The organism is Flavobacterium luteum, from assembly GCF_008806775.1.
Classification (GTDB): domain Bacteria; phylum Bacteroidota; class Bacteroidia; order Flavobacteriales; family Flavobacteriaceae; genus Flavobacterium; species Flavobacterium luteum.
Genome location: NZ_WAEM01000010.1, coordinates 1 through 57,671, shown reverse-complemented (window position 1 = coordinate 57,671; position 57,671 = coordinate 1). Strand labels below are relative to the sequence as shown.

Below are 57,671 nucleotides of genomic sequence, written 5' to 3'. Positions count from 1 at the left end.
TTGTCCTTTTTTAATATATAAATTTCAAAATAAAAAAGCACTTTGGATTCTTTATGTAATGATGATAATTCAACTTTGTATACTTTTCTCAACATCACCACAGTATCGCTTTTTCATGAATTTTGTACTTTTTTTCTCGCTGTTTTGTGTTGCCTGTTTTATTAATCGTAGAAAATTTATTACCCTAATGTTATTGATTTCATTAATTCCGATGATAATAATTGTATTTATTCCAATAAATTTAAATCGTTTTTCCAATCACAAGTTTATGTTAGAAATGAGTACTTTTTCTTTTAAGAATGCTATCTATCCATATAAAAACACAAAATACAACACGCAATATGAAAAAATAAAAACAGGTAACTTAAACTTTAATTCTCCCATAGAGAATGATTTTTTTTGGGGATGCGGAGATGGTGATTTACCTTGCGTTAACAAAGAACAAATTAGCTTTTACGAGAAATATTATAATATAAAGCCTCAAATGCGTACTTCGAATTTGAAAGATGGATTTTATACTAAAAAAGTAAATCCAAATGAATTGTAAAGAGTTAAAATCATTCTTAGACGAAAAAGTAATTTTATACAACAACCCTTATTTTATTGAGAGTGATCCTGTGCAAATTCCACATCTATTTACTCAAAAAGAAGATATTGAGATTGCAGGCTTTTTGAGCGCAACCATTGCTTGGGGCAATCGTAAAATGATTATAAAAAATGCACATAAAATGATCAATCTAATGGGGAATGCACCCTATGATTTTGTGATGTCACACAGCGAAAATGATTTAGAACGTCTGGAACAATTTGTGCATCGAACTTTTAATGGTGGTGATTTTTTTACTTTCACAAAAGGATTACAAAACATTTATAAAAATCATAATGGCCTTGAGAAGGTTTTTGCTCTAAATCAGGGAACTGACAATTTACAGAAAAGTATACACGAATTTAAAAAACTATTTTTTGAAATTCCGCATCAAAACCGTACCCAAAAACACATTTCCGACCCTCTAAACAATTCAGCAGCAAAACGTATCAACATGTTTTTGCGCTGGATGGTTCGACAAGACAATAAAGGAGTCGACTTAGGCATTTGGAAATCTATTTCGCCATCTCTACTCTCCTGCCCTTTGGATGTCCACTCTGGTAATGTTGCCCGAAAATTAGGATTGCTAAACCGAAAACAAAACGACGGAAAGGCACTTGCCGAATTAGATAAAAATCTTAGACATCTTGACCCAATAGACCCTGTAAAATATGATTTTGCCTTATTTGGATTAGGTGTTTTCGAAGGCTTTTAAAAACAGTTTTTCATTTTAGAATTGTAATTTGGCTAATTCTCGAGTATAGATTAGAAAAGTTATTATTTTAAATATTATGCTATAATTTTCAATTACAAATTCAGCTAAAAACTTTGATATTTCTTAAATTCAAACTAAATTGCATGTCATTAAATTGTTATTTATATGAATAATAACTCTTATTGTACATAATTCATAAAACTGAATTTTAAAATACCACAAAAATCAATAAAATGAAATTAAAACCAATGGAACCCATTAGAGTCTTCCCTAATGAAGAATTTAAGGAGATTGTTTTTGAAGATAAACTAAAACTTCGCTATGCCATTTCCAACAAAGGAAGAATGATAAGCTTTAAGAAAGATATGAAATTTGCTCGTTTGCTAAAAGGAAGTAGTGTTGATGGTTATAAAGTATTTAAATACAAAAAATTCAACAACGGAAAAATAACCAACAAACATTACTTTTATTGCAAACTTATTGCAGAATATTTTATTCCTAAAACGGCAGAAGACCAAACTTATGTTTTGCATTTAGATCGAAAACGCGATAATGACGACTACAGAAACCTAAAATGGGCTACACGAGAGGAAATGATTGAACACAGTAATCGAAGTCCTCATGTTCTTCAAGCCAGAAAAAATTTATTAGAACATAATTTAAAGTCTAACGGAGCAAAATTGACTGTAACAAAAGTAATGCTAATAAAAAAATTACTTTCAAAACCAGAACAAAAAACAAGACTTAAAATGATTGCAAAGCAATTTGGAGTGAGTGAAATGCAAATTCGACGCATAAAAAGCGGGGAGAATTGGGGGCATATAAATGTATGAATTTTTAGTTCTTTGATTAAACCATACTGGTAATTAGATTTACTTTAAATTTTAAAAACTAGCCGATTTTATCATCTCAGTAAAATTAAATTTCTTAGATTTATACTTTACAAAAAATAATTAACACTACTAAACTTAAAATACATGAAAATAGCACTTTTTACCAATGAATTTCCACCTAATATTTACGGCGGAGCTGGTGTTCACATTGATTTTCTTAGCCAGGAATTAGCAAAATTGGGTCAAATAGAAGTGCGCTGTTTTGGAGACCAAATGGTTACATCCCAAAACATGAATGTGATAGGAATTACTTCTTCTCTTACTAAAATGGAAGATCCTAATAATGCTCACATTAAAATGTTTCATAATTTAAGTAAAAATGTAGAAATGGCTCAAGCCACTCCTGACACCGATATAATTCATTGCCATACTTGGTACAGCCATCTAGCTGGAATTTTTACTAGAGAACTTTTACAAGTGCCTTTAATATTAACCACTCATAGCTTAGAAACGCATCGCCCTTGGAAAGTTGAACAATTAGGTAACGGCTATTTTTTGTCCAGATGGATAGAGCAAAGCGCCTACAAGTTAGCCGATGGAATTATCGCCGTGAGCGAACAAATGAAAGAGGATGTTATAGAAGCTTATGGCGTTGCTAAAGAAAAAGTAACCGTAATTCATAACGGAATTGATCCAGAATTCTACAAACCAACCTTTGACAATTCTTTACTAGAAGAGTACGGAATTAATACAAATATTCCATTTGTACTATTTGTAGGTCGAATTACACGTCAAAAAGGAATTTCACAACTTATTGCTGCTGCAAAACACTTCAATAAAAATTCGCAAATAGTATTGTGTGCAGGAGCTCCTGATACTAAAGAAATTGAGCTCGAAACCGAAGCTTTGATTGCCGATTTGCGCAAAGAAAGAGACGGAGTCATATTAATTTCTGAAATGCTTCCTCGAGAGAAAATAAAAGTATTATACAGCCATGCAAGAGTATTTGCTTGCCCATCTTTATACGAGCCATTTGGCATCATTAATTTAGAAGCTATGGCATGCGAAACCCCAGTTGTAGGAAGCCATGTAGGAGGAATTCCAGAAATAATTGTTGAGGGAAGTACAGGATATTTAGTTCCTTTACAAAGCGTTTCTAGAACTGACTTTAATCCTTTGCATCCTGAGGCCTTCCAAAAAGATTTTGCTTCAAAAATTAATTTGCTTTTAGATGACGAGGCCTTGGCCACTGCAATGGGAAAAGCAGGTCGCATTCGGGTTTTACAACTATTCAGTTGGGAATCTATAGCAAAAACTACTTTCAATTATTATAAGGAAGTAATTTCAAAATTTAAAAAGGAACATGCTTAAAAATAAAATAAGAAGAAAATCTTATTATGGTACAATGGAATAATGAAAAACTAAAGTCATCGTTAATTATTTTTAATTATTATTCGTAACTTTATGTAGCAATTCATATTAGATTTTTTTAATTATTTATAGAATAATTTTTTATTTATAAATCAGATGAAGACTAATATCAAAATTATTCATTGGGTACCTAGAGTCATTTGTATCCTAGCAATCCTTTTCATTAGCGTGTTTGCATTTGACGCTTTTGAGGAAAGGCTTCCTTTTCGGCAACAACTTGCCAACTTTTTTATGCATCTAATTCCCACTTATTTTTTAATTGTATTACTAATTATTGCATGGAAAAGAGAATTTATTGGTGGAATTATTTATTTACTAATAGGTATTGTATCCAGTCCATTTATATTTTTGATTAATCATAATAGGAACCATTTTTCTATTGGCTCTTCACTAGGTATAGTTGCAATGACTACTTTTCCTTTTATTATTGCGGGAATATTATTTGTAATAAGTCATTATATGAAGAAAAAGAGACAACTATAAATCTAAACCAACTAAAATTGTCAATTGTATTGACTAACATTCATTAATTTGAAATAGCGTACCTTTGCCTAAAATAGAAATAAATGAGCACTTTCGAGCAATTCAACCTTCCAAAATCAGTACAAAAAGCAATCGATGATTTAGGGTTTACCACTCCTACTCCTATTCAGGAGAAATCATTTGCGGTGATTATGTCAGGTCGCGATATGATGGGCATTGCTCAAACGGGTACTGGTAAAACTTTTGCCTATTTGTTGCCTTTGTTGAAATTGTATAAATTTGTTCCAACCCATACTCCTAAAATTGTCATTCTAGTGCCTACACGAGAATTAGTTGTACAGGTTGTTGAAGAAGTGGAGAAACTAACCAAATACATGTCGGTTAGGACCTTAGGTATTTATGGTGGTGTAAATATCAATACCCAAAAAACAGCAGTGTATCAAGGAATCGATATTTTAGTGGGTACTCCAGGAAGAACCATGGATTTGGCTTTAGATAACGTTATTCGATTTGACGAAACCACAAAATTAGTCATTGACGAATTTGACGAGATGTTAAACTTAGGCTTCAGAGTGCAACTCACAGCTATATTAGCCATGATGCGACCAAAACGTCAAAACATATTATTTTCGGCAACGATGACAGATGAAGTTGATGCCGTTTTGAATGACTTTTTCGATTTTCCTGAAGAAGTGAGTTTAGCAGCATCGGGAACACCATTAGAAAACATCAAACAAATCACTTACGAAGTTCCTAATTTTAATACCAAAATAAATCTGCTCAAACATTTATTGTCTACTAATGAAGACATGAGTAGAGTACTTATTTTTGTTAATAACAAAAAAATATCGGACATGCTTCATGAAAGTATTGATGAAGATTTTGAAGGGCAATTTGGCGTTATCCATTCTAATAAATCTCAAAATTATCGTTTGAGTACGATGGCCTCCTTTCAAGAAGGAAATTTGCGAGGTATTATCACGACAGATATTATGGCAAGAGGTTTGGATATTTCAGATATTACTCATGTTATTAATTTTGAAATCCCTGAATATCCTGAATTGTATATGCATCGAATAGGTAGAACAGGTCGTGCCGATGCTACAGGAACAGCAATAAGCTTCTTTACTCCAAGAGAAGAAGAGTTTAAAATGGAAGCGGAAGTCTTAATGAATAAAGAATTAGTGATTGAACCATTTCCTGAAGAAGTTCCAATTTCTCTAAAACTTATTGGCCCCGAAAAAGAGAAACAGCCCATTAAATTTCTAATGAAAAAACCAAAATTAGATGGTGATGGTGCTTTTCATGATAAAGCTAAAAAGAACAAAAAAGTGAATCTGGGCGGACCCTCAAAAACCAAAAAGAAAACGCATGGCTCAGTTAATAGAAATATGTTAAAAACTAGAGACAAAAAGAGAAAGGATAAAAAATAGATTTAAAAAAAATACTACTTAAATCATAATTTTAAGATAATTTTCTATAAATTTAACATATCTAAATTTAGAACTAATTCTTGACTCACTTTTGAATATGAAAGAAACAAACTTGACATATGAAGAATTACTCGAAAAAAATAAAAAACAAGAAATTGAGATTTTTCAATTAAAAGAAATTGACAAGTCCATTACCAACTTTGAATTCTTTATTAATGAATCTCTCGATTTAATTTGTGTTGCTAGTAAAGAGGGGGTTTTTAAAGAAATTAACTCCTCCTTTCAAAACGTTTTAGGCTATTCAAAAAGAGAAATCAATTCAAAAAATCCTTTTACTGATTTTATCCATCCAGAAGATAAAGCAAAAACATTTTTAGAAATAAGCAAAATTACTACTAGGAATCCATCTGTAGATTTTGAAAACAGATACCTAAAAAAAAATGGAGATGTCGTTTTTTTTCAATGGAGAGCGAGTTTAAACTCTGTAAATAATTTAATCTATGCAATTGCAAGAGATATAACTGAAATTAGAAATTCTGAAAGCAAACTAATAGCCAGTGAAAAATTATTAAATGAGGCTCAAAAAATTGCAAAAACTGGAAGTTGGGAATTCAATCTAATTACAAATGAATTGCATTGGACTAACGAGTTGTATGAAATATATAAGTTAAAAAACGAACCAAATACAAAATTATATTTAGACTATTTATCAAGACTGTCTAATGAAGATATAACAGTACTACAAGAAAAAATACATCAAACAGTTCTTGATAAAAAGCCTTATGAAATTGAACATCGGGTGTTACTTCCAAACAATAAGGTAAAATGGGTTTATGGAACTGGAATTCCTATTCAAGATATAAAAGGAACTGTTTATGGATTGAGAGGAATTTGTCAAGATATAACTGAAAAAAAGCAAATTTCCGAAGCCCTCAAAGAAAAAGAAAACAAAAATTATGAAGCACTTATCAATAGTAATAACGATTTGATATGGAGTGTTGATTACGATTTTAAACTTATTGTAGGCAATCAAGCTTTTTTAAACCATATGCTGGAAAAATATGGAATAGCTTTAGAAAGAGGACGTAATTTATTAAGTCTTGATTATTTCTCAGATGATTTTTTAGAATTTTGGAAAACACTTTATGCAAAAGGATTAAAAGGAGAGTCAACAAAAATGGAAATTTTAGACCAACAAACAGAACAATCAGAAGATAAATGGTATGAGACAAATACAAATCCTATTTATAATGGTAATGAAATTATAGGAACTGCCTGTTTTGCAAGAGATATTACGGAGAGAAAAAAAACCGAAAACAATTTGTTGGAAAGTGAAGAAAAATACAGAATATTAGTAGAACAAGCATCTGATGGAATATTGATAGCCGATCAAACAGGTAAATTAATTAATGTAAATAAAAGTGTAAGTAAGTTAACCAATTATTCAGAAAAAGAACTGTTACAAATGTCGATTTACGATTTTACGGTGCCGGAAGATATTGAAAAGAATCCTTTTCACTTTAATGATTTAAAAACAGGAAAAGCAGTAATTAATGAAAGGATAATGAAGGGAAAAAATAATACCCTATTTAATGTAGAACTCACTTCAAAACTATTACATGATGGTAGACTTCTTGTTTTTGCTAGAGATATATCGAAAAGAAAAAGAATTGAAAATAAATTAAAAGAAAGTGAACAATTTTTAAAGAAAACCCAAATAATTGCCAATATTGGGACATTTAGTATAGATGATATTTCAGGAAAATGGACAAGTTCAGAGGTTTTAAATGCCGTTTTTGGTATTGATTCTAACTTTGAGTTAAACACAGAAAACTGGATGAATACCATCATTCATCCCGATTGGCAAAAACCTATGAATGACTATATAACAAATGAAGTTATTGCCAAAAGATTGCCATTTAATAAAGAATATAAAATTATTCGAGTAAATGACCAAACTGAACGTTGGGTTCATGGTAAAGGAAATACGAAGTGGAGTGATAACGACCAACTTATTTCTGCTGTTGGAACAATTCAAGATATTACTACTAGAAAACTAATGGAAATTGAATTAATCAAATCAAAAGAATCAGCAGAATCGGCTAACAAATCAAAATCGGATTTTCTTGCTAATATGAGTCATGAAATTCGAACTCCATTAAACGGAATTATAGGTTTTAGCGATTTGTTATTAAAAACAAATCTCGAAAAAAATCAATCGGAATATATGGATACCGTTAAAGAATCTGCCAATACTTTAATGGAAATTATCAATGATATTTTAGATTTTTCAAAAATTGAATCTGGAAAACTAGAACTCAATATCGAAGAAATTAATCTTTTAGACTTATTAAATCAAGTGGTCGATTTATTTAAACATCAAGCCATTCTAAAAAATATTGATTTGATTTTAACTATTGAAAATGAAGTTCCAGAGTTTATTTTTATTGATGCTTTGCGTTTGAAACAAATTTTAGTGAATTTAATTAGCAACGCTTTAAAATTCACTCCGTCAGGTTCTATTACATTAACTATTAAACAATTACAATTATCAAAGGAAAAGTCATCTACGCTTTATTTTTCAGTTAAGGATACTGGTATTGGTATAAAACAGCAAAATCAAGAAAAAATATTCTTCTCTTTTGTTCAAGAAGACACAACAACAACTAGAAAATTTGGTGGCACCGGACTTGGTTTAGCTATTTCGAATCAGTTATTAGGTTTAATGAATAGCAAACTTCAACTCATTAGCAAATATGGAGAAGGAAGTGATTTTAATTTTACACTTGAAGTTAAAAAATCCGAAGGGAATTCAGTTCCGAAAATTGTATTAAGCACAAAAAAACATACTATTGTAAATCAAGATACCCTAAAAATTTTAGTAGTAGAAGACAATAAAATAAATATGCTTTTATCCAAAACACTGCTAAAAAGAATACTCCCAAATTGTATCCTTTTTGAAGCTTACACTGGAAATGCTGCAATAAATATCTCTAAAAATGAAGTTTTTGATTTAATTTTAATGGACATTCAAATGCCTGAAAAAAATGGCTATGAAACAACATCTGAAATTAGAGCATCAAAAAAATCTCAACACATACCAATCATAGCATTAACTGCTGGAATCATGCTTGATGAAAAAGAAAAATGCATTAAAGCGGGTATGAATGATTACATCTCTAAACCCATTATTGAGTCTGAGTTAGAAGAGAAAATATTGCAGTGGATAAATAAAAAAAAACAATTCAAATAAATCTTACAACTTACTGATGTAACTACCGTACATATCTTTAAACTGATACCCGTCAGAAAGTCTGTCTTTGCTCAGTTTATTATATTCTACTAACCCCCAAAGAATAAATTCTTTCATAAAATGTTTTTCATGGGCATCAACATTGGGCTGGTATTTTTTAATTAAAATTTCTAAAGGAACTATAGCATCTAAAATTTTCTTGTACTCTTCATCAGAACTATCGTCCAACAATTCAAAACCACTTTCAGTAAAAAACCATTCTATAATATCAGAATAGGCATTTCTCTCGTCTTGTTTTTCTAGCTTTTCAATTTTAGGAAAATAAGCCGGGAAAAAAGTATGTATGGCATCACCAATTAAATGTTGTGCCACTTCGGCTGCTCCTTCTTGTTCGCCTTCATAAACCAATTCTACTTTTCCGGTAATAGACGGTATGATTCCCATAAAATCAGATAATCGCACGGTGGTTTTATCAGCTCCAGATTTTAGTGCTCGTCGCTCGGCAGTACTCACTAAATTTTCTAAAGCAGTTATACTCATTCTAGCACTAACACCACTTTTATGGTCAATATATTCGCTTTCACGCGCTTCAAAACTAATTTGTTCCAATAAATCTCTAGCAAGTGAAGGAACAAAAACCAAATCACTTTGTGTAATATCCAATTTGGCTTCTTGCTCGGTTATTGTTCTGGCAATTTTAATAGTATCTGGATAATGGGTGAGTATTTGCGAACCTATTCTGTCTTTTAACGGAGTTACGATACTTCCTCTGTTGGTATAATCCTCGGGATTGGCAGTAAAAACGAATTGCATATCAAGAGGCATTCTTAATTTAAAACCGCGAATTTGTATGTCGCCTTCTTGTAAAATATTGAACAATGCCACCTGAATTCTAGCTTGCAAATCGGGCAATTCATTAATGACAAAAATACAACGATTGGCTCTAGGAATCATTCCAAAATGAATCACCCGATCATCTGCATAGGATAATTTCAAATTGGCCGCTTTTATAGGATCTACATCGCCTATTAAATCAGCAACGGTAACATCTGGTGTGGCTAGTTTTTCAAAAAAACGTTCGCTTCTATGAATCCACTTTATGGGAGTCGCATCACCTTTTTCAGCAATTAAATCTTTAGCAAATCTTGAAATGGGTTGTAAAGGATCATCATTTATTTCAGACCCATCAACAATTGGCATATATTCATCCAATAACTCGATCATTTTACGTGCCAATCTTGTTTTTGCCTGACCACGAAGTCCTAATAAATTAATATTATGTCGTGATAAAATAGCACGCTCTAATTCTGGAATAACAGTATTTTCAAATCCATGAACACCTTCAAAAACTGGTTTTCCTGACTTGATTTTTTCACGCAAATTATGACGCAATTCATCCTTTATACTTTTGCTTTGATATCCAGATTGAATTAATGCCCCTAAAGTGTTTATATTGTTCATTATTTTTTTAAATTGTAATTGATTATTGCTATTGTAATTGAAATCGATTCTATTTTACTCTTTTTTTCCTATTGGCTTCATAATCTTCAAAAATCATTTCGCCCAAACCTTTTAACCCTGTATAGAAAGCTTTCCCTTGATTGGCTTCTGTAAAACGATTGACGAATTTTTGTAAATACGGATCGTTAGCAATCATAAAAGTGGTAATAGGTATATGTAATTTACGAGCCTGTTGCGCCTGATTGTAACATTTATCTACAATATATTGATCTAAACCATTGCTGTTCATGTAATAGGAGCCATCACGCTCACGAACACAACTTGGTTTTCCGTCGGTAATCATAAAAATTTGTTTATTGGTATTCCTTTTTCTTCGCAATAAATCCATGGCCAATTGCAAACCCGCAACAGTATTGGTATGATAAGGACCAACTTTTAAATAAGGTAAATCCCGAATAGCTATTGTCCAGGCATCATTACCAAAAACAAGAATATCTAAAGTGTCTTTCGGATAACGTGTCGTGATTAATTCGGCTAAAGCCATTGCTACTTTCTTAGCCGGCGTAATGCGATCTTCACCATATAATATCATGCTATGACTAATATCAATCATCAAAACAGTACTCATTTGTGACTTGAATTGGGTTTCTTCAACTATCAAATCATTTTCGGTAAGTTGAAAACTTTCAACACCATTATTAATTTGGGCATTTTTTAAACTTTCAGTTAAAGAAATTCGTTCTAAACCATCTCCAAAATGAAATTCTCTATATTCACCAATGTGCTCGTCACCATTTCCAGAATGCTTTGTTTTATGATTACCACTGCCGCTGCGTTTCAAATTTCCAAAAATTTGATCTAAAGCTTGTTGGCGAATGGCCCGTTCTGTTTTAGCAGTAATGCCAGTTCCGGTGGTGCCGTCATCTTTCAATTCATCACGTATGTAGCCTTTTTTCTTTAAATCTTCAATAAAATCATCAATGGTATAGGCTGAATCGGTAAGTTTGTATTCCTTATCTAATGCACGCAACCAATCTATAGCTTCATCAAAATCGCCAGAAGTATGAGTAATTAATTCTTTGAAAATTTCAAAAAGTTTATCAAAAGGAGATAAAAATGGTGCTTCGTATTGCTTAAAGTAGAAACCTTTTTTAGTACTATTTTTCATAGACTATAAAATTAATTTTTTTTAAGAGGCATTTGAACAAACACTTATTAATTTTTAGTTAAAGTATTAAAACCAAATAACATTAAGCTAGTAATTAACAAAACTAGACTTAATATTTTGTCTTTATCAATATAAAAATTGAGTATTAAAACTATAACATAAAATTAAGTCATAAAATTATAAATAACTTATAAATTTAAATACTTTTGCAAACTTAAATTCAAATTCTAAATTTAAAATGAAACCGATGATTCACGACTACCAAAAAAATGTTTTTACCATGAATAAAAAAATTGTATTACTACTTTCTCTAGTAGTTGTTTTACTATCTTGTAACAAAGCTGGAGACAACGAATATATTATTACGGGGACTATTAAAGGTATTGATAATGGTAAAACTGTTACTCTTGAAGTTCAAGATCAAGTAACCGGACAACTAAAGCCAATTGATACTGTAAAGATTGAAAATGGCAAATTTACTTTTAAAGGATCGGCAAAAGAGCCTGAAATGCATTTGGTTCAAGTTGAAACTGTAGAAGGAAAAGTTCCTTTTATATTAGAAAATGGAGATATTGAAATGGTTATTAACAAGGATAGCGTTTCTATTACAAAAGTTTCTGGTACTTACAACAATGAAGAATTGACTAGCTACAAGGAAAATGGCATGAAAATTCAGAAGAAAATGATGAAATTTCAGAAAGATAATATGGCTAAAATGACCCAAGCGCAACAAAAAAACGATACTGTGGTAATGAATGGTCTTAGAAAAGAATACAGTAAATTTCAAGAGGAATTTGCAACTCAATCTGAAGAATATTTAAACACACATCCTAAAGCATTTATAGCGGCATTAATCATTGAAGGTATGTTTAACCAAATGGTTCCTGATGTTTCAAAAATTAAAAAATACTACACTGCCTTAGACAAATCTATTAAAGATACTAAACACGGTAAAAACATAAAAACCAAATTAGATCAACTTACCAAACCTGTTGCCGCAGTTGGCGCAACTGAAGTTGGTAGCATTGCTCCTGACTTTATAGCTCCAAGTCCTACCGGAAAATCTATTTCTTTAAAAGAAAGTTTAGGAAAAGTAACAATAATCGATTTTTGGGCTTCATGGTGTGCTCCTTGTAGAGCAGAAAACCCTGCTAATGTTGCAATGTATAATGAATTACACGCAAAAGGATTAAACATTATTGGAGTTTCTCTTGATAAAGATGCTGCAAAATGGAAAGAAGCTATTGCAAAAGATAAATTAACTTGGAATCAAATTTCAAACCTAAAAGAATTTGATGATCCAATAGCATCAACATACAACATCAAACAAATTCCTTCAACATTAGTATTAGACGCATCAGGAAAAATCGTTGCAAAAGATTTAAGAGGTGCTGAATTAAAAGCTAAAGTTGTAGAACTTTTAGGAAAATAATCCTTTTTTTTACAGATATAAAAAAATCTCCTTAATGGAGATTTTTTTATTTAATTCAATACCAAATGATTAAAAAGAGTATTGCAATTTAGTTCCGTTTTAGTTTGTAAACATCAAAACAGTTTTTATATTTGCAACCGCTAAGAGGAAATAATTTTGTTTCTTTTATTGGGGAGATACTCAAGCGGCCAACGAGGGCAGACTGTAAATCTGCTGTGTGAACTTCGCAGGTTCGAATCCTGCTCTCCCCACAATGTTTTAAAGAAGAAAAAACCACAAGCGCGCTTGATGGTTTTTTTGTTTTAAAATATTGAGCAAGGACACCTTGCTAAGGATGGCGAAGCAATCCTGCTCTCCCCAAAAAAATAATAAGACACATTTTATGAAGCTCGCTTCGATAAAATGTGTCTTTGTTTTTTGTGCAAAGAGCTCCCTTTTAGTATCATTTATAATAATCCTGCTCTCCTCACAAAAAAAGTCCCATTTGGGACTTTTTTTATTGGGGTAGTCTAATGTTTCTATTCTAAAATAAAACTTACGCTTACATTCACAACAATTTCAAGTTCTCCGGTTGCTAATGTTTCTCTTGATTCTGAAACATCACCAGCCATTGCCATAGTTTTCATAGCGTAACGAATAGGCTGAGGATTGTAGTTTTGAGAATTATCAGAAATGGTTATTGCTTTTCCAACTTTTTGACCCAAAACCGAAACAAAATCTTCAGCTTTTGCTTTAGCATCTTTAATGGCTAACTTTCTGGCATCCGATTGTAATACAGTAAATTTTGAAGATTTAAATTCTACATTATCAATTCTGTTAATTCCTATTTCTACTAAACCATCAACTAAAGCATCATATTTAGACAAATCTTTTAATAAAATTTGAACCGTTTGTGTAGCTAAATAATTGTGTTTCTTTTTTTCGTAATCATAATTCGGATTCAAACTAACCCGTTGCGTTTGAAAATCTTCTTTAGCAATATTCGCTTTTTTAATGTATTTCAGAACCGCATCCATTTTGATGTCGTTTTCTTTTTTTACATCTGCCGCATTGGTCCCTTTTGTTTCTAACGAAATTGAAACTAAGGCTTGATCTGGAACCACTTTTATTTTTCCTTCCCCCGATACGGTAATCATCGGTACTTGCTTCAACTCTTGCGCTTCTAAAAGTGTTGTAAATGCCAAAATAAAAATTAGTGCAGTTTTTCTCATTTTTTTTATAATTTAATTAGTTTCAAAATTCATATTCAAAGGGCGTGCCAATTATAACTTTCCAGTTTTTGCCATAACAAAAAGAATTACAATTGGAATAGCCAATAGAACAACCATAAAAGTATTTTCAGTGAGCATTTGTGGTTCTTTTAGAATGGTTATTAGAAAACCTCCTATAGCACCTCCAAAATGAGCCGTATGTCCTATAGTATCATTCTTAGCTTTCATTCCGTAAATGGAATACAACAAATATCCAATTCCGAATATGTAAGCCGGTATCGGAATCGGTATAAAAAACAAATACAAACTCATGTCAGGCTGTAATAATATTGCTGCATATAAAACTCCTGTAACAGCTCCAGATGCTCCTATGGCCCTATAACTGTAATCGTTTTTATGAAAATATAGTGTGAGCAGGCTTCCAAAAATTAAACTTACTAAGTAAACCGTTAGGAACGAAAAACTTTCTAAATGATTAATAACTACTGGAGCAAACATGTATAAAGTGAACATATTAAAAAACAAATGCCCAAGGTCTGCATGCAAAAATGCTGAGGAAAACATTCTAATTTGTTCACCAGCACGGATGCTTCCGATGTGGAATTCGTATTTTCTAAAAAAAGATAAATCTCCAAAGCCTTTAAAACTAACGATTAGATTTAATGCTATAATTGTTATTAATATCGTATTCATATGTAGTTGCTATTTGTTGTAAAAATAGGCAATGTTTGTTTAGCTTTTGTTAAACTAAAGCATATAAATAGGGTTTTAAATGTATATTTGTAAAAAAATTAACTTAATGCAATTTTTACTTTATCTTATATTATATCCATTACTTTGGATGATATCTATGCTTCCTTTTCGAATATTATATCTATTTTCTGATTTTGTTTTTGTTTTAGTCTATAACATTATAGGGTACCGAAAAAAAACAGTTCGAGAAAATTTAGCATTAACCCTACCCCATTTATCAGATAAAGAACGGTTGTTAATTGAAAAAAAATTCTTTCATCACATGTGCGATATGTTTCTTGAAATGATAAAAACCATGACCATATCTGAAAAAGAAATTGACAAACGGTATGTTTTTAACAATCTAGAAGTTTATAAAGAATTAGAAAAAAAACAAAAAAGTATTGCCGTCATGTGTGCACATTATGCCAGCTACGAATGGGCAATTACAATGAATAGACATATCGATTTTAAAGGATACGGAATTTATAAAAAAATAAACAATCCCTATTTTGATAAATTAGTTCAAGACATTCGATCACGATTTAAAGCGTATCTTATTAGTACCAAGGAAACTATTCCTGTTATTGCAAATAATTACAGAAATAAAGTATTGAGCATATATGGGTTTGCAAGTGATCAATCCCCTAAAATTTATTCCGTTTTTCATTGGAATAGTTTTATGGGAATAGAAGTTCCAGTGCATACAGGTGCTGAAATGCTATCCAAAAAATACGATATGAACGTGATTTTCTTACGAACAAAAAAAGTAAAAAGAGGGTATTATGAAGCCAGTTTTGAAATTCTTACTGAAGATGTAAAAAATGTTCCTAATTATGAAATCACCAATCGGTTTCTTAAATTAGTAGAGCAACAAATTTATGAAGCCCCTGAATATTATTTGTGGACTCATAAACGTTGGAAACACAGAAGATAGGTTTTAGAATAAAGTTTTATCTTCTATAATTTATTCATATTCTCTGCTAGAGTTTCTATAAATTTACTAATAGGCCCTTTTATCATCATGGCCATCATGGCATTAAATTCTCCTTCAAAAAACAATTGCACTTCTGATGCATGTTCTGAAATACTATCAATATTGGCTTTCAGTGTAAAAGGCAATTTATCGCTTGCTGCTCCCAGGATAATCGTGTTTGGAGCAATTTTTTCTTTCATTTTCAATTTTATTTCTGGCATACCTTTTAAACCAAAAATAAATGCATCATCACCTATTACTTCAAACTTAGCAATAGATTCAGGCATTAATTTTTCAAAATTTCTAACATCCGATAAAGAATCAAATAGATATTGTGCTGATTTTTCTAGGCTAACTTTTGGGCTTTCTAAATTCATGTTCTAGTGTTTTTTTAATAGTCAACATTCATGGTTGACTGTTAAATCTAATTTTAAATGATTATTTGATTGTCGCTATACTTCAACACCCCACGAGGCAGGGTCTGCATTCCATTCTTTTAAGATAGCTTGTTCATTTTCGGTAATGTATTTTTTATTTACTGCTAAGTTTAGTAAATTTTGATAACTACTTAAGGTATATAGGTCTAAATTTGATTTTTTGAAATTTTCTTCGGCAATAGCAAAGCCATAAGTAAAAATAGCGACCATTCCTTTCACGTTTGCACCAGCTTCTCTCAAGGCATCAACTGCAAGCAGACTGCTGTTTCCGGTACTGATTAAATCTTCGACTACAACTACATTTTGACCTTTATGCAAAAATCCTTCCACTTGATTTTTTCTGCCATGCTTTTTTGGCTCAGGACGTACATAGACAAAAGGAAGCCCCATATACTCTGCTACTAGCATACCAATTCCTATTGCTCCAGTGGCAACACCCGCAATAACATCAGGCTTTCCGAATTGTTTCTCAATATTCTTCGAAAACTCTTCTCGAATATAATTTCTTATAGCTGGAAATGAGAGTGTTAGCCTGTTGTCACAATAAATAGGTGCCTTCCAACCCGAAGCCCATGAAAAAGGATTTTTCGAATTCAATTTAATTGCATTTATTTGCAAAAGCAACTCGGCTGTTTTTTCGGCTGTATCTTTATTAAAAATCATATTACAAATGTATAAAGTTTTTGTCAACGATAAACCTTTTTTCTTAACGAATCAAATTGTTAGAGAGACCGACTTTCAATTATTTTTACTTGAAAGCACTGATATAGAACAACTTGTTATTAAAATGTTTAACAACAAAATTAAAAAATGTTATTTATATTATCCTGACGAAAAAGTAATTTTCAAGAAATTGAAAGAAAAAATCCCTGTTCAGCGAGCAGGAGGTGGTTTTGTTTACAATAAAAAAGGAGAAGTTTTATTTATTTTCAGAAACGGAAAATGGGATTTGCCTAAAGGTGGTAAAGAAAAAGGAGAGAAAATGTCTCATACTGCTCTACGTGAAGTAGAGGAAGAGACTGGAGTAAACAAATTGTTAATTACTAAAAAATTACAAAAAACCTATCATATTTTTAAACGCAACGGCAGGTATAAACTCAAAATTACCCAATGGTTCGAGATGACTTCTGATTTCGACGGCATTCCTTTAGGGCAAGCCGAAGAAGGAATTGAAAAAGTCGCCTGGCTAAACCCTGAACAAGTCAAGGAAGCGTTGAATAATTCCTATGAAAATATAAAGTTATTGTTTGAAGAGGAAAAGTTTATATAGCGCCACCCAACTATTGGACTGAACCTTCTGGTCAAATTCTTTTAAAAGAAAAAGTACGTTATGCTTATATTCCTTTCAGCTATTTTGTCATTTCGACAAAGGAGAAATCACATAAAAATTAATGACACCCAATGAGTCAATGCCAAATTGAAGTATCTCTTTTTAAACTGTGACATTTTTTTCAAAACGAAAAAGGATTGCAATAGTTGTGTCAAAATTTTCATTTTAAATAATTGAACACAACAATAAAACGTAATAAGTCATCAGTGCATACAATTCGTTTTATAAATACAAAACAATAAGAATTGTTAAACAAACGGTATTCCTTTTTATAGAAATAATAAAAAAAACAACTTATTGAATATCATTAATTTTAGTGACATAAGTTAATGTTTTTTAACATTATATTTGCAAATTATTGTAAAAACAGTTCAAGACTATTTAGCAGATTGATTTATAATTTAAACTGGTTTTATCTAACATTACGTAGCTGTTAAATCCCATTATGAAGAAATTTTACAAAATTATAATTCTTTTTATAGTACTCCTATTAAATACGGTCGCAATTGCAAAAAGCACTTTTGATTCTAAATATGGGTGCAAAAAGGAACAAAAAAGTGTTGGTTTTAAAAAAGTTGTAGCTCCCTCAGCAACAATAAAGGGTACTACAACTGTTTGCCAAAATGCAACAACCAAACCTGAAATAACCTTTACTGGTAGTGGTGGAACGGCTCCATATACTTTTGTTTATAAAATTAATGGAGGAGCTGATGTCATCGTTACAACAACTACTGGCAATACTGTTACTGTAAATCAAGTTACTAATGCAGCCGGCGTTTTTAACTATACCCTAGTAAGTGTAAAAGATAAAACAAATACAACACAAACAGTAAGTGGCACTGCTACAATTACCATTAGTGCTCCGCCAGTAGCCACTTTTACCACGCCAAATAACAACAACGCTGCTCCTATTTGTTCTAGTACTCCAATACAATTTAGTGCGAATCAAGTTCAATCAGGTTCTAACATTAGTTATGCATGGAATTTCGGGGATAATTCTGCGGTTTCAACTGTAAATAGTGCTTTAACAACTCATACTTTTGAATCAACTGGAACTGGGAATCAAACCTATAATGTAGATTTAACCGTGACAAATAAAGTTACTGGATGTTCTGCAACAGTTAATAATCAAGCGATTGTTGTTAAAAAATCGCCCGATGCTAGTTTAGATATTATAAGTACTGATGGTGCTACCGAGTTTGATCAATCCAAAAACCTTTTTATAAATTGTAATGCAACAACTGCAAGCCCAAATTTCTTATTCAAAGCAGTAAATGCCAGCACAACTACCAACACTAACTCTAGTTACTCCATAAATTGGGGCGATTTGACTCCTATTGAAAATTTGGCTAGTAACTTTACATCTGCATCTCACAATTATACAAAATTAGGTTTTTTTAATATTACAGTTACTTCAACAAATGCTACTACATCTTGTTCTACTCCAAAAATATATAAATTTTTTAACGGAAATTCACCTATTGGAAACCTAGATTCACCCGGAAATGCAAATAGTTGTGTTCCTTATTCCTACACATGGAATGTTGACCCTGGTACTTTTAATAATCCTCCAGGTACAAGTTATATATTTTCTGTAAATGATGATTCTACTCCACAAACTTTCACTCAAGAAAATCTACCACCTACCATTACTCATCAATTTAATAAAACATCATGCGGAATAGGCTTACCTGGAAATAAATTTACAGTTTTTTTTGTAATCACCAATCCATGTGATTCAAATGCGCCAACAACCTTAGTTTCATCAACTCAAAAACCTATAGCTAAATATACCATTTCTCCCTCTTCAACTAGTACAACTTACTGTATAAATAAAACTCTTACATTTAAAAATGAATCGGAAGGATATTACGGCACATCATGTAATACAAATTATAATAAAACATGGACGATAACTCCAGCAACGGGTTGGACAATCAGTTCAGGAACTTTAACTTCTGAAAATGTTTCAATCACATTTAATGTTGCGGGTAGCTATGATATAAAGTTAGCCATTTTGCAGCCTGGAGGCGATATTACCAATACATGTACAAATGATGAAATAATAAAAACCATCTGTATTGAACCTGCTTTGACAACTCCAACAATCACTTTATCTCCTAACAATGCAAGTAATTGTGTTCCCTTAACTGTAAATGCATCAACACCTAATGTAATTTCAAATTGTACAACACCTTTAGACTATTTATGGACCGTAACCCACACCAGTTTAGACTGTGATGTTTTAGCATCCGACCCAACCTATTTAAACAGTACGACTTCGGCTTCTCAAAATCCAGTATTTAACTTTACAACACCGGGTGAATATGAAATAAGTTTAAAAATAACGAACTCTTGTGGTGAAGTTCAGTCTGCTATTCAAAAAATAACAGTCAAGAAACCACCAAAAGTGACGGTTGCTCCAATTGCCAATTTATGTGGTGGCAGTGCAGGAAGTACAATAATTAATCCAACAGCAACAATCCAAAACTGCGGTTTTACCAATGCCGAGTTGGTTTACAATTGGAGTTTCTCTGGAGGGACACCGGCAACTTCTAACGCAGTTGCTCCTCAAGTTACCTATACTACGGGGGGTTCAAAAACAGTTTCATTATTTATTTCGGTGGTAGGTGGTTGTGCCAATTCGGTTACAAGTACTGAAACTTTTGGTATTGGAACGGCACCTACTTTAGGAGCCCTGAGTCCTGCCACACAAACCATTTGTTCGGGTGCATCTACAGTTGCTTTGCCACTAACTGCTCAAACGGGCACCACTTTTTCTTGGGATGCAACAACAATTCCGTCTGACGTAACGGTGAATCCTTCATCGGGAAATGCAAACTCAATTCCAGCTTTAACCATCACCAATGCTAGCAATACCGCTAAAACGGTTACTTTAACCATCACTTCAACTTTAAATGGTTGTCCTTCAACGAATACATACGATATTATTGTAAATCCCGGACCAACACTCACCCAGCCTATTGGAAGTACCATTTGCTCTGGCGGAACGATAACGCCATTATCAGTAACAGTTACTCCATCACCTGCTGCTGGAACCGCCACTTACAAATGGTATTCGAATGCAATTGGTGATACTACTGTTGGCACTTCCACTTTAGTGAACACTTCTACAGTTGATGGAAATTATACCCCTCCAGCCACTGTAGGAACGATTTATTATTTTTGCGAAATTACTTTTTCATCTTCTGGAAGTTGTCCAAGTATACTATCAAATGCCGTTGCTATTACTGTAAATCCTGGTGCAACCATAAATCCGCAACCACTACAAAGCCAAAGTATATGTCTAGGCGCAACAATTGCAACCCCCTTAATTTCCGATTATACGGGAGGAACCGGAACGGCGTCTTATAAATGGTATAAAAACACAACGGATAGTACAATTGGTGGAACAGAAATTAATGGAGCAACGGCTTCAAGTTATACACCACCCGTTTTTAATGCTCCTGAAATCGCTTATTACTATGTAACCATCACTTTTACAGGTAATGGTTGTGGACCAATTTCTTCTGATCCCGCTGAAATAAAAGTATTTGCTGATCCTGTAATTAATTCCATTTTGCCTGCAACACAATCGTTATGTTCAGGAGTTGCTCCAACAAACCTGACGGTTACAGCAACCGGAGAATCCACTTTAGGGAGCCTATCCTATCAATGGTTTTCGAATACTGCTAATTCCAATTCTGACGGTAATTCAATATCGCTATTTGGTGAGACTAATGCCACTTTTACGCCACCAACTACTAATGAAGGAACACTGTATTATTATTGTGTCGTTTCTCAAAACGGATTAGGGTGCGAAACTACGAGCAATACGGTAAGTGTAACCATAAATCTTGCCGCTACAATTACGCAACAACCACAATCGAGTACCCTTTGTTTAGGAGATACCCCTACCCTTTTGAAAGTCGCCTTTATAAACGGAGTGGGAACCCCGCAATACCAATGGTATTCTAATTCAACCAACACAATTGCTGGGAGCCAATCAATTGCTAGTGCTACAAGTCCTACTTTTGCACCACCCGATGCACTAGTTGGAACTACTTTTTATTATTGTAAAATCACCCTGCCAACGGGTGGCTGCTCGGAATTGAATTCTGATTTTGCCGAGGTGACTATCTATCAAAACCCCGTTATTGCCAATAAAACAGAAATCATTTGTAGCGGAAATACTTTTACAACTGTACCTTTAAATTCAGGTTCAGAAATTGTGCCTATTGGTACTACCTATACTTGGTCAAACCCTGTAATTAGTATGTCAGGTGCCATTACTGGAGCATCAGACCAGAATGTGGCACAAACTGAAATTAGTCAAACACTCGTCAATGCTACTGCAAATCCTGCAACGGTAACCTATACGGTAACTCCAATAGTTGGTGTTTGTAGTGGAACACCTTTTACCGTTACTGTAACTGTGAATCCTGCTATAAGTAATCCAGTAACGGTAACGAACAGCAGGTGTTTCGGGAAAAATAATGGCGCTATTCAAACGAATATTACTGGTGGGATTCCTTTTAGTTCAGGAGTGCCTTACCAAATTTCTTGGACGGGACCAAATAGTTTTGCGGCAACAAACCCAACCATTTCAAATTTAGCACCTGGAACTTATGAACTCAAAGTGACGGATGCAGGAGGATGTCCGTTCTTAGAAACCTATAGCATTACTGAACCAGATGCAATTACGATTACAACCGATGTAGAAAAGGACATCACATGTTTTATGGATGCCGATGGTAAAATTGAAATTACCGTTGCTGGAGGCACCTTAAATTATACCTACACTTGGACAAAAGACGGAAATCCTTTTTCAGTACTCGAAGACATTACTAATTTAAGTCCCGGTGCATATAGTATTGCCGTTTCTGACGCAAACACTTGTGGACCAACAACAGCAACATTTACCATAACCGAACCACCTATTTTAGCAGTCAATCTAACCAGTAAAACCGATGTGCTCTGTTTTGGCGATAGCACTGGAACAATAACCATAACTACAACGGGCGGAACTCCATTAGAAATAACAACGGGTGTTTTTGATTACACCTATGATTGGAAAGGTCCAAATGGTTTCACCAGTGCCAATCAAAATTTAATTGGTATTGCTGCGGGAACGTATGATTTAGTAGTAACTGATAAATCAGGATGTACCAAAACTCTTTCGGTACTAATTACACAATCTACAGAAATTATCATTAATGCAACGACAACAACAATAAAATGTTTTGGAGATAACAATGCATCAATAACAGTAACTTTATCTGGAGGAAACCCTCCGTATGAGGTGAGTTGGAGTAATTTTGCAAAAGGGTTGTTTTTAGATAATTTATCGGGAGGCGATTACGAAATCACGGTGAAAGATTCAAAAAATTGTATCAAAAAGAGCACCATCAATATCCCAGAGCCTGTTGTATTCCAGATTGCTCCAATCGCAAACAACGTCTCTTGTTTTGGTGCTAAAGACGGAAGTATCAAGCTTAATTTTGTGGGTGGGGTTGCACCAATTTCTTTTGCGTGGGCAGATAATGCTACTGCAGGAACCGACAGAAATAATTTAGGACCAGGAACGTATACCGTCAATATCAGTGATGGGAAACCATGCTTTATTACTCAAACCTTTATCATACTCGAGCCTCAAGAATTGGTTTTAACAGCTAATGTAGTGCAAGCTTTCGATTGTGATGATGCAAATAGTGGATCCATCAATCTTTTGGTCGCAGGAGGGTCAGCCCCTTTTAGTTTCAGTTGGTCTAATGGTGCTACTACCGAAGATTTAACCAACATTCCAGCAGGAAATTATTTAGTAAAAGTTACTGATGCAAATGGTTGTGCTAAAACGGCGCAATATGTCATCAATCGTCAGCCACCTATTGCTATTGCAGTAAATACTAAAACTGATGCCGACTGTGATGCCAGAACGATAAAGCAACGTTTTATAGCAGCAGTTTCAGGTGGAATACCACCCTACAAGTTAGTTTGGTCGAGCGGAACCATAAGCGGAACAAATAATGAAATTATGGAAACCACTACAAACGGAACCATACAACTTACCGTTACAGACAGTTATGGTTGCGATGCCAATTATACGTTTGCAGTAGATACACCAGAGCTGGGAACGGTTTCATTTAACGCTTCTTCGTATGCTTTTTCTACTTTCGGATTCTATTCCGTGGTAGACCCTATTCAATTTACGAGTATGGCAACAGGAGATTATGAAACTATTGCTTGGAATTTTGGCGACGGAACAGCCTCTACCGAAGAAAATCCAACACATGTATATGCCAAGACAGGAAATTATATTGTTACCGAAACGGTGACGTATCCTTTTGGGTGTGTTTATGTCCACACAATAGCACTACTGGTAGAGAAAGGATACGTACTCGAAGTGCCACAAGCGTTTACGCCAAATAACGATACGCTCAATGATACCATGCGACCTGTTTTTAGTGGCTTGAAAAAAGTTCGAATGGACATATATGATACTTGGGGCAGTTTACTGTATTCTGAAGAAGGGCAAACTCTAAAAGGTTGGGACGGAAAAATAAAAGGTGTTCAAGCTGAAAATGGAAATTATTTTTGTAAAGTACAATCAGAAACCTTTTACAATTTGAGTTTAGAAACTGCACAACCGTTTACATTAATTAAATAAAAGCAAAACAGATATGAAAATTAAATTATTGCTTTTAGTAGTAGTATTGGGTATCACTTCTGGTGCTAGCGCTCAAGACCCTGTATTTACACAATATTTTCTCGTGCCACAAACATTGAATCCAGGATTTACTGGAATTTTAGAAGACTGGCATGCAGGAATCATTCACCGTACCCAATGGCCCAATGGGCAAAGACAAATAGACACCGATTTCGGATTTATCAATACGCCTGTCGGGCTTAACAGTGGTTTAGGAGTTACTATATTAAGCAACAGAGAAAAATTTACCAATTACAATCTCACGCAACTGAATGCCACTTATTCCTATAAGGTAGAATTAAGTGATGATTGGTATTTTAGACCCGGACTTGAAGTAGGATTCGGGCGAAAAGATTTTAATTTTGGCGGCTTGATTCTAGAAGATCAAATCAATAGGAATACAGGAGCCATTAGAGATCAAAGCATAGACCCGTCACTAAGAAACCAAAATATAAATTTTGTAGATTTTACTGCTGGAATGCTTTTTAATACTGAAGACCAATGGATAGGAGCCACAATTAAGCATCTCAACAAACCTGATATCTCTTTTACTGGAGAAAGAAACCTACCGCTTGAAATGTTTTTTTCACTACATGGGGGTTGGGAATTTGATATTTACGGCAACAGAAGTAGCTTTTTACCCGAAGGCAGCCGCATGCTGCTGACCTTTAACTACATGCAACAAGGCGAATACAATAGGCTCGATGCAGGAACGGCTATGATTTTTAAGGATTGGACGTTAGGAGCTACACTAGCTACCAACCCTTTTAGAAAAGCAACAAACAGCCATTTTGTAACATCGGTAAACCCATTTGTTTCTTTACAAATGCAACACTTTATTTTTGGATTATCCTATGATGCTAATACCTCTAACGTAGGACAAACCAGAGGCGTGTTTGAGTTGGCGCTAACCTTTCAAGCCAATTTGCATCTAAAATGTTGGGGGTGTCCTAATTATAAAGTCAAGTAGATACGCCATGCTTGGCGTCTAAATAATTATAAAGTCAAGTAGATACGCCATGCTTGGCGTCTAAATAATTATAAAGTCAAGTAGATACGCCATGCTTGGCGTCTAAATAATTATAAAGTCAAGTAGATACGCCGTGCTTGGCGTCTAAATAATTATAAAGTCAAGTAGATACGCCATGATTGGCGTCTAAATTATTGGGATATAAAATTGGCGTCTAAATATTGGAATCAATTAAAAAATAGAGAAGCGATGCATCGCGTCTCAACAAGATGGCAAAATTCAAAAACAAATATAGAATAGAATCAACCCGATTGAAAAATTGGGATTATTCTCGACAAGCTGCATATTTCATAACCATTTGCACCGCCAATAGAGAACATTTTTTTGGAAAAACAGAAAATGAAGAAATAATTCTTTCTTTAATAGGTAGCATTGTTGAACAAGAATGGATTAAAACGCCAGATATAAGACCTGATATGAATTTAGAATTAGGCGAATTTGTGGTAATGCCCAATCATTTTCATGGGATTATATTTATTGGAAATAATGAATTCAATTCGGATCGTGATGCGATGTGTAGAGATGCCATGCATGGCGTCTCAACGAATGGTATTTACAAAAACGAATTTGGTCCACAATCTAAAAATTTGTCATCTATATTACGTGGATTTAAATCTGCCGTTACGATTCAGGCAAGGAAAATAAATCCTGAATTTGGTTGGCAATCCCGATTTCATGATCAAATTATTAGAAATACAAAATCGTTTGATGCAATTTCACAATATATAATTGACAATCCTAAAAAATGGGTTGATGATGAATTCAATAAATGATAGTAATTATTTTCCATGTAAAATCGGTACTGTCAATATAGAGACGATGCATGGCTTCATTACCCCACATAAATCACTTCTAGAGTCACCTCTCGTTCCTTTTTCAAAGGATAAAAAACACCATTCACTTCCTGTACAAAACGCGCCAATACAACACCCACACGCACACCATTAGCAGGCTCCACAACAGGAGCGGGAATAGCTAATGTGCCTTTATCAGCAGCAGCAGCAGTAACAACCGCACTGGAACCAAAAGAAAAAGCATAACTGTCAAAATCAAAAGTCAACCATCCCACCCGCAACGCAAGATGACTGGCACCACCAGGAAACGAAACCAACCGACCATCAAAATCAGGCACACTAAAACCAGCAGCCCAATCAAAAACAACACGCTGGTGCAACAAACCATCCAACCGCAACCCAGAGGTCAACAAATAGGTTTCCAAAAGTTGTCGTCCCGCTGCCGTTTGCATACCTCCATGAACCGTTCGTTCCCCACGAATCGCAACCGCATCTAGGTCTTTAATTTTGGTAAACAAGCTCACTAGGTTTTGGTGCAAAGTCCCATCCTTAAACGCAGTCAAAAAAGGATTCAAACTTTGTTTAAAAGAACGCACCGTTTGCATACAACCACTAAACTCATTACCATTTTCCCGCACGCGCACCATACTAGGCTTAGTCCGTATAGCCTCACCATTAAAACCACCACCGGCAGTTCTGGCAAGAGGCACCCCTTTACGGGTATAAAAATTCAATCCGCCAAGAGTACCGTTCAACTCAAAAAGACTTTTAACCTTTGCCATAGGAGTATAAATTTTATAAGGTAAGCAACAAATATAGTCATTTATAAAATAACTTTAAAATAAGTATACTATAAGTTTATAACAACTATAAAGTAACTATATAGTAACGTAAACATATATAAGAAGTAAATGAACTACCCATCCAATCTACTTAAAAATGAAACCAAACAAGTTCTTGCATACTGCTTAACTAACCTTTCAGCATGATAATACAAAAGTCGCTATCCCACATCTGTCACCGCCCCACTCCCTAACTTCCCGCTTCTAACTTCCCACTTCTAACTTCCCGCTTCTAACTTCCCGCTTCTAACTTCCCACTTCATTTCCCCACTTTTCCCTACCTTTGCAAAATGAATCAGAAACACCCTTCCAATAATATATTGCTCAATTTAGGTATCGAAACCCTAAATGACATGCAAGTTGCCGCTCACGAAACCATTCTAAACGATAACAATGTATTGCTCTTGTCTCCAACAGGCTCAGGGAAAACATTGGCTTTTTTATTGCCCATTTTTGAAATGTTGCAACCTGAAATTCTTTCGGTGCAGTGTTTAATCTTAGTACCCTCACGCGAGTTAGGTTTGCAAATTGAGCAAGTTTGGAAAAAGATGGGAACGGCATACAAGGTAAATGTGTGTTACGGTGGCCATTCTATTGATACTGAAATTAAAAACGTAAGCAATCCACCAGCCGTTTTAATTGGAACTCCAGGACGAATCGCAGACCATATTGATAGAGGAACCTTCAGAACCGATAAAATACAAACCCTAATTTTAGATGAGTTTGATAAATCCTTACAATTGGGTTTTCATGAGCAAATGTCGTTTATCATTGGGAAATTAACAAAGTTGAACAAACGGGTTTTGGTATCGGCAACTTCTGATATTGAAATTCCAAAATATACAAGAGTCGTTAATCCTACCATATTAGATTTTATTCCGGAACATCAGGAAAGCAATTCACTTTCGATGAAAATGGTCGTTTCTAAGGAAAAAGACAAAATAGGAAGTTTGTTCCACCTGATTTGTTCTCTAAAATCACAATCGGCTTTAATTTTTTGCAACCACCGTGATGCTGCTGAGCGCATAAGCGATGCGTTGTATGAAAAAGGAATCTATTCAACCTATTATCATGGCGGAATGGATCAAGACGAACGCGAACGCGCCTTAATTCAGTTCAGAAACGGAAGTGTAAGTTATTTGGTCACCACCGATTTAGCAGCTCGAGGATTGGATATCCCTGAAATGAAGCACGTTATTCATTATCATTTGCCTTCAAAAGAAGACGAATTCACCCATAGAAACGGTCGTACGGCTAGAATGTTAGCCTCAGGAACAGCCTATATTATTGCACATGAAAGTGAAAAAAAACTGGACTATATTGATTATAGTATGGAAGTTTTAAAAGTGGAAAGTACAAATGCATTACCTAAACCTCCCGAGTTTCAAACGGTTTATATCAGCGGTGGTAAGAAAAACAAATTGAATAAAATAGATATTGTAGGTTTCTTTTCTCAAAAAGGAAAACTAGAAAAAGGCGATTTGGGTTTGATTGAAGTGAAAGATTTTATTTCGTTTGCCGCAGTTAAATTTAATAAAGTCAAGGATTTACTTCAAAACATTCGAGACGAAAAGATGAAAGGCAAGAAGTTTAAAATTGAAGTGGCTCGTAAAGTAATTAAGAAAGTAGAAGAGTAGAAATTAATTTTGTTTAACCTGTTGGTTGTAATTATTAAAAACGTCAGTTCGAGTGTCCCGATTTTTCATCGGGATGTATCGAGAACCGTTTTTAATGAAATTTTCCTTGTTCTCGATACGATTTTCTTCCCGAAGCTTCGGGAGAAAATCACTCGAACTGACGAAAAATCATCATCAAAAACTAATTACACCCAACAGGTTATTACTTATACAATTTTTTATAATATTCATCTACCATTCTAGCAGAATCGAAAAAGGGTACTATTTGTGTCATACTTGTTTCTACTAAATCCCACCATTTTTTTGGAGTTTTATAGTAAAGAGGCAAAATTTCACCTTCTAGCATTTCATATAAATTATCCAAATCCATTTGGTCTTGAATGTAAGTAGGTAAATTATGATCTACAATGGGCAATACAAATGAATTTTGTGTTTTGTTTAAATCTTTAAATTCACGAATCCAACCATCATTAGTAGAAAAATTAATGGCTCCGTTCATAGCGGCAGTCATTCCTGATGTTCCTGAAGCTTCTCGTGTCACCCTAGGATTATTCAACCAAACATCGGCACCTTCTTTCAACTGACGTGATAGTTTTAATTCATGTCCGGTAAGTACAGCCATATTTTTGATGCTCTTGCTAATATAAGTCAGGTTATCAAAATTATGAATAGCACCAAAATCCATAGGATAAGGCTTTCCTGCAAAAATAATTTGAACTGGCCTATTGGTATCTGATAATAGTTTAATAAATCGATCGTAATCACGGGTAATTAAGTCAGGTCTCTTGTAATCGGCAAATCGTCTTGCCCAAACAATAGTAACAATTTTTGGATCGAAGATTTTACCCGTTTGATCTGCTACTACCTCAAAGAGTTTCGATTTTAATCTCGTCTTTCTTTTAATTAAAGCTTCTCGGTCTTTATTTTGAAAAGCTTCATCCAACCAAGCATCTGCCCAATATTTTTTATTTTGAGCATTGGTAATATGGGTAATCGAACAAATACCTGGATAATCTTTCCACATGTCTCTGGAAACCTCTCCATGCAATTTAGAAACCCCGTTAGCAATTTTACTCAATCGTAAACCTACTAATGTATGGTTAAAGGTGTCATCATGAATTCCTGTAATCTCTCTCACTTTCTCTAAAGGAATACCATCAAAGAAACTTAATGAATTTAAAAGATTAATATCATGTTTCTCATTACCCGCTTCTTCCGGTGTGTGAGTGGTGAATACTAATTTTTCTTTTATGGCATCAACACTTTTATATTTATTGTATAAATGAAACACGCATGACAAAGCATGGGCTTCATTGAGATGATATACCTCTGGATCATAATTTAAGGCATCTAACAATTTAGCACCCCCTAAACCAAGTACCATAGTTTGTGCAATTTTTGCATTAGGATCAGAATCGTACAATCTAAAAGTAGTCGATTTTGCTAAATAATCATTCTCTGGCAAATCGGTTGTTAGAAAAAACATTGGCACGGTACCAAATGTTTTAGGATTTAAAAACAAAGCGGTTACCCAAACATCATGATTGTCTATTTTTATGGTAAACTTAATGTTAGTCTCTTCTAAGAAATAATATATTTTTTCTTGAAAATGAACTCCCATCGAAAGATCTTCTTTTTTATATTGATCGTAATATCCTTTTTTCCATAGTATTCCAATTCCAATTAAGTTTTGTTTTAAGTCATAAGCACTTCTCATGTGAGAGCCAGCTAAAAAGCCTAGGCCTCCAGAATAGGTTTTTAAAGATTGGTCAATTGCAAATTCCATTGAAAAATAGACTGCCGATTTTTTGTATTTTTTATCAAAAGTATAGGGGTGCGAATATTTTTCTGGTAGTGTGGTATTATTCATGATTATTAGTTTAAAGTTACTGATTAGCAAACATAAAATATTTTATTAATTATTAACCAATGAAAAACATGAAAATTAATTTAATGATCTAGTATTTAAAATTTTATTAAATAAAAGTCATTTTATATATTCACTAATTTGTTATGTGAATATTTAATTTATAGCATTTTATCGAGTTTTCAGGTTAGTTACAGAAAATTTTAGTGTACTAGTAATATTCTTAGTAATGTTGTATAGAATTATTGAATTAACGATTGTTTTACAATAAGTTAATAATAATTAGGATATGATAAAACCCCAAATCTATGCCAAAAACTGACCCCCAATTAAAAAGTAATGACTGCGGAATAAGCGCAATCAAGACTGTGTACAACATTTTCGAGAAGAATATTTCTCGAAAGTTTATCGAAGAGAGTATTCCTTTAGATCAAAAAGGCTCTCGAATTTCTGATTTAAAAGATTTCTTCAACGCTAACGGATTTGTAGCCGATTTCAAATTACTTGATTTTAATTACATTGAAGGAAACGAAAGTCAAATTCAAGAATTATTCCCCTTTATTTTACCAATTAAACACAAAAATGGTTTACACTATATTGTTGTGAATGAGTTGATAGGGAAGAAATTCAAGATTTTTGATCCAGGAAAAGGAAGCCAATATTTATTGAATTTACAAGAATTAAAAACTAAGGCGCATTTTACCAAAAATCATTGGGATTTAGCGGAAACCGAAGACAAAATAATCGCTATTTGTTCTAAAGAACTTCAGGAATACAAAATTAATTTTGAAGATTCCTTGACAGAAAACGGGCATGCTGCCTTGTTTAACAAATTGACTTATTTTAAATATTTAAAAGAAAGCTTTGGTTTTAAAGATGCCGAAGCTGAGAAAAATTTTCTGTATGATTTATTAAAAAATCAAGAGATTTCTAGCGTTCCCACAAATTTTAAAACACTGGAACTTGAAAAAGGAAAAATTAGAAATAATTCTCCTTTAATTCTTACTATCAAGAATATCAAAACGGCAGAAACAAAAACTAATTATCCTGAAGAGGTAAAAGGAAGTTTGTACTGGCAGTTGTTTAAGCAATTAGGCGAGTATAAAAAGCTTTGGTATATTTATATTTTCGCAGCTTTGTTTTCGGCTACAACTGCTCAAATTGCCATTTTTACGAATCAGATATTAATTGATAATGTATTGCCTACTTATAATATAAATACACTTATTTTATTTGCTATAGGTTTAGGGATTTATAAAATTTTCGACATTTTTACGACTGTTTATAAAAACTTTGTCAGTATTCATTTAGGAAATGCCTTAGACCGTTATTTTCTTTTTTCATTCGATCAAAAAATTAATAACTCTTCTCTTTCCTATATTCATTCTTATAAAAAAGGAGATTTAATGGAGCGTGTAAGTGATTCTATGAAATTGAAAACCTTTTTCATGAAATTTTTTACTGGAATTTTAGTTGATTTAATTGTTTCTGTTTACTCTTTATGTATTTTGTTTTTTATCAATAAAACATTAACGCTTATAGTGATTGCTGTAATGGTTTTATTCTTCTTTTGGTTTAAATTTATTACCCCTTATTTGAAACAAAACGAACGATTACGTTACATTCGTAAAGCAGATTTCATCTCTAAAATGATGGAAAAAGTAGAAGGAATTCAGGTTATCAAAAGCTTTAAAATAGAACGTTTTCATTCTAATAAAATCTATTCGAGTATCAATGATTATTTAAAAATTCAACTTCGAAATGGCTATGTCGATTTAATCAATAAAATTGTAGTAGCTGTAATTATTATTATTTCTAGTTTATTTATTTTAGTGTTTTTGACCAAATCAGCAATAGAAACTCAAATTATTACGTTAGGTCAAATTGTAACTTTTATAGCTTTATCTTCTAAAATATTTTCTTCATTAAAAGGTATTCTAGATGACAACATGACCCTTCAAGAAAACGAAGTCATCTTAAAAAGATACTTAGATTTTGATGAGCACACGCAAATGAAATCTACAAAAGGAATTAAAGATTTTACGATTGATAAAATTGAATTTCAAGATATTAGCTATGGGTATATTCCAAATGAGCTTGTACTGAAAAACATTAATTTAAAAATTAGTAAAGGCGAAAAAATAAAAATTGAAGGACAAAACGGTTCTGGAAAATCTACTTTCAGTAAAATTCTAACTACCTTATACAATCCAATTTCAGGTACCGTTTTAGTTAACGAAATGGACAAGAAGTTTTATAATGAGGAGAAAATGCGTGACAAAATTCTTTTAGTTACAAATGAAGATATTCTTTTTAATGATACTATTTACAGTAATATTACTTTAGGAAAAGACATTTCGGATTCGGATGTTTTAGAAAAAGCAAAAGAAATTAATTTTTATGATTTTATTGCTTCTAAAGATGATGGACTGGATTTTATCATTAACGAAAACGGTAAAAATTTATCAACAGGTCAACGGAAAAAAATACTGCTGTTAAGAGCCCTATTTGCTGAAACAGAAATTATAATTTTAGATGAAGTTTTATCAGGCATGGACATCGAGTCTAGAGATAAAGTAGAAGCATTAATTGATAATGATTATACTAAAACCTACATCATTATTTCTCACGAGCCTATAAACAATATCAATTTTACAACAAAATACAAAATCACTAATGGACAACTCTACTTATTACAACACGAAATCAATCAACTTTATTAAGATTCTAAACAGAATTTTAGTGGGGTTCTTGATTATTGTGATCGTCTTAATTTTTGCCCTAAGATTAAATGACACTGTAAACTTTAAGGAAGGACAAATTTTTTCAGACACTCCACAATTAAAAATTAACGCACCGAATGAAGTTAAAATAATTAAAGTTTTAACTAAAGAAGGTCAAGAAGTTAGCAAAGGTGATACCTTATTTGTACTTGAAAACAAAAAAACAAGTTCAGAATTTAATGTATTAAATACGGATGTAGCTTCTATGGAAAACAAAATTAGAATCATAAATCGATTGATTCAAAACACCATTGAACGTAAAAAATCCTTACAACAATTGTTATACATTCAGTCTAATATTTATAAAACTGATCGAAATAAAACAGCTTTAGAAATTAGTTCCTTAAATAATAAGATCAATCTATCGTCTCAACAAACCTCAATTCTTGCCGATAAGTTTAAGACCGATTCCTTATTATATGCAAAAGGAGCTATCTCAAGATATGAAATGACCGATGCTAAAAATAGAAATCTGGATATTAAAAAAGGGCAAGTAGATATAAAGTCTAGTTATTCTAACAAGAATTACGATTTTGAAAACTTATACAACAACTACAGTCGGTCTAAAAATGATTTAAAAAGAAGCATTATAGATGTTGATAACGAAATTCAGAATTACAAACGCGATATTGTTGAACTACAAGCGCAAATTAAAGACAGTAAATACAACCTTAACTATATTTCAGATGAATTACAAAAACTAGTAATTCTTTCTCCAATAAACGGGACAATATCGAACCTTTTTAATGCGAGACAAAACATCGAAATAATAGCAAAAGGAGAACTCCTAACTATTATTGCTCCCAAAAAAGAATCTTTTTATGCCAAGGTAATTTTAGACGAAAAAGACTTGACTTACATTAAAAAAGGTCAGGAAATAAATCTGAAACTAGATGCTTATAATTATTATAGATATGGTGCCATAAAAGGACAAATCACTTATGTATCACCTTCTGATGTTGACAAAACGTTTTATTGCTTGGCAAAAATTAAGAAATACAATCCAAACATCAATCTAAAAGCGGGTTATAAATTAAAAGGTGAGGTCATCATCGAGAGAATGCAACTGTATCAATACATTATTAAAAAATTGTTCAATAACATCGACAGTAGCGTAAACTAGTTCATGAAAAAATATATTATAATACTACTCTTTTTTATATTTTCAAATTTCGTATTTGGACAGGAAGTTTTGTCCTTTAATGATTGTTTAGAAAAAGCCCTAAAGGATAATTTGTTAATAAAAAGTGCCCTAAATGATGAAAAAATAGCGGTTAATCAAAATATAGCCAGTTATGGTAAAATTTTACCTTCAATTTATGGAGTTGCTGAAAACAGAAATTCATGGGGTAGAGATATTGACCAAAACACAAATACATTTGTAAATCAAGAATTAAAATTTTATAACGGAACTGCCAATGCGATGTTTAATTTATTTTCAGGATTTACTGTTATAAATACTATTAGATCGACAAAGCAAGAGGTAAATATTCGTAAAGCATACATCAAAAGAGTAGAAAATGAAATAACAATTGATTTAGCTCAAAAATTCATTACCATTCTTTATTTACAAGAAATAATTATAGCTAATAAAGAGCAAATAAAATCGAGTGAAAAGCAACTAGAATTAGCCATTTTAAAATTCGATTCAGGCGTTATTGCTGAAAGCGAAGTATTTAAAATCAAAACACAAAAAGCTAGAGAAGAACTCACTTTACTCACAAGCGAAAACCGACTAACCGATAATCTCGTTAGTATAAAACAATTAATGAATTTTCCCTTAGATAAAGAAATTCAATTATTAAAACCCAAAACAGAAATAAGTAAAAATGAATTATTAGAGGAAAATCAGTTCTCTTTAGCCAAAAAAGCTGTCGAAATAAATCCGTTATATTCGATGAGTGTTTTAAAAGAAAAAAAGGCTAGAACGGCACTTTCACTAGCAAGAGCACCCCGCTATCCTGTTTTAACTATGCGATTACTTGCCGGTACCAATTATACCGATAATTATATAGATAAAGATTTGGGACCAATAAAAAATAGCGATCAATTAGACAATAACTTTATTCGAGGTTTACGTTTTAACCTAACGATTCCTGTATTTAGTCAAATGGAGAATTTTTCTAAAATAAAAACGAGTAAACTCAATTTAAAACAATCTAAATTTGACACTCAAATTGTGCAAAATAATCTTTCAAAAGAAGTTTTAAAAGCCATAAATGATACAAAAACTTCAATCAAAAAAAATGAAGCTTCCTCAGTAGCCTATGAATTTTCTCAAAAAAGTTATGACGCCGAATTGCTTAAATTTGAATTAGGAAAAATAAACATCTCCGAATTAAATCTTACCAAAATATTTTTCAATAATTCACAAGCCGATTTAATTCAATCTAAATACGAATTACTGTTTAATAATGCATTGATTAAGTTTTATTTAGGAGAAGATTTTTCACTGTAAAAAAACTAATACAGCATCTGAATTTCTTTAATATCGAATTCTGAAACCGTATCATTTTCTAAAAGTATTTTCAATTTACCTATTGGGGAAATACCTTGAATAATCCCCATAAAATTTTCCTTTTCTCTATTTTGAAAAGCCATGGGAATTCCAATTTTAAATAATTTACTGGTGTAATCTTGCCACATCAAATCCAAACACTCTTCCCAAGCTGCAATATTGATTTTAATATTCTTGTCTATCAAAAAAAGTAATTCGTCTTTATCATAATAAGCATTGCCTACAAGCGCTAGTGAAGATGCTTTTGGCAAATCATGAAAGTTAGTTTGATTGACATTAAGCCCTAAACCCACTACCGAAAAAATAGTTCCATCGCTTTTTATACTATTTTCTATTAAAATACCTCCAATTTTTTTGGTGTCTGACATAATGTCGTTAGGCCATTTTATACTTAACTTAGGTATTTTTATTTCTTCCAGAGCACGAATAACCGCTAATGAAATTACTATATTTAAATTAAAAACAGTAGAAATTTCAATACTAAAATCCTTAATTAAAACACTCATTATTATGTTTTTACCAATTTCAGAATTCCAAACCGAACCCATTTGCCCCTTCCCTTTTGTCTGATTATTAGCTGTAACAATAGTAAAATTATCTACTATTTGCTTGCCTATTAATTGCTTTAAAAACTCATTTGTAGAATCTATGGCATCGAGTTTGATTACTTTCATTCGAAATAATTTGTGAAACAGAATTTAATGTTATGTTAAGGTTCAAAAATAATCACAAAAAGTGGTAACTTTGCGAACATTATAGAAAAAAAATAAATGACTAAAAAAGCAATAAACAATGATGTTTTGTTGGCTAACATCATCAAAGGAATTGAAGAAGTAAAAGGAAATGATATTGACATATTAGATTTAAGAGAAATAGACAATGCAGCTTGCGATTATTTCATCATCTGCAACGGAAATTCAAACACTCAAGTTAACGCCATTGTTAACTCTGTTCAAAAAACAGTCTCAAAAGCAATCAAAGACAAACCTTGGCACGTAGAAGGAACTGATAATGCAGAATGGGTTCTTATGGATTATGTTAACATTGTTGTTCACGTTTTTCAGAAACACATTCGTGAATACTATAATATTGAGAGTCTTTGGGGTGATGCAAAAATCACAACAATTCAAAATAAATACTAAAGAAACACACAGTAATGGCTAACGAAAATAAACCAAATCCCAATAAATTTAAGATACCATCATGGGCAATTTATGTTGTGATACTTCTTATATTTTTATCCATTAGTATTTTTTCTGGAGGTTCAAGCTTTCAGGAAGCGGCTAAAACTACTTCATCTAAATTCAATACCTTTTTAGAAAAAGGCGAAGTACAAAAAGTAATTGTTTATAATAAACAAGAAGCTGAAGTCTATTTGACTCCAGAAGCTTTAAAACAATCCTATCATAAAGCAGTTGCAAAAGATTTATTGAATCGTCCCAACATTAAAGGACCTCATTATATTTTTGATATTGGTAACGATGAAATTTTTCAGAAAAAATTAGAAACCGCTGTTGAGCAAGGCAAACTTAAAGACTTTAATTTTTTACCAAAAAACAACTGGTCTGACATCATAATCAGTCTATTACCAATACTAATTATTGTAGGAATCTGGTTGTTTATTATGCGGAGAATGAGTGGTGGCGCAGGACCTGGTGGAGGACAAATTTTCAATATCGGAAAATCGAAAGCAAAACTTTTTGATGAAAAAACAGATATTAAAACCACTTTTAAAGATGTTGCTGGACTTGAAGGAGCAAAAGAAGAAATACAAGAAATTGTAGAGTTTCTGAAAAATCCTGAAAAGTATACCAATTTAGGAGGTAAAATTCCAAAAGGAGCACTTTTAGTTGGCCCTCCAGGTACAGGAAAAACATTATTAGCAAAAGCTGTAGCAGGAGAAGCTCAAGTGCCATTTTTCTCGTTATCGGGTTCCGATTTTGTTGAGATGTTTGTAGGGGTTGGAGCATCTCGTGTTAGAGATTTATTCAAACAAGCCAAAGAAAAATCACCTGCAATTATTTTTATTGATGAGATTGATGCAGTAGGAAGAGCAAGAGGAAAAAGCAATATGTCAGGTGGCAATGACGAGCGTGAAAACACATTAAATCAATTATTGACAGAAATGGATGGTTTTGGAACCAATTCAAATGTGATTGTGCTTGCAGCAACCAATAGAGCAGATGTTCTAGACAAAGCTTTAATGAGAGCTGGACGTTTTGACAGACAAATTTTTGTTGACTTACCAGATATTCGTGAACGAAAAGAAATTTTCGAAGTGCATCTTGCTCCATTAAAAAAAGTGGAAGGTTTAGATACCGACTTTTTAGCCAAACAAACTCCTGGGTTTTCAGGTGCAGATATTGCCAATGTATGTAACGAAGCGGCTCTAATTGCAGCTAGAAATAATAAAACCGCAGTAGACAAACAAGATTTCTTAGATGCTGTTGATAGAATTGTGGGAGGATTGGAAAAGAAAAACAAAATTGTTACTCCTGACGAAAAGAAGGCAATTGCTACTCATGAAGCCGGACACGCAACTGTAAGTTGGATGTTAGAACACGCTGCTCCATTAATAAAAGTAACAATAGTTCCGCGTGGTCAAAGTTTAGGTGCTGCATGGTACTTACCTGAAGAAAGATTAATTGTTCGTCCAGACCAGATGCTAGATGAAATGTGTGCTACAATGGGTGGTAGAGCCGCAGAAAAAGTAATATTTAATCGTATTTCAACTGGCGCATTAAGCGATCTAGAAAAAGTAACCAAGCAAGCAAGAGCAATGGTTACTATATATGGTTTGAATGATAAAATAGGGAATGTAACTTATTACGATTCTTCGGGTCAAGGCGAGTATAGTTTTTCAAAACCATATTCAGAAGATACAGCAATGGTTATTGATAAAGAAATATCAAACTTGATAGAAAGTCAATACCAAAGAGCCATTCAAATTCTGGAAAAAAACAAAGATAAACTAAATCAATTAGCTGAAATTTTGATCGAAAAAGAAGTGATTTTCAAGGACGATCTCGAAGCAATTTTTGGCAAGCGTAATTTTGATAATAACTTGCAAGCTGAAACTTCTTTGTAAATAAAAAAATATTTTTAAAAATCTTAATTCAAAAAATGCTTTTGAATTAAGATTTTTCTACATTTGTATGTTTTGTAAAAAACAATTTAATCGATTGAATAAACAATATGAGTCTTTTCAGAAAATTTTTTGGTTCTGGCGATGATTCCTCTTTTGAGGAAAAACAAAGTGAATTTAATAATTTACAAGCTAACTTATCAGCTCCTGTTGATGAAAAATTTACTTTTAATTTCAAAAAAAATGGAGGTAAGTTTCTGTATTGTGAAAATCTTACCGAACTAAAAGATCATTTTGAACACATATTAGAAGAAAACGATTGGTTTGAAAGTGATGTAGTATGTTATGAGCCAAAATTATTTAGCATGCTAGATGAGAATAAACTTTCCTATGCTAAAGTCGCAAATCCAAAATTTCTATTAGCCAGTTGCGAAAATTTAATTGCAGATGAAGGCTCGATACTATTTTCTTCCAACCAAATCAAACAGAATAAACCCAACGATTTACCAGCTAACATTGTTGTTATTGCAACAACTAGTCAGATAATTGAAAGTAAAAGTGATGGTCTAAGAGTCATTAAAAAGAAATACATTAAAGATTATCCTACCAATATTACCACTATAAAATATTTTGAAAAAGCAAAAGAAGAAGATTTTTTACAATACGGAAGTGCGCCTAAACACCTCTATTTATTGCTGCTAGAAGATCTATAAGATGAATGAAACGCTTAAAAGATCTATTTCAGGTGCAATCTATGTAATTTTATTAATAGTTTCTATTCGATTTTCAACGATAAGCTTTTTTATTTTATTTGGACTATTTCTACTCTTTGCAGTTTTTGAATTCTGTGAATTGGTTCAAATTAAAAATATACTTCCCGTAATTATAGCAGAATCATTATTTGGGTTATTCTATATTGTTCCATTGAATAGAACTTATGATTTAATTTTACTTGTGGCAACATTATTTGTTTCTATAAAATTAATTTTATTTTTATTTAGTAAAAGAGAATCAGAAATGGACATCTTATCCAAATATGTTTTTCTTTTAGGTTATATTATATTTCCTTTTATAATGATAACAAAATTACCTTTTGGTATTCAAGGTTATAATCCAAAAATTATTATTAGTATATTTTTACTGATTTGGACTAACGATACATTTGCTTACATCGTTGGAAAATCTTATGGAAGAAACAAATTGTTTGAGCGAATTTCCCCTAAAAAAACTGTAGAAGGTTTTATTGGCGGAGTTGTTTTTGCGGTAATGGCTAGCTTACTAATTTCAAAATATTATATCGAAGGCGCAACAAATATATGGATAGGAATAGCCTTTATTGTTGGTATTTTCGGAACTATTGGAGACTTAATTGAATCTAAATTCAAACGCTTGGCTAACGTAAAAGATAGTGGCAAAATAATGCCCGGTCATGGAGGCGTTTTAGATCGATTGGATAGTGTTATATTTGTTGCACCATTTATTTATTTATTTTATCAAATTTTATATTATGTTTCATAAAGAAGGCGGAAAAATCATATTAATTGCAACGACATTAACTGTTGCTCTATTGTTATTAGCTGATCATTTCATTGAACTCTTTTGGATAAAAAAAGCGGTAGAAGTTCTTGTATTATTATTTTTAATACTGATTTTGCAGTTTTTTAGAAATCCTAAAAGAGACGTTGCAATTAACGACAATCATATAATTGCTCCAGTTGACGGAAAAGTTGTAGTAATTGAAGAAGTTTTTGAAAGCGAATATTTTAAAGACAAACGCTTACAAGTTTCTATTTTTATGTCGCCTATAAATGTTCACGTAACTCGTTATGCCGTTAGCGGAAGAGTAAAATTCAGTAAGTATCACCCGGGTAAGTATCTAGTAGCTTGGCATCCAAAAGCAAGTACTGAAAACGAAAGAACCACAGTTGTTATAGAAAATAAAGTATTTGGTGAAATTTTATACAGACAAATTGCTGGTGCATTGGCTAGAAGAATTGTAAATTATGCCGAGGAAGGAATGCAAGTCATTCAAGGAACGGATGCTGGTTTTATAAAATTTGGCTCGAGAGTAGATTTATTTTTACCTTTGGGAACAGAAATTAATGTGAAATTAAATGAAAAAGCAATAGGTGGAAAAACCATCATTGCCATTAAATCCTAATGACCTCAAAAGATTTAAATACCAGATTTGAAGAGGCTGTCGCCATAGCAGACGAAATGACTCAAGCGTCTTTACCACAGGATGTTCAATTGCGACTTTATGCTTTTTACAAACAAGCAACACTTGGTACTTTAGAATTAAACCAAACTTCCTCTTTTCATATTAGAGATGCTTTTAAAACTAATGCTTGGATGCAAATTAGTCATATTAGTGTTAACGAAGCTAAGGAATCCTATATCGAAATAATTAACTCATTAGTAAAAAAATAAAGTTATACATGAATAAAAAAATACTTTTTTTCATAAGTGTATGTACTCTTGTGATGATTTCTTGTAACAATAAAAAATTAACGGAAGTTGTTGAAGTTCCACTTCCATCAGCCGAAGAGAAAATAACTGTTGGTAATCCTGATGATGTCAAAGCAGATAAAGGCACATTCGAAATGATTAAGTTACCTTACTCCTATGAAGCATTAGCACCAAATATCGATGCTTTAACGATGGAAATGCATTATTCAAAACACTATCTCACATATACCAATAATCTGAATAAAGCTATTGCTGGAAGCGAATCAGAAAATTTAACTATCGAGGAAATTCTAAAAAAATTAGACACTAGCAATGATGATCTAAGAAATAATGCTGGTGGGTATTACAACCATACTCTTTTTTGGGAAAGCATGGCGCCTAAATCGGAATCACAACCTAAAGATACTTTGGCATTAGCAATTACAAGAGATTTCGGATCTTTTGAAGTTTTTAAATCACAATTTAAAGATACCGCCACAAAACAATTTGGATCAGGATGGGTCTGGTTGATTACCGATAAAACAGGAAAATTACAAATCACTAGCTCACAAAATCAAGACAATCCATTAATGCCAAATGCCGAAATTAAGGGAACACCAATTTTAGCATTAGATGTTTGGGAACATGCCTATTATTTGGGATATCAATACAAACGAAAAAAATACATCGATGCTTTTTTTAATGTCATTAATTGGAAAAAAATTGGTGAACGATATGAGGAAGCTATAAAATGATTTATAAAAAAACGCTACAAATTCTGCAGCGTTTTTTTATGACATTAAGAAAAGAATAAACTTTAATTTATTTCGCTATTCTATTTTCTAATATTTTCTTAAACGAACGTCCTCTAATTTCTTCTAAAGTCAAGCCAGTAGCCAAGACTTCTTCCTCAGTAATTGCTCCACTATTTAAAGCTCTCAGAAAATAATTCAATAATCCTTGTCCGGTAGCGGCATCGTCAAAAACATCTCCAATTAGGGTCGCACGAGCTGCTTTTTCTACGAAAGTTTTTAAACGATCTACTGCATCATCATAACTTTCTAAAAAGAACGCATAAACAGCAGCATAACGCATAGGAAACTGCGCAGGATTCAAATCCCAACCTTGATAATAGCCGTTCCATAATGAATGACGAATGTGATCGTATCCTTTTTTCCAAGCTCTATGCACCACTTGACGGTTTTCTTCTTCTTGTGCAGGAGTTAAGTCGCCACGATGCGGTCCGATTGGCATGGTATTCGTTGCTCCATCACTTAACCAAATTCCAGTATGTGCTAACGCAACTTTTGTAACATGATGAGCGAAATCGCAAACAGGATGATCCATTTCTTGATATTTAGCCGTAATACTGCAACTTGCCGTATAATCATAAGTCCCAAAATGCATAGCAATGCAACGCCCTTGAGCCGCTTTTATAAAACGATATAATGGATTGGTTCCGTTTATGTCCATAATGGCTTGAGTAGTTTCTACCATCATTTCCATTTTTAGCACTCCTTTTACTAAGCCTAATTCATCTTCTAAAATTGTAAAAAAATTAGCTAACGTTTCTGGTTGTTCAGGAATAGTCACTTTAGGTAACATGACCACAAAATTATCAGGTAACTTTCCACCCGTTGCTGTCACCAAAGTGCTGATAAAAATATCTAAAGTTCGTAAACCTCTTTCTTTCATCTCTTCGGTAAACGGTTTAATCCTAATTCCTATAAATGGAGAAAGTGTTTCTTCTTTCATTCCTTTAGCAACTTCAATCGCTGTAGAAACTGCTGTTGCATCTTCTTCTTCATTGCTTCTGTTCCCATAGCCGTCTTCAAAATCAATTCGGAAATCTTCAATGGCTTCCGATTTTAGTTTAGCTACCACTTTGTCATATATGCGTTTGCTGAAATCATTACCACCAGTTAATCCGAAAGCTTTACCAAATACTTCATGATTAGGCGCATAGGCTTCTAATATTTCTAATGCTCTATTTCCTAAAAGAATTGGCGCATCTGATTTAAAAAGGTTAGCACCGCCATACAATGTATGTACAGGTTGGCGTTCGCTTCTATCTCCTGGATATATTTCGTTAAAAGTGGTATTGGCTTGACTTAAACTTTGGAACAATTGTTCTTTTTTGGTTAAAGGAATTGTCATATTAATTACAAATTATTAATTATCAATTACGAATTTATTTTGTCTATTATCTCTTATTTATCTGTCTATAATCTTTCTTTAACTTCCTCGATAGGTATTGAAACCAAAAGGATTTATTAACAAGGGAACATGGTAATGGGTTTCATCAAAAGTGCTGAATTGTATCTCAACTTCTGGATAAAAGGTTTTTAGATTTTGATTGGCATAATACGAACCCGTATCAAAAACCATTTTATAAGTATCTGGTTTTAAAGTTCTTTCTTGCGGTAATAAATCTGGAATTCTACCATCGGCATTTGTAATTCCTTGCGAAATGGTTTGCCAACTATTATTTATTTTTGACTGTAGCCTTATTGAAATGTTTTTCCCTGGTAAACCAACAGCTGTATCTAAAACGTGAGTGGTAATTTGGCTTACTTTCAAGAAACTGAAATTACCATCGGTTAATAATTTTTTGAATCGAATAATGGAAATCTTTTGTTGTTCGCCCATGGCAATGTGTAACTCTTCTTGAGCAGTATTTTTTAGCCTATCTAAAAGAATTTGCAACATTTCGTTTGCCGATTTTCCGGTAGCACAAATAATGAAAATAAAACCAAATTTATTTTCATAATCGGTATTGGCTTTCGCCAAAGCTTCGATAGTTTCAGTCGTTGCAACTGCAACTCCAGCTTGTTCTTTACCTGCAAATTTTTCGGTTAAACTTTTTACATCACCAATTTTTGGATGGTGTGTAAATGATTCTCTCCAATCTGTTTCTCCGCATTCGTCATACCAAATTTTTGCTGATAGATCTACTAAGACTTTTTCTGAAGTAAAAGGAAAATGAGTCATCATGCTTGAAACCCATTTGGTCGAACCACAACAATCCATCAAATGTTTGGCTGCAATTGAAGTCTCTAAAGTATTAAATTGTGATAATGTCATAACTATTTATTTGAGGCTTGCGCCTTGTTCAATCCAGCAACGAAGAATATTTCTTTCTTCATCAGTAATATTTGTTTTATTGTTCTGAGGCATCGTTTTGGTAATAACCACACGTTGCATAATTAAATCTTTCTTTTTCACTATATCTTCTGGAGTGTCATACATTACTCCATTTGGAGCAACTTTATAGACTTCATCTGTTGGTGAAGAAGAATGGCATTGCACACATCGCTTTTGGATAATCTCTTGCACTTCAACAATGCTTACTTCTTTTTTGCATTCATAAGGATTAGTACTTGGAGCTGAAATAAAAGTAGCTGCTAAAAGAATCAAAATGGATACTGGCAATATCCAAACATTGAGTTGCTTTTTCTCTTTGAGATTTAAATAGTGCTTTACTCCTGCTGCTCCTAATGAAATAATTACCAAGATGAGCCAAGGATATTCATATCCAAATGTAGATGGAAAGTGATTACTTACCATAACAAACAATACAGGTAAAGTAAAATAATTATTGTGTAAGGAACGGGCTAATGCGTTTTTACCAAGAGTAGGATCTAAAGGCAATCCCATTTTTGCTGCATGTACCATAGCTTTTTGCGCTGGAATAATGACAAAGAAAACATTAGCAACCATTAAACTGCCAATCATAGCACCAAAATGAATATAGGCTGCTCTCGAACTAAAAACTTGACAATAAAACCAAGCAAAACCTATTAAAATTAAAAACCCTATTACTGAAAAAACCAATTGATTTTTTATTAATCTGGATTTGCACATGAAATCATAAATTATCCACGATACTACGAATGATCCAATACCAATTGAAATGGCTTGAGTCGCAGAAATATCTAATACATTTTTATCAATAACTAAAGCAGATGCATTAAAATAATAAACAACAAACAACAAACAAAAACCAGAAAGCCATGTAAAATAAGCTTCGTACTTAAACCAATGCAAATGTTTTGGAATAGTTTTAGGAGCTATTTTGTATTTTTCTAAATAATAAAATCCACCACCATGAACTGCCCAAAGATTTCCAGCCAATTCTTCTCTTACATCTTCGGTTCTATTTAATGCATTTTCAAGAAATACAAAATAAAAAGAGGCTCCAATCCAAGCGATACCAAAAGTAATATGCATTAATCGAATGACAATGTTGAGCCATTCCATCATGTGGCTTTCTAGAGGTGTGCCTTGTACTACTATATAGGTGTTTACAAGAATTCCAATTACAGCTAAAAGAATACCCGTATAGATATAGTTTTGACTCGTTACTTTTATTTCTGAAGTCTCCTCTGAATTTTCTTCAGACTTACCAATTTTAAATTTAGGCATTTTATAGGAAACATATCCCAGCGTAATTAATACACCAAAATAAACTACATATAAAACAACTAGTATAAATGTACTTATAATCACTATTTACTTATTTTACCAAAGATTCGTAATCGGCTAATTCCGCCATCGGGAAAAATGTTTAATCGTATGTGTGTAATGGCTTTTGATGGATTGATTTGAGATACAAACTCGTGAATAGTATCAGCACTTAGTTTTTGTTGTGGCAATAGTATTTCCCATTTTGCAGTATTTTCAACATCATCAGTTTCTGAAACACAAGCTTCAATAGAACAACTGTCAGGGTAATTCCCTTTGAAATGACAAGTATCTACAACAATTTTATCTACAGTTCCTTTATGTGCCAGTTTTACAATAACCCAATCTCTATTGTTTGGAGTTCGGTTTCTTTTGGTTTCCCAACCATCACCCATATTTGCTCCGCGATTTGGCATGATTAAATTACTCATGTCGCTAAAGAACATATCATTACATGCAATGGCTTGCCCACCATTTATTGCAGCAGCTAAATCAATCTCCTGATTGGCAGCAACGGCATCCCAGTTTTTAAATACTTCTCCATATACTCTTAAACGAGCCACACCGCCATCTGGGTATATATGTAAACGTAAATGCGTATAAATTTCAGTACTATTACATTCGAAGAAATTCTGAGAACCTGCATCTAAATGTGATTTTGGTAAAATTTCCTTCCATTCTAAATTTTCCCAATTGGTAATCCCGTCAGCATTAGTAATGTTTATAGCTTCAATAGATGCGTGTGGTGGATGATTGCCTAAAAAGAAATTAGTATCAATATCAAAACCTGTAATTTTTCCAGAGGTTGCCAACTGAATAATTGCCCAATCGTGTCCAGGAGTTCTTTTACGTCGGCTTTCCCAACCATCCATCCATTTTCCTCTATCGGTATATTTATCTGTAATAAAAACACCGCGAGTTGGTGCAATTAAGTTTTCTTTTTCAGCAAAAAAATCATCAGTAGCAAACAACACTTTACCGCCTAATCGCTCGGCAGATAAGTCGGTAAGTTGAGTAAATGCTGGTGATTCTTTAATTATTTCTGTTACTTTTGCAAAAGCCATATTCCTTTATTTTTATTCGTAATTGATTTATTTTTATAAACAGTTCCCCCGTTTACTATCGTTTCTAAAACACGACCACTTAATGATTGTGAAATGTAAGGACTTATTTTATGTTTAAATAAGATATCTGATTCATTTATAACTGAAGATTCTTCAGGATTCCAAATCACAAAATCAGCATCTTTTCCAGCAGCAATTGTTCCTTTTAAATTTGCTTTTATAAAACGTGCCGGTTTTGAAGTAACAAGCGGAATAAATTGTTCCAATGTCATTGTATCTTTCATTGCTGTCCATGAACCACTCAACAAAAACTGAATTCCTGCTATGCCTCCCCAGGCTTTTTTTAAATTGCCAGTTTCGATTTCTTTAATTGATGGTGGTGCTGGTGAATGATCGGTGGTTATAAAATCTAAAACACCAGTAACAAAAGCTTCTTTCAATTGCTCATTATTTGCTTTTTCTCTTATAGGTGGTGCACATTTGTATATTGTATTTCCGTTTGGAATCTCTTCAGCATTAAAGTAAATATATTGTGTACAGGTTTCAGCAGTAATAGGCAAACCTTCTTTTTTGGCCGCTTCAATATTAGATAATGCTTCTGCAGATGCTACATGAACAATATGAACTGGGCAATTGTGTTTGCGAGACATTCTAATCATTAAATCTATGGCTTCATTTTCCCATTTTTTTGGTCTGCCGGCTAAATAGTGTTGGTAGCTAGTTGGATGATTTTCAAAGTCAGAATCAACTTCTTTATCATATAATTCGCAGTGTGCTAATAATGGGATATTGTATTTAGCAATTATTGGCATCGCTTCATCTAAATCATTTTCGGTAACATTTGGAAATTCATCAATTCCAGAATGTGTTAAAAAACATTTAATTCCTAATATTCCTGATTGCAATAGCGATTCTAAATGTGGAATATTTCCTGGGATTAGTCCAGCATAAAAACCAACATTAACATTCATTTTTCCTACTGAAGCATCCAATTTTTGTTGAAACGCTTGTAAAGTTGTAGTTACAGGACTTGCATTCAAAGGCATATCAATTATTGTGGTGGTTCCTCCAGCTGCTGCTGCTTGAGTGGCAGTTTCAAAACCTTCCCATTCTGTTCGTCCTGGCTCGTTAATATGCACATGAACATCGATAACTCCGGGCATAATTACAGCATTACCAAAATCTTCAGTATCATTTAATTTTTTAAAATCAATAGCGGTAATACTACTGTTTATAAAACTTACAGTAGCTGGTTGCAGTTTTTTTTCTATCCAAACCCTATTGCTATATATTTTTCTTACTTGCACTTTTTATTATCAATTTTATTCTTATTTATACTAAGACAAATGTATCTTTAATTATACTAAAATCCCAATAATTGTTTGCGGTATTATTAAAAATCAGCACCTAATTGATTATTTAATTGCGATTTTTAACACTTATTATCTGAGCAGCTACACTAATGGCAATTTCATAAGCCGTTTCACTTTTAATATCAACACCAATTGGAGCATATACTTTTGCAAGTCTATCTTTATCAAAATTATCAGCCATCATATTTGCAAACAAAGTAGCTATCTTTTCTTTACTACCCAACATTCCTATGTATTTGAAATTCTTATTGATTAACCGCCTCAAAATAATATCATCTGTTCTATAACCAAATGACATAATGACTACATATATAGAGTCGCCGTCAGGAATGTATTTTTCTATCTGTTCAAAATCGATGGTTTCTCGAAAATGAGCGAATCGATTGGCATTCATTGTATTCAAATTATCTCTATGATCTAGAACATGAATTTCGAAATTTAGTTTAGCTAATACTCCACTTAACGCTAGCCCAACATGCCCTCCTCCTATTATGTATACTTTTTGAACCAATTGAGTTGATTCTTTAAAAAAATATTCTGCATTTTCTACTTCGTTAATTTCAATATTTTTATTTGTGTAAAAAATAAAATCGTTATTTTGATTTAAAATTTTTTCAATTACTAAAAGAAAAGCTTTACCACAATCATAAAAAGCAATGGTTTGTTGCCCTGAACATATCATTCCTGATTGATCTTTTATGGCTGATTTATCATGAATTTGTTTTTTTACAAAAGGATCAAAAACAGGTTTTTCCAGCAGCCTTTGAGCGTACTCAACCAATTTATGTTCCATTATTCCTCCTCCTATTGTTCCGAACATTTGACTTTTAGTTACAAACATTTTGAACCCTCTTCTTCCCGGACTACTACCTTCATTGTCAATTACTACCATTAAAATTACTCTTTCTTCATGAAGCAATTGTTCTTTTAGTTTGGCATAAAAATCTAAAACCATAATTCAAGTTCTGTTTTGTTTATAATAAACTTGAAAATAAATTAGGCTTTTTTATACAAGTCCATTAATACTTTTTCAGGAGTATAAGGTGCATTTACAGCCAAATCAACATTAGGATTAAATGCTTTAACAGCATTTCTAATGGCAAAATAAGCTCCTAAACCATACATTAAAGGTGGTTCTCCAACAGCTTTAGATTTATTAATCGCTAATTCGTGACCCGCAGTATCTAAATGTTTTATGTTTATTTGCTTTGGCACCGAATAAATATCTGGAACTTTATAAGTTGATAAAGCATTAGAAACCAATCGTCCTTGATCATTATATATAATCTCTTCTAGTGTCATCCACCCAATTCCTTGGACTAATCCTCCTTCTATTTGTCCATTATCAATAGTCGCATTCATGCTTTTACCAAAATCGTGAACGATATTTACACTATCAAAATTATAAACTCCTTTCAAACAATCTAGAGTAACTTCTATAATCGCAGTTCCGTATACATGATATGCAAAAGGGTGTCCTTTCTCTTTTGTTTTATCATAATGAATGGTTGGTGTTGCATAGTGTGAATTCTCACTCAATGCGACTCTTTGCGTAAATGCTTTAGTAACTAATTGATGCCATGTTACCTCTGTTTTTAAATCATTTGCATAAATAACTTCATCATTTATTGCGATTGTTGCATTTTCGAAATCTTGATTTGCGACCGCTTTTAATCGGTCTAAAAGTGCATTACATGCCATTTGTAACGCTTTTCCGTTTAAATCGGCACCAGCACTAGCGGCAGTTGGAGAGGTGTTTGCTACTCTTAAAGTATTTGTAGACTCTATTCGAACACTAGAAGGCTTAATTCCAAAAGTTTCAGTAGCAATTTGAAGCAATTTGGTATTCACTCCTTGCCCCATTTCAACAGCGCCTGTACTTACCACAACGCTTCCGTCATGATATATGTGTACTAAAGCACGAGCATGATTCATCATGGTGTTTGTAAATGATATTCCGAAACAAATAGGCTGTACAGCAAGACCTTTTTTAAATCTTGAATTAGTAGCATTAAATGTTTCAACTCTTTCTTTTTGAAGATTATATTGAAAGCTATTCATACACTCATCCCAAGTATGATGTGCTTCGGTTTGTTGTAAAATTTGACCGTATGATAATTCATTACCATCTACAACTAAGTTTGCTTTTTGAATCACTGCAGGATTAATTCCGAGTGATTCTGCAGCTTTTACAATTGCAGCTTCAATAACGAATTTACCTTGTGGTCCACCAAAACCACGAAAGGCTGTGTTTGGAGGTAAATTAGTTTTACAGCTGTAGGCTTTTGCTAAAACATTTGGAATATAGTATGCATTTGTTGAATGAAATAAAGTACGTTCCATTACTGCTGGAGATAAATCAGCGGCAGCCCCAGCATTTTGATAATGAGTTACTTCGTAAGCTATGATTTTTAAATCTTTAGTTAAACCAATTTTAAAATCGGCGGAATAAGGATGCCTTTTTCCTGTCATTCGCATGTCATCCATACGATGCATAGCCATTTTTACTGGTTTATGTAACAGTTGAGAAGCTAATGCAACCATTACCGCCCAAGGAGTAGCTTGATCTTCCTTTCCTCCAAATCCTCCACCCAAACGAACGGTATCAATTTCTATTTTATGCATAGGAATCCCAAGTACTCTAGCCACCATTCTTTGAACAGCAGTTGGTCCTTGAGTTGAGGAAGAAATAATAATACTTCCGTCTTCTTTAGGTCTAGCATAAGCGCCTTGAGTTTCTATATAAAGATGCTCTTGTCCGTTTACCTCCGTTTTTCCTTCAAAAACATAATCGCATGTAGACCAAACTTCTGAAGTATTTCCAAGCGTAAAGGATCTTGGCGGCATAATTAGTTTATTTTTTGCTTGCGCTTCTCTTGCATCTGTAATAATGGGTAATTCCTCATAAACAACTTTGATGAGCTTTGCAGCTTGACGACAATGATGCTCGGATTTTCCTATAATTAAAGCGATTACTTGACCTCTAAAATGAACTTCACCATCAGCAAAAAGAGGTTCGTCTGGAATAATTCCACCTATTTGATTTTCTCCAGGAATATCCTTAGCAGTAAGAATGGTTTCTATTCCATGAGCATTCAGTGCAGATTCTAAATTGATACTTACTATTTTTGCATGAGCCACAGTAGCATCAAACGGCAAGGCATATAATGTGCCCTGTAATTCTTGAATATCATCCAAATAAATGGATTTTCCTTTAACGTGATTGTGAGCGTCTATATTAATCATATCAAATCCTCCATTTTAATTGTTTCTGGAAAAAGTGTTATAAAATGAGAAAAAAACAACTGTCTTGCCAACAATCGTTTGTAATCACTTGTTCCTCTTGCATCGCTAATGGGTGCTAACTCTGTTTGTAAAATTTGTTCAGCCTGTAAAATGCTACTTGGTTCCATTTTTTTATGGATCAAAAAAGCACTTGTTTTTTCTAAATATTTAGGTATTGGACCAACACCTCCTATAGAAAAATCAGCGTCGGTAATATTCTCACCATTTGTTTCAATTGTACAAGCTGTGTTTACACTAGCAATATCGAGATATTGGCGCTTGCATACTTTTTCAAAATTAAATTGACTATTCGTTGAAGGTAATTCAAATGAAATTTCAGAAATAATTTCATCATTCGATTTATCAAGAGTTTTGTACCCTAAATAAAAATCTTTAAGAGGCAACTTTCTATTTTCATTTGCTTTATTGGTTAAAGTTATAGTCGCTTTCATTGCCAATAATATAATGGTAAAATCACCAATGGGAGATGCATTTGCTAAATTACCCGCTATAGTTCCTATGTTTCTAATTGGTGTTGAAGAAACTAGTTTTAGATAATTATACCAATTAGGAATAGCTTCTAATAAAATGGAATTGGTTATTAAATCAGAAACAGTCACTTCGGATTTTATCACGCATCTTTTACCTTCAAAAGTGATTCCATTTAAATGTTTTTTATCAAAAAGGTAATTCAAATTCATGTCATGCAATTCATCATGCTTTTGAACATACAAATCGGTACCGCCACCTATTGGGACACCTTCATTTGAAGTATAATCTGACTTTAAAACTGCTAATCGTTCTTCAATTTTTGAAAAATAACTAGGAATAAAATTATTGTTTATTAACCAGTCTAAAGGTTGGCTGTGATCTTTTTCTAGCAACTTTTCAGTCAATATTGCAGAAGCTCTTTCAATAGATTTGTATCCTGTACAACGACAAATATTTCCATCTATAGCACTTACTGCACTTTCTAAACTAGGTTCTACAGTAGTTAAAGCATAACCGCACATGGAGTTTATAAATCCAGGAGTACAAAAACCGCACTGCGTTCCTGAGCAATCTACCATTGCTTGTTGTGCTTGGTTTAATCTATCGGTTAAGTTGAGACCTTCTACAGTTACTACATGTTTCCCATTTACATTAGGTAATGGTGTTAAACATGAGGTCGCACTCATGTAATCCAACTTACCATTTTGCATACCACCTATTAATATAGTACATGCTCCACAGTCGCCTTCACGACAACCAATTTTTGTACCTCGTAAATTCTCATCGTAACGAATAAAATCAAGTAATGTAGTACTTGCGAGATTATCGGTTTGAATAAGCCGATTATTTAAAATGAATTCAATCATATATTAAGGTATCAATATTCAATTTTTGCGATACTTGTTGACCAAATTTTGAAGGCTTCTAGCGCTTCATCACGCATTATCTGTTCGGTTTGTAGTTTTCTATTTAGATAAGGCAGTTCTAATTCTTCGTAAATAAACTGGTCATCAAAATTAATATCAGCAGCATCTTTTTTAGTATTTGCAAAGTACATTTTGTCAGGTCTTGCCCAATAAATAGCACCAAGACACATAGGGCAAGGCTCGCAACTCGTATAGATTTCACATCCATCAAGTTGAAATGTTCCTAATGCTGCACAAGCATTTCTAATAGCAACCACTTCGGCATGAGCAGTTGGGTCATTCGTAGAAGTTACTCCATTTGCACCACGAGCAATTATTTTACCATCTTTAACAATTACTGCTCCAAAAGGACCACCTTTGCCAGAAGTTACATTTTCTATAGAAAGCCGAATAGCTTCCTGCATAAATTCATTTTGTTTTATTGAGCGCATTTCTGTATTTTTTTGTAAATATATATGAAAATATTGGTATTGTATCTTTTTTAATTAATAAATGAATGATTTTGTTATGAATTCTGTTTATCATTTTAGCTTAGATGATTTTTGATTAAAAATAATAAACTAAGATTTTAATTTCGATAAATTTAAAGCTCTTTTGATGATAAAAAAAAAGATTTAGAGTCCATTTAATCCTTAAACCAAAACTAATTTTTTTATTCTTGTGTAATTTTATTTTAAAAAATAATTTATTTTTGTAATCTTTTACATATAAAATATACATATTTTAGCACTTTATCTGTTATTTTTGTATTTAATCGATTATTTTTTTGGTAGATATTAATTTTAAAAGTAGATTTGAAGTGTCAAAAAGTGTTAAATAAAACTTTAAACATTATAGCAATTAAAATAGTTTATTATTTAATATTCTGATAAATATTTAAAATGATAAATATAATGCAAAAAGAATATGTTAAAAAGGTTAAAAAATAACATTTGAACTGATTTTATTGTAATTCGTAGAAAAAATTATTAAAAAATCATTTTTGTGAGTAATTTGGTCAAAAATTAACTTAAGGAATCTTCTGAATTATTGAAAATATTATTAAACATAAGAATTAAAATATTAATATTATGAAAACAAATGTCCCAAAGCAATTTATTAATTACCCGAGCACCTTTATGTTGTTTGAAAAACCAGCTGTTTTATTTATGAAAAGACTACTTCTATTGCTAATAATTCTTTTTTTTAATGTTACGATTTCAGGTCAAACTAGAAAAATTGATATTGAAGCTCCAAAAATCATGGAGGTTAAGACTTATATTTCTACTTTAAAAAATAATAATTTAACATCTAGAAAAAGCAAACCTGAAAAAACTAATTTGGAAAAATTATTATATGATGTTCAGCCATCCATTTATTTCAACAATGGCGTGATAAAAACGTATGGAGAAAACCCAAAAAACTTCTTTGTGGAATTTCAAAACTTAAATAAAATAAGCAATTCAAATTTATTAAAAAACAATATTGAAATTGTAACTATCAAAATCAATAGCAATAGTGAATTAAATTCTGCTATTGATTTGTCTGTTTTTTCAAGTTTTAAGAAATTAAAATACGTTTACATTTCTTCTAATGTAGCTGTTAATGAATCTACAATATCTAAAATGATTCGTAACTATAATGAAAAATATACTGTATTCTATACTATTGAAAATGGCGACAATAGTCAATAATTATTGATAAATTAAATTATTATGAAAAAAATATACTTCAAATCGATAACCAACAAACTTCAGTACCTAATTGTAATAATTGTTTTCTTATTAGGGACAACCATTACTACAAATGCTCAAGTTGCAGTTCCTTTTAAGCAGAGGACGTCTCAGTTTTCTACTGGTAAGACAATTTATAATGTAAAAGGTGATTTTACGATGTTAGGAAACACCAACTTAACGCCTCAAAACTATAATATTACTCAAAACAACAATGGTCAAAATATGCAATATGTTGACATAGATAATGATTCAAACACATGGAATTCATCATCTTCAACTTTAGCATTTTCTAATGAAAATGGTGCGATACCAAGTTGTTCTAATATTATTTATGCAGGTCTATATTGGACAGGGAAATCATCACCAAATAATACATTTACAGCAACAAAGCAAATTCCTAATGGCACACAAACCATTAATAATAATTTGACAGTAAATCATAATGATAATATTACCAATACTAATTATGCTTTGTCTGTTACTAGAAACAATCCAAGTAGTTCAAACAGAAACCCTATTTATACTTTTACTGGCAATGGTAATACTTATGTCTTTAATTTTTATAATAGTAGTGCTACCAATAGAGTTACTGTAAGAGTAAATAATGGGGCAGAAACAAATGTGATTGTTACCGTAAATGGATCTAATACTGAAGCAACTTTAACAACTCCATACACTATTACTGATGGAACAGTCACTATAAAAATCAACAAATTAATAAGAAGTGCTGCAACTAATTTAAGTACTACTGACACTCAAAACACATCATCCGCTTTAGTAAATGTTTCAGGATTAGTTCCTGCATTAACTACTTTGACCAAAAATTATGATAAAAGAGTCATTTCATTAAAGGGGCCAAATTCTTCTACCTACACTCAGTTTACAGCTAATCCTACTGACATCTATTATCCAACAGGAACAACTAATGATGCTATTTTCTCTGCATACAAAGAAATTACTACCTATGTAAAACAAAATGGTATAGGTGAATATTTTGCAGCAGATATTGCTCTTTTAGAAGGAAATCCTGGAGGAACTGGTTATTCTGGGGGATGGGGTATAATTGTAGTATATGAAAATGCTAAAATGAAATACCGTGATGTAACTATTTTTGATGGTTATGCCTATGTACAAGCAGGTAATGCTTCAGGGTTTGATTTAGATGTCGCTGGATTTAATACAGTACAAACTGGTGATGTTGGAGTAAAATTAGGATTAATGGCAAGTGAAGGTGACGTTTCTTTTACAGGCGATTATTTTCAAATTCAAAAAAAGAGCGATGCTAGTTTTTTAAGTTTAAATCACTCTGGAAACTCTGCTACCAATTTCTTTAACTCTTCTATAAATACTGGTGGTGCTTTTAGAAATCCAAATTTGCAAAACAATACAGGTATTGATATCAGTATGTTTAATGTTCCAAATAGTGGAAATACAGTTATTGGTAATAGTCAAACTGCTACCAAATTTAAATATGGAACTGCAGTTACCAATGGTGACACTTATTCCATATTTGCAATTGCGATGGCTGTAGATGCTTATATACCAGAAGTGGAAGGAGTATTGACTGCTACATCAATTAATAATGTTCCCACAGCTTCTCAACCATTTTCTTCATTACCAGGGCAAGAAATAGCTTTAAATGTAGACGTAAAAAACTTAGGTACAGAAGCAATTGATAATTACAAAATAATTGTACCTATTCCTTATAATGCAACTTATGTAGCTGGAAGTGCAGTAGGAACGATTCTATTTTCACCCCTACCAACACCAAATAGTATTTCTTTTGACCCTACTTTAGGAGCAACAGGTTCTATTGTTTGGGATTTTGGCAAGTTACCTTACCCAGCAAATCCTAACACACTTTTGGCAAAATTAAGTTTCAAAATAAAAGCAACTCTTGATTGTCAAATTTTAAGCAATGCAAGCTGTGGAACTACCATCTTTGTTGAAGGAACAGCTTCAGGTATAGGTGCAACAACTCGTATCTCTTTTACTGGAACTAAATTAATACAAGGGTATACTTCAAATGGTGCTTGTCTTGGACAACCAATTGCGCAAGCATTGTCGGTAGGAATTAACGGAGCAAGTTATGTTGCTTCAAACTGTCAAAATGCACCATTGGTAAGAAACTTTTCGTATTGCAATGGAACTAATCTGGTAACACCATCAGCTATAGCTTCTAACTTCCCTGTTGGATCTCTTTTTTATGATACTTATCCAGTAACCATGTCGTCTATTCAATATACAGAAACTAATCCTTTTCCTTTAATAGATGGATCGACAGTAAATTATTATGCAATTCCTCCCGGAAATAGTGAATGTCGTTTTCCATTTACAATCTCAAAATGTAAAAAGATTGTAGCTAATGATGATACTTTTAGTGGTGTAAATGGCTTAACTGGAAATTTAAATTTAGGTAATATATTTAATAACAACGGAAATGGTCCTGATACTTTAAATGGAAATCAAACAAGTACAAGTCAAGTTACTTTAACGATTCTTAATCCTGCTAATCCTATCAATGGAGGTCTAGTTCCTTTTGTTAATCCTTCTAATGGACAAATAACTGTTCCTTCTGGAACTCCATCTGGAAATTATACTATTACTTACAAAATATGTGAAAATGGTACTTTGTCAAATTGTGATACAGCTATCGTTTATATAACTGTAATTTGTCCATCGGTTCCAGAACCAACATTAGCTTGCTACGAAACAGTAACATTCAACACAAATACTTGTTCTTGGGATATTACAGGAACTAAACCTGTAGAACCAACTACTGCATTAGCGTGTTATGAAACTAGAGCTTTTGATACTGCAACTTGTGCTTGGGTAACTTCAGGAACTAAACCTGTAGAACCAACTACTGAATTAGCGTGTTATGAAACTAGAGCTTTTGATACTGCAACTTGTGCTTGGGTAACTTCAGGAACTCAACCTGTAGAACCAACTACTGCATTAGCGTGTTATGAAACTAGAGCTTTTGATACTGTAACTTGTGCTTGGGTAACTTCAGGAACTCAACCTGTAGAACCAACTACTGAATTAGCGTGTTATGAAACTAGAGCTTTTGATACTGTAACTTGTGCTTGGGTAACATCAGGAACTCAACCTGTAGAACCAACTACTGCATTAGCGTGTTATGAAACTAGAGCTTTTGA

At 32.7% G+C, this 57,671-nt stretch carries 44 protein-coding genes and 1 tRNA gene (1 of these 45 running past the window's edge); 27 read left to right on the top strand and 18 right to left on the bottom strand.

Annotated elements, in window-relative coordinates; translation table 11 throughout:
- From F6464_RS13525 to F6464_RS13495, 7 genes are all read left to right on the top strand, one after another.
- A protein-coding gene (locus tag F6464_RS13525) for an LIC_10190 family membrane protein (RefSeq protein ID WP_151108485.1) crosses the window boundary here: on the top strand, positions 1–547 show its 3' portion. It extends 1,160 nt beyond the left edge of the window; 547 of the gene's 1,707 nt are visible here — the last part of the coding sequence; the start codon falls outside the window, past its left edge; it ends in the stop codon at positions 545–547.
- Positions 537–1,301 carry a TIGR02757 family protein gene (locus F6464_RS13520; protein WP_151108484.1) on the top strand — a complete coding sequence of 255 codons (765 nt, stop codon included), beginning with the start codon at positions 537–539 and terminating at the stop codon, positions 1,299–1,301. The genes F6464_RS13525 and F6464_RS13520 overlap by 11 nt, the downstream gene beginning before the upstream one ends.
- A gap of 233 nt (positions 1,302–1,534) precedes the next feature.
- Positions 1,535–2,134: an NUMOD4 domain-containing protein gene (locus F6464_RS13515; RefSeq protein WP_225318093.1), complete on the top strand. Its 600-nt coding sequence runs from the start codon at positions 1,535–1,537 to the stop codon at positions 2,132–2,134.
- A gap of 144 nt (positions 2,135–2,278) precedes the next feature.
- Positions 2,279–3,505: a glycogen synthase gene (glgA, locus tag F6464_RS13510; RefSeq protein WP_151108483.1), complete on the top strand. Its 1,227-nt coding sequence runs from the start codon at positions 2,279–2,281 to the stop codon at positions 3,503–3,505.
- A 156-nt stretch (positions 3,506–3,661) separates the two neighbouring features.
- Positions 3,662–4,048, top strand: a complete 387-nt coding sequence (locus tag F6464_RS13505) for a DUF7670 domain-containing protein (RefSeq protein ID WP_151108482.1) — start codon at positions 3,662–3,664, stop codon at positions 4,046–4,048.
- 83 nt (positions 4,049–4,131) lie between these two features.
- Positions 4,132–5,481: a DEAD/DEAH box helicase gene (locus tag F6464_RS13500; RefSeq protein ID WP_151108481.1), complete on the top strand. Its 1,350-nt coding sequence runs from the start codon at positions 4,132–4,134 to the stop codon at positions 5,479–5,481.
- 97 nt (positions 5,482–5,578) lie between these two features.
- On the top strand, positions 5,579–8,734 hold the full coding sequence (locus tag F6464_RS13495) for a PAS domain-containing hybrid sensor histidine kinase/response regulator (RefSeq protein WP_151108480.1): 3,156 nt from the start codon (positions 5,579–5,581) through the stop codon (positions 8,732–8,734).
- Positions 8,735–8,737: 3 nt separating this feature from the next.
- On the opposite strand, the gene F6464_RS13490 is transcribed toward F6464_RS13495, so the two are convergent.
- Both F6464_RS13490 and F6464_RS13485 read right to left on the bottom strand, forming a co-directional pair.
- On the bottom strand, positions 8,738–10,195 hold the full coding sequence (locus F6464_RS13490; RefSeq protein WP_151108479.1) for a magnesium chelatase: 1,458 nt from the start codon (positions 10,193–10,195) through the stop codon (positions 8,738–8,740).
- A 49-nt stretch (positions 10,196–10,244) separates the two neighbouring features.
- Positions 10,245–11,363, bottom strand: coding sequence for a vWA domain-containing protein (locus F6464_RS13485; RefSeq protein ID WP_151108478.1), 1,119 nt, complete (start codon positions 11,361–11,363; stop codon positions 10,245–10,247).
- Positions 11,364–11,610: 247 nt separating this feature from the next.
- Here F6464_RS13485 and F6464_RS13480 point away from each other — a divergent pair, with 247 nt between their 5' ends.
- Both F6464_RS13480 and F6464_RS13475 read left to right on the top strand, forming a co-directional pair.
- Entirely contained in the window at positions 11,611–12,795 is a 1,185-nt protein-coding gene (locus tag F6464_RS13480; RefSeq protein ID WP_191963393.1) for a TlpA disulfide reductase family protein, read from the top strand.
- A gap of 170 nt (positions 12,796–12,965) precedes the next feature.
- A tRNA-Tyr gene (locus F6464_RS13475) sits at positions 12,966–13,046 on the top strand.
- Positions 13,047–13,313: 267 nt separating this feature from the next.
- Here the strand turns inward: F6464_RS13475 and F6464_RS13470 are convergent.
- Positions 13,314–14,006, bottom strand: a complete 693-nt coding sequence (locus F6464_RS13470; RefSeq protein ID WP_151108476.1) for an SIMPL domain-containing protein — start codon at positions 14,004–14,006, stop codon at positions 13,314–13,316.
- Between the two features lie 51 nt (positions 14,007–14,057).
- On the bottom strand, positions 14,058–14,699 hold the full coding sequence (locus F6464_RS13465) for a rhomboid family intramembrane serine protease (RefSeq protein ID WP_151108475.1): 642 nt from the start codon (positions 14,697–14,699) through the stop codon (positions 14,058–14,060).
- A gap of 106 nt (positions 14,700–14,805) precedes the next feature.
- Between F6464_RS13465 and F6464_RS13460 the strand changes: the two genes are divergently transcribed.
- Entirely contained in the window at positions 14,806–15,675 is an 870-nt protein-coding gene (locus tag F6464_RS13460) for a lysophospholipid acyltransferase family protein (protein WP_151108474.1), read from the top strand.
- Positions 15,676–15,698: 23 nt separating this feature from the next.
- On the opposite strand, the gene F6464_RS13455 is transcribed toward F6464_RS13460, so the two are convergent.
- Entirely contained in the window at positions 15,699–16,091 is a 393-nt protein-coding gene (locus F6464_RS13455; protein ID WP_151108473.1) for an SRPBCC family protein, read from the bottom strand.
- 75 nt (positions 16,092–16,166) lie between these two features.
- A complete protein-coding gene (gene pyrE / locus F6464_RS13450; RefSeq protein ID WP_151108472.1) occupies positions 16,167–16,814 on the bottom strand; it encodes an orotate phosphoribosyltransferase in 648 nt (215 codons plus the stop codon).
- 7 nt (positions 16,815–16,821) lie between these two features.
- Here pyrE and F6464_RS13445 point away from each other — a divergent pair, with 7 nt between their 5' ends.
- The 4 genes from F6464_RS13445 (at position 16,822) to F6464_RS13430 (ending at position 25,990) form a co-directional block, all read left to right on the top strand.
- Positions 16,822–17,421, top strand: coding sequence for an NUDIX hydrolase (locus F6464_RS13445; RefSeq protein ID WP_151108471.1), 600 nt, complete (start codon positions 16,822–16,824; stop codon positions 17,419–17,421).
- 505 nt (positions 17,422–17,926) lie between these two features.
- Complete coding sequence (locus F6464_RS13440) at positions 17,927–24,148, top strand: PKD domain-containing protein (RefSeq protein ID WP_151108470.1); 6,222 nt, start codon at positions 17,927–17,929, stop codon at positions 24,146–24,148.
- A 13-nt stretch (positions 24,149–24,161) separates the two neighbouring features.
- Positions 24,162–25,157: a PorP/SprF family type IX secretion system membrane protein gene (locus F6464_RS13435; protein WP_151108469.1), complete on the top strand. Its 996-nt coding sequence runs from the start codon at positions 24,162–24,164 to the stop codon at positions 25,155–25,157.
- Positions 25,158–25,426: 269 nt separating this feature from the next.
- A complete protein-coding gene (locus tag F6464_RS13430) occupies positions 25,427–25,990 on the top strand; it encodes a transposase (protein WP_151108468.1) in 564 nt (187 codons plus the stop codon).
- A 59-nt stretch (positions 25,991–26,049) separates the two neighbouring features.
- Here the strand turns inward: F6464_RS13430 and F6464_RS13425 are convergent, their stop codons facing one another.
- Positions 26,050–26,658 carry a hypothetical protein gene (locus tag F6464_RS13425; protein WP_151108467.1) on the bottom strand — a complete coding sequence of 203 codons (609 nt, stop codon included), beginning with the start codon at positions 26,656–26,658 and terminating at the stop codon, positions 26,050–26,052.
- A gap of 485 nt (positions 26,659–27,143) precedes the next feature.
- On the opposite strand from F6464_RS13425, the gene F6464_RS13420 reads away from it, so the two are divergent.
- A complete protein-coding gene (locus F6464_RS13420) occupies positions 27,144–28,490 on the top strand; it encodes a DEAD/DEAH box helicase (RefSeq protein ID WP_151108466.1) in 1,347 nt (448 codons plus the stop codon).
- A gap of 202 nt (positions 28,491–28,692) precedes the next feature.
- On the opposite strand, the gene glgP is transcribed toward F6464_RS13420, so the two are convergent.
- Positions 28,693–30,360 carry an alpha-glucan family phosphorylase gene (glgP, locus tag F6464_RS13415; RefSeq protein ID WP_151108465.1) on the bottom strand — a complete coding sequence of 556 codons (1,668 nt, stop codon included), beginning with the start codon at positions 30,358–30,360 and terminating at the stop codon, positions 28,693–28,695.
- 305 nt (positions 30,361–30,665) lie between these two features.
- Between glgP and F6464_RS13410 the strand changes: the two genes are divergently transcribed.
- Genes F6464_RS13410 through F6464_RS13400 form a run of 3 tightly spaced genes read left to right on the top strand, consistent with a single transcriptional unit; the run spans position 30,666 to position 35,598 of the window.
- A complete protein-coding gene (locus F6464_RS13410; protein ID WP_151108464.1) occupies positions 30,666–33,080 on the top strand; it encodes an ATP-binding cassette domain-containing protein in 2,415 nt (804 codons plus the stop codon).
- Entirely contained in the window at positions 33,034–34,263 is a 1,230-nt protein-coding gene (locus F6464_RS13405; RefSeq protein WP_151108463.1) for an HlyD family secretion protein, read from the top strand. Before F6464_RS13410 ends, F6464_RS13405 begins: the two co-directional genes overlap by 47 nt.
- Positions 34,264–34,266: 3 nt before the next feature.
- Entirely contained in the window at positions 34,267–35,598 is a 1,332-nt protein-coding gene (locus F6464_RS13400) for a TolC family protein (RefSeq protein ID WP_151108462.1), read from the top strand.
- 5 nt (positions 35,599–35,603) lie between these two features.
- Here F6464_RS13400 and F6464_RS13395 read toward each other — a convergent pair whose 3' ends face one another.
- Positions 35,604–36,332: a biotin--[acetyl-CoA-carboxylase] ligase gene (locus tag F6464_RS13395; RefSeq protein WP_151108461.1), complete on the bottom strand. Its 729-nt coding sequence runs from the start codon at positions 36,330–36,332 to the stop codon at positions 35,604–35,606.
- Between the two features lie 96 nt (positions 36,333–36,428).
- Between F6464_RS13395 and rsfS the strand changes: the two genes are divergently transcribed.
- From rsfS to F6464_RS13360, 7 genes are all read left to right on the top strand, one after another.
- Positions 36,429–36,800 (top strand): ribosome silencing factor, encoded by a 372-nt coding sequence (gene rsfS, locus F6464_RS13390; RefSeq protein ID WP_151108460.1) that lies wholly within the window; start codon positions 36,429–36,431, stop codon positions 36,798–36,800.
- A 14-nt stretch (positions 36,801–36,814) separates the two neighbouring features.
- Positions 36,815–38,746 carry an ATP-dependent zinc metalloprotease FtsH gene (gene ftsH, locus F6464_RS13385; RefSeq protein ID WP_151108459.1) on the top strand — a complete coding sequence of 644 codons (1,932 nt, stop codon included), beginning with the start codon at positions 36,815–36,817 and terminating at the stop codon, positions 38,744–38,746.
- 107 nt (positions 38,747–38,853) lie between these two features.
- Entirely contained in the window at positions 38,854–39,456 is a 603-nt protein-coding gene (locus F6464_RS13380) for an LUD domain-containing protein (protein ID WP_151108458.1), read from the top strand.
- Position 39,457: 1 nt separating this feature from the next.
- On the top strand, positions 39,458–40,261 hold the full coding sequence (locus F6464_RS13375; protein ID WP_151108457.1) for a phosphatidate cytidylyltransferase: 804 nt from the start codon (positions 39,458–39,460) through the stop codon (positions 40,259–40,261).
- The gene (locus F6464_RS13370; protein WP_151108456.1) at positions 40,251–40,904 is read left to right on the top strand and encodes a phosphatidylserine decarboxylase family protein; all 654 of its coding nucleotides are present in this window, start codon (positions 40,251–40,253) and stop codon (positions 40,902–40,904) included. Before F6464_RS13375 ends, F6464_RS13370 begins: the two co-directional genes overlap by 11 nt.
- On the top strand, positions 40,904–41,173 hold the full coding sequence (locus F6464_RS13365; protein ID WP_151108455.1) for an acyl-CoA-binding protein: 270 nt from the start codon (positions 40,904–40,906) through the stop codon (positions 41,171–41,173). Before F6464_RS13370 ends, F6464_RS13365 begins: the two co-directional genes overlap by 1 nt.
- Positions 41,174–41,181: 8 nt before the next feature.
- Positions 41,182–41,946, top strand: a complete 765-nt coding sequence (locus tag F6464_RS13360; protein WP_151108454.1) for a superoxide dismutase — start codon at positions 41,182–41,184, stop codon at positions 41,944–41,946.
- A gap of 67 nt (positions 41,947–42,013) precedes the next feature.
- Here the strand turns inward: F6464_RS13360 and F6464_RS13355 are convergent, their stop codons facing one another.
- From F6464_RS13355 to F6464_RS13315, 9 genes are all read right to left on the bottom strand, one after another.
- Positions 42,014–43,348: a DUF6986 family protein gene (locus tag F6464_RS13355; protein ID WP_151108453.1), complete on the bottom strand. Its 1,335-nt coding sequence runs from the start codon at positions 43,346–43,348 to the stop codon at positions 42,014–42,016.
- 78 nt (positions 43,349–43,426) lie between these two features.
- Positions 43,427–44,275, bottom strand: a complete 849-nt coding sequence (gene uraD, locus F6464_RS14695; protein WP_225318092.1) for a 2-oxo-4-hydroxy-4-carboxy-5-ureidoimidazoline decarboxylase — start codon at positions 44,273–44,275, stop codon at positions 43,427–43,429.
- A gap of 6 nt (positions 44,276–44,281) precedes the next feature.
- The gene (locus F6464_RS13345; protein ID WP_151108452.1) at positions 44,282–45,616 is read right to left on the bottom strand and encodes a urate hydroxylase PuuD; all 1,335 of its coding nucleotides are present in this window, start codon (positions 45,614–45,616) and stop codon (positions 44,282–44,284) included.
- A gap of 83 nt (positions 45,617–45,699) precedes the next feature.
- The gene (gene alc / locus F6464_RS13340; RefSeq protein ID WP_151108451.1) at positions 45,700–46,719 is read right to left on the bottom strand and encodes an allantoicase; all 1,020 of its coding nucleotides are present in this window, start codon (positions 46,717–46,719) and stop codon (positions 45,700–45,702) included.
- A complete protein-coding gene (allB, locus tag F6464_RS13335; RefSeq protein WP_151108450.1) occupies positions 46,701–48,026 on the bottom strand; it encodes an allantoinase AllB in 1,326 nt (441 codons plus the stop codon). Before allB ends, alc begins: the two co-directional genes overlap by 19 nt.
- A gap of 112 nt (positions 48,027–48,138) precedes the next feature.
- Entirely contained in the window at positions 48,139–49,047 is a 909-nt protein-coding gene (locus tag F6464_RS13330; RefSeq protein WP_151108449.1) for an XdhC family protein, read from the bottom strand.
- Positions 49,048–49,088: 41 nt separating this feature from the next.
- Positions 49,089–51,338 carry a xanthine dehydrogenase molybdopterin binding subunit gene (locus F6464_RS13325; RefSeq protein WP_151108448.1) on the bottom strand — a complete coding sequence of 750 codons (2,250 nt, stop codon included), beginning with the start codon at positions 51,336–51,338 and terminating at the stop codon, positions 49,089–49,091.
- Complete coding sequence (locus F6464_RS13320) at positions 51,335–52,735, bottom strand: FAD binding domain-containing protein (protein WP_151108447.1); 1,401 nt, start codon at positions 52,733–52,735, stop codon at positions 51,335–51,337. Before F6464_RS13320 ends, F6464_RS13325 begins: the two co-directional genes overlap by 4 nt.
- 11 nt (positions 52,736–52,746) lie before the next feature.
- On the bottom strand, positions 52,747–53,226 hold the full coding sequence (locus F6464_RS13315) for a nucleoside deaminase (RefSeq protein WP_225318091.1): 480 nt from the start codon (positions 53,224–53,226) through the stop codon (positions 52,747–52,749).
- Between the two features lie 639 nt (positions 53,227–53,865).
- On the opposite strand from F6464_RS13315, the gene F6464_RS13310 reads away from it, so the two are divergent.
- Together F6464_RS13310 and F6464_RS13305 are read left to right on the top strand one after the other, a co-directional pair.
- Positions 53,866–54,468: a hypothetical protein gene (locus F6464_RS13310; RefSeq protein ID WP_151108446.1), complete on the top strand. Its 603-nt coding sequence runs from the start codon at positions 53,866–53,868 to the stop codon at positions 54,466–54,468.
- Positions 54,469–54,489: 21 nt separating this feature from the next.
- Positions 54,490–57,671: hypothetical protein (locus F6464_RS13305; protein WP_151108445.1), on the top strand; the 3,182-nt coding region annotated here is incomplete at its 3' end.

Bases quoted from the DNA above. Each gene is read 5' to 3' on its own strand.
- F6464_RS13490 (WP_151108479.1), bottom strand. From the start codon at position 10,195: ATGAACAATATAAACACTTTAGGGGCATTAATTCAATCTGGATATCAA.
- F6464_RS13430 (WP_151108468.1), top strand. From the start codon at position 25,427: ATGGCAAAATTCAAAAACAAATATAGAATAGAATCAACCCGATTGAAA.
- F6464_RS13500 (WP_151108481.1), top strand. From the start codon at position 4,132: ATGAGCACTTTCGAGCAATTCAACCTTCCAAAATCAGTACAAAAAGCA.
- F6464_RS13515 (WP_225318093.1), top strand. From the start codon at position 1,535: ATGAAATTAAAACCAATGGAACCCATTAGAGTCTTCCCTAATGAAGAA.
- rsfS (WP_151108460.1), top strand. From the start codon at position 36,429: ATGACTAAAAAAGCAATAAACAATGATGTTTTGTTGGCTAACATCATC.
- ftsH (WP_151108459.1), top strand. From the start codon at position 36,815: ATGGCTAACGAAAATAAACCAAATCCCAATAAATTTAAGATACCATCA.
- F6464_RS13470 (WP_151108476.1), bottom strand. From the start codon at position 14,006: ATGAGAAAAACTGCACTAATTTTTATTTTGGCATTTACAACACTTTTA.
- F6464_RS13485 (WP_151108478.1), bottom strand. From the start codon at position 11,363: ATGAAAAATAGTACTAAAAAAGGTTTCTACTTTAAGCAATACGAAGCA.
- glgP (WP_151108465.1), bottom strand. From the start codon at position 30,360: ATGAATAATACCACACTACCAGAAAAATATTCGCACCCCTATACTTTT.
- F6464_RS13400 (WP_151108462.1), top strand. From the start codon at position 34,267: ATGAAAAAATATATTATAATACTACTCTTTTTTATATTTTCAAATTTC.
- F6464_RS13325 (WP_151108448.1), bottom strand. From the start codon at position 51,338: ATGATTAATATAGACGCTCACAATCACGTTAAAGGAAAATCCATTTAT.
- F6464_RS13495 (WP_151108480.1), top strand. From the start codon at position 5,579: ATGAAAGAAACAAACTTGACATATGAAGAATTACTCGAAAAAAATAAA.
- F6464_RS13520 (WP_151108484.1), top strand. From the start codon at position 537: ATGAATTGTAAAGAGTTAAAATCATTCTTAGACGAAAAAGTAATTTTA.
- F6464_RS13505 (WP_151108482.1), top strand. From the start codon at position 3,662: ATGAAGACTAATATCAAAATTATTCATTGGGTACCTAGAGTCATTTGT.
- F6464_RS13345 (WP_151108452.1), bottom strand. From the start codon at position 45,616: ATGCCTAAATTTAAAATTGGTAAGTCTGAAGAAAATTCAGAGGAGACT.
- uraD (WP_225318092.1), bottom strand. From the start codon at position 44,275: ATGACATTATCACAATTTAATACTTTAGAGACTTCAATTGCAGCCAAA.
- glgA (WP_151108483.1), top strand. From the start codon at position 2,279: ATGAAAATAGCACTTTTTACCAATGAATTTCCACCTAATATTTACGGC.
- F6464_RS13355 (WP_151108453.1), bottom strand. From the start codon at position 43,348: ATGACAATTCCTTTAACCAAAAAAGAACAATTGTTCCAAAGTTTAAGT.
- F6464_RS13320 (WP_151108447.1), bottom strand. From the start codon at position 52,735: ATGATTGAATTCATTTTAAATAATCGGCTTATTCAAACCGATAATCTC.
- F6464_RS13380 (WP_151108458.1), top strand. From the start codon at position 38,854: ATGAGTCTTTTCAGAAAATTTTTTGGTTCTGGCGATGATTCCTCTTTT.
- F6464_RS13395 (WP_151108461.1), bottom strand. From the start codon at position 36,332: ATGAAAGTAATCAAACTCGATGCCATAGATTCTACAAATGAGTTTTTA.
- F6464_RS13315 (WP_225318091.1), bottom strand. From the start codon at position 53,226: ATGCGCTCAATAAAACAAAATGAATTTATGCAGGAAGCTATTCGGCTT.
- F6464_RS13420 (WP_151108466.1), top strand. From the start codon at position 27,144: ATGAATCAGAAACACCCTTCCAATAATATATTGCTCAATTTAGGTATC.
- F6464_RS13480 (WP_191963393.1), top strand. From the start codon at position 11,611: ATGATTCACGACTACCAAAAAAATGTTTTTACCATGAATAAAAAAATT.
- pyrE (WP_151108472.1), bottom strand. From the start codon at position 16,814: ATGATTTTTAATAAAGATACAGCCGAAAAAACAGCCGAGTTGCTTTTG.
- F6464_RS13310 (WP_151108446.1), top strand. From the start codon at position 53,866: ATGAAAACAAATGTCCCAAAGCAATTTATTAATTACCCGAGCACCTTT.
- F6464_RS13455 (WP_151108473.1), bottom strand. From the start codon at position 16,091: ATGAATTTAGAAAGCCCAAAAGTTAGCCTAGAAAAATCAGCACAATAT.
- F6464_RS13440 (WP_151108470.1), top strand. From the start codon at position 17,927: ATGAAGAAATTTTACAAAATTATAATTCTTTTTATAGTACTCCTATTA.
- F6464_RS13330 (WP_151108449.1), bottom strand. From the start codon at position 49,047: ATGGTTTTAGATTTTTATGCCAAACTAAAAGAACAATTGCTTCATGAA.
- F6464_RS13465 (WP_151108475.1), bottom strand. From the start codon at position 14,699: ATGAATACGATATTAATAACAATTATAGCATTAAATCTAATCGTTAGT.
- F6464_RS13460 (WP_151108474.1), top strand. From the start codon at position 14,806: ATGCAATTTTTACTTTATCTTATATTATATCCATTACTTTGGATGATA.
- F6464_RS13370 (WP_151108456.1), top strand. From the start codon at position 40,251: ATGTTTCATAAAGAAGGCGGAAAAATCATATTAATTGCAACGACATTA.
- F6464_RS13410 (WP_151108464.1), top strand. From the start codon at position 30,666: ATGCCAAAAACTGACCCCCAATTAAAAAGTAATGACTGCGGAATAAGC.
- F6464_RS13365 (WP_151108455.1), top strand. From the start codon at position 40,904: ATGACCTCAAAAGATTTAAATACCAGATTTGAAGAGGCTGTCGCCATA.
- F6464_RS13435 (WP_151108469.1), top strand. From the start codon at position 24,162: ATGAAAATTAAATTATTGCTTTTAGTAGTAGTATTGGGTATCACTTCT.
- F6464_RS13445 (WP_151108471.1), top strand. From the start codon at position 16,822: ATGTATAAAGTTTTTGTCAACGATAAACCTTTTTTCTTAACGAATCAA.
- F6464_RS13425 (WP_151108467.1), bottom strand. From the start codon at position 26,658: ATGGTGCGCGTGCGGGAAAATGGTAATGAGTTTAGTGGTTGTATGCAA.
- F6464_RS13360 (WP_151108454.1), top strand. From the start codon at position 41,182: ATGAATAAAAAAATACTTTTTTTCATAAGTGTATGTACTCTTGTGATG.
- alc (WP_151108451.1), bottom strand. From the start codon at position 46,719: ATGGCTTTTGCAAAAGTAACAGAAATAATTAAAGAATCACCAGCATTT.
- F6464_RS13375 (WP_151108457.1), top strand. From the start codon at position 39,458: ATGAATGAAACGCTTAAAAGATCTATTTCAGGTGCAATCTATGTAATT.
- F6464_RS13405 (WP_151108463.1), top strand. From the start codon at position 33,034: ATGGACAACTCTACTTATTACAACACGAAATCAATCAACTTTATTAAG.